This window comes from uncultured Duncaniella sp. (assembly GCF_910578445.1).
In the GTDB taxonomy this organism is placed as follows: domain Bacteria; phylum Bacteroidota; class Bacteroidia; order Bacteroidales; family Muribaculaceae; genus Duncaniella.
Window position 1 is genome coordinate 1 of sequence record NZ_CAJTQC010000017.1, and the last position, 57,671, is coordinate 57,671.

The 57,671-nt window shown below is 51.9% G+C and carries 48 protein-coding genes (1 of these 48 running past the window's edge); 24 read left to right on the forward strand and 24 right to left on the reverse strand.

Translation table 11 applies throughout. The annotated features are described in order from the left end of the window. The first annotated feature begins 162 nt into the window (after positions 1-162). The 7 genes from QZ311_RS07980 (at position 163) to QZ311_RS08010 (ending at position 7,962) form a co-directional block, all read left to right on the forward strand. Positions 163-1,731, forward strand: coding sequence for a glycoside hydrolase 43 family protein (locus tag QZ311_RS07980; protein WP_297066441.1), 1,569 nt, complete (start codon positions 163-165; stop codon positions 1,729-1,731). Positions 1,732-1,744: 13 nt separating this feature from the next. Further along, positions 1,745-3,067, forward strand: coding sequence for an NAD(P)-dependent oxidoreductase (locus tag QZ311_RS07985; RefSeq protein WP_297066443.1), 1,323 nt, complete (start codon positions 1,745-1,747; stop codon positions 3,065-3,067). 279 nt (positions 3,068-3,346) lie between these two features. After that, positions 3,347-3,958 carry a YceD family protein gene (locus QZ311_RS07990; protein WP_297066445.1) on the forward strand — a complete coding sequence of 204 codons (612 nt, stop codon included), beginning with the start codon at positions 3,347-3,349 and terminating at the stop codon, positions 3,956-3,958. A 95-nt stretch (positions 3,959-4,053) separates the two neighbouring features. Next, the gene (rpmF, locus tag QZ311_RS07995) at positions 4,054-4,239 is read left to right on the forward strand and encodes a 50S ribosomal protein L32 (protein WP_107032267.1); all 186 of its coding nucleotides are present in this window, start codon (positions 4,054-4,056) and stop codon (positions 4,237-4,239) included. Positions 4,240-4,416: 177 nt separating this feature from the next. Further along, positions 4,417-5,400, forward strand: a complete 984-nt coding sequence (locus QZ311_RS08000; RefSeq protein WP_297066448.1) for a beta-ketoacyl-ACP synthase III — start codon at positions 4,417-4,419, stop codon at positions 5,398-5,400. 155 nt (positions 5,401-5,555) lie between these two features. Then, the gene (gene era / locus QZ311_RS08005) at positions 5,556-6,440 is read left to right on the forward strand and encodes a GTPase Era (RefSeq protein WP_297066451.1); all 885 of its coding nucleotides are present in this window, start codon (positions 5,556-5,558) and stop codon (positions 6,438-6,440) included. 235 nt (positions 6,441-6,675) lie between these two features. Beyond that, complete coding sequence (locus QZ311_RS08010) at positions 6,676-7,962, forward strand: L-serine ammonia-lyase, iron-sulfur-dependent, subunit alpha (protein ID WP_297066454.1); 1,287 nt, start codon at positions 6,676-6,678, stop codon at positions 7,960-7,962. Positions 7,963-8,050: 88 nt separating this feature from the next. Here the strand turns inward: QZ311_RS08010 and QZ311_RS08015 are convergent, their stop codons facing one another. The 4 genes from QZ311_RS08015 to QZ311_RS08030 form a co-directional block, all read right to left on the reverse strand. Then, entirely contained in the window at positions 8,051-9,220 is a 1,170-nt protein-coding gene (locus tag QZ311_RS08015) for a porin (RefSeq protein WP_297066457.1), read from the reverse strand. A 136-nt stretch (positions 9,221-9,356) separates the two neighbouring features. Further along, the gene (locus QZ311_RS08020; protein WP_297066565.1) at positions 9,357-10,163 is read right to left on the reverse strand and encodes a phosphatase PAP2 family protein; all 807 of its coding nucleotides are present in this window, start codon (positions 10,161-10,163) and stop codon (positions 9,357-9,359) included. Positions 10,164-10,448: 285 nt separating this feature from the next. Continuing rightward, positions 10,449-13,007, reverse strand: coding sequence for an alpha-glucan family phosphorylase (gene glgP, locus QZ311_RS08025; RefSeq protein WP_297066460.1), 2,559 nt, complete (start codon positions 13,005-13,007; stop codon positions 10,449-10,451). Positions 13,008-13,049: 42 nt separating this feature from the next. Further along, a complete protein-coding gene (locus QZ311_RS08030) occupies positions 13,050-14,780 on the reverse strand; it encodes a glycosyltransferase (RefSeq protein WP_297066568.1) in 1,731 nt (576 codons plus the stop codon). Positions 14,781-15,004: 224 nt separating this feature from the next. Between QZ311_RS08030 and QZ311_RS08035 the strand changes: the two genes are divergently transcribed. Then, positions 15,005-16,453 (forward strand): glycoside hydrolase family 28 protein, encoded by a 1,449-nt coding sequence (locus QZ311_RS08035; protein ID WP_297066463.1) that lies wholly within the window; start codon positions 15,005-15,007, stop codon positions 16,451-16,453. 225 nt (positions 16,454-16,678) lie between these two features. Here QZ311_RS08035 and QZ311_RS08040 read toward each other — a convergent pair whose 3' ends face one another. The 8 genes from QZ311_RS08040 to QZ311_RS08075 form a co-directional block, all read right to left on the reverse strand. Beyond that, positions 16,679-18,652: an alpha-L-arabinofuranosidase C-terminal domain-containing protein gene (locus tag QZ311_RS08040; RefSeq protein WP_297066466.1), complete on the reverse strand. Its 1,974-nt coding sequence runs from the start codon at positions 18,650-18,652 to the stop codon at positions 16,679-16,681. 296 nt (positions 18,653-18,948) lie between these two features. Next, positions 18,949-20,406, reverse strand: a complete 1,458-nt coding sequence (locus QZ311_RS08045; RefSeq protein WP_289287609.1) for a hypothetical protein — start codon at positions 20,404-20,406, stop codon at positions 18,949-18,951. Between the two features lie 66 nt (positions 20,407-20,472). Further along, positions 20,473-21,750 carry a SusE domain-containing protein gene (locus QZ311_RS08050; RefSeq protein ID WP_288349366.1) on the reverse strand — a complete coding sequence of 426 codons (1,278 nt, stop codon included), beginning with the start codon at positions 21,748-21,750 and terminating at the stop codon, positions 20,473-20,475. A 21-nt stretch (positions 21,751-21,771) separates the two neighbouring features. Then, on the reverse strand, positions 21,772-23,316 hold the full coding sequence (locus tag QZ311_RS08055; RefSeq protein ID WP_297066477.1) for a RagB/SusD family nutrient uptake outer membrane protein: 1,545 nt from the start codon (positions 23,314-23,316) through the stop codon (positions 21,772-21,774). A gap of 36 nt (positions 23,317-23,352) precedes the next feature. Then, entirely contained in the window at positions 23,353-26,406 is a 3,054-nt protein-coding gene (locus QZ311_RS08060) for a TonB-dependent receptor (RefSeq protein WP_289287611.1), read from the reverse strand. A 611-nt stretch (positions 26,407-27,017) separates the two neighbouring features. Next, positions 27,018-27,758, reverse strand: a complete 741-nt coding sequence (locus QZ311_RS08065) for a M48 family metallopeptidase (RefSeq protein WP_297066481.1) — start codon at positions 27,756-27,758, stop codon at positions 27,018-27,020. Further along, positions 27,755-28,645, reverse strand: coding sequence for an NAD kinase (locus QZ311_RS08070; RefSeq protein ID WP_297066484.1), 891 nt, complete (start codon positions 28,643-28,645; stop codon positions 27,755-27,757). Before QZ311_RS08070 ends, QZ311_RS08065 begins: the two co-directional genes overlap by 4 nt. A gap of 31 nt (positions 28,646-28,676) precedes the next feature. Beyond that, a complete protein-coding gene (locus tag QZ311_RS08075; protein ID WP_297066486.1) occupies positions 28,677-29,063 on the reverse strand; it encodes a hypothetical protein in 387 nt (128 codons plus the stop codon). 137 nt (positions 29,064-29,200) lie between these two features. Between QZ311_RS08075 and QZ311_RS08080 the strand changes: the two genes are divergently transcribed. From QZ311_RS08080 to QZ311_RS08095, 4 genes are all read left to right on the forward strand, one after another. Beyond that, positions 29,201-29,914, forward strand: a complete 714-nt coding sequence (locus tag QZ311_RS08080) for a pyridoxine 5'-phosphate synthase (RefSeq protein WP_136413969.1) — start codon at positions 29,201-29,203, stop codon at positions 29,912-29,914. A gap of 90 nt (positions 29,915-30,004) precedes the next feature. Next, on the forward strand, positions 30,005-30,664 hold the full coding sequence (locus QZ311_RS08085; protein ID WP_297066570.1) for a MotA/TolQ/ExbB proton channel family protein: 660 nt from the start codon (positions 30,005-30,007) through the stop codon (positions 30,662-30,664). A gap of 32 nt (positions 30,665-30,696) precedes the next feature. Beyond that, positions 30,697-31,134 carry a biopolymer transporter ExbD gene (locus QZ311_RS08090; protein WP_297066494.1) on the forward strand — a complete coding sequence of 146 codons (438 nt, stop codon included), beginning with the start codon at positions 30,697-30,699 and terminating at the stop codon, positions 31,132-31,134. A 49-nt stretch (positions 31,135-31,183) separates the two neighbouring features. Further along, positions 31,184-31,987: a hypothetical protein gene (locus QZ311_RS08095; RefSeq protein ID WP_297066498.1), complete on the forward strand. Its 804-nt coding sequence runs from the start codon at positions 31,184-31,186 to the stop codon at positions 31,985-31,987. Positions 31,988-32,103: 116 nt separating this feature from the next. Here the strand turns inward: QZ311_RS08095 and QZ311_RS08100 are convergent, their stop codons facing one another. The 7 genes from QZ311_RS08100 to QZ311_RS08130 all read right to left on the reverse strand — a co-directional run bounded on the left by QZ311_RS08100 (position 32,104) and on the right by QZ311_RS08130 (position 37,933). Further along, complete coding sequence (locus QZ311_RS08100; RefSeq protein ID WP_297066501.1) at positions 32,104-32,472, reverse strand: YraN family protein; 369 nt, start codon at positions 32,470-32,472, stop codon at positions 32,104-32,106. Positions 32,473-32,498: 26 nt separating this feature from the next. Next, positions 32,499-33,686, reverse strand: coding sequence for a GTPase ObgE (obgE, locus tag QZ311_RS08105; protein WP_297066503.1), 1,188 nt, complete (start codon positions 33,684-33,686; stop codon positions 32,499-32,501). A gap of 116 nt (positions 33,687-33,802) precedes the next feature. Then, positions 33,803-34,858, reverse strand: coding sequence for a sugar phosphate nucleotidyltransferase (locus QZ311_RS08110; protein ID WP_297066506.1), 1,056 nt, complete (start codon positions 34,856-34,858; stop codon positions 33,803-33,805). Continuing rightward, on the reverse strand, positions 34,848-35,546 hold the full coding sequence (locus tag QZ311_RS08115; protein WP_297066507.1) for an acylneuraminate cytidylyltransferase family protein: 699 nt from the start codon (positions 35,544-35,546) through the stop codon (positions 34,848-34,850). Before QZ311_RS08115 ends, QZ311_RS08110 begins: the two co-directional genes overlap by 11 nt. Then, positions 35,530-36,699, reverse strand: a complete 1,170-nt coding sequence (gene neuC / locus QZ311_RS08120; protein ID WP_297066510.1) for a UDP-N-acetylglucosamine 2-epimerase — start codon at positions 36,697-36,699, stop codon at positions 35,530-35,532. Before neuC ends, QZ311_RS08115 begins: the two co-directional genes overlap by 17 nt. 55 nt (positions 36,700-36,754) lie before the next feature. Continuing rightward, positions 36,755-37,429 (reverse strand): YggS family pyridoxal phosphate-dependent enzyme, encoded by a 675-nt coding sequence (locus QZ311_RS08125; RefSeq protein ID WP_297066513.1) that lies wholly within the window; start codon positions 37,427-37,429, stop codon positions 36,755-36,757. Positions 37,430-37,486: 57 nt separating this feature from the next. Further along, the gene (locus tag QZ311_RS08130; RefSeq protein WP_123614135.1) at positions 37,487-37,933 is read right to left on the reverse strand and encodes a DUF4494 domain-containing protein; all 447 of its coding nucleotides are present in this window, start codon (positions 37,931-37,933) and stop codon (positions 37,487-37,489) included. A gap of 314 nt (positions 37,934-38,247) precedes the next feature. On the opposite strand from QZ311_RS08130, the gene QZ311_RS08135 reads away from it, so the two are divergent. The 3 genes from QZ311_RS08135 (at position 38,248) to QZ311_RS08145 (ending at position 40,187) form a co-directional block, all read left to right on the forward strand. Then, entirely contained in the window at positions 38,248-38,628 is a 381-nt protein-coding gene (locus QZ311_RS08135; RefSeq protein ID WP_297066516.1) for a DUF805 domain-containing protein, read from the forward strand. A 186-nt stretch (positions 38,629-38,814) separates the two neighbouring features. Next, complete coding sequence (locus tag QZ311_RS08140; protein ID WP_297066518.1) at positions 38,815-39,639, forward strand: DUF3822 family protein; 825 nt, start codon at positions 38,815-38,817, stop codon at positions 39,637-39,639. Then, complete coding sequence (locus QZ311_RS08145; protein ID WP_297066520.1) at positions 39,630-40,187, forward strand: RsmD family RNA methyltransferase; 558 nt, start codon at positions 39,630-39,632, stop codon at positions 40,185-40,187. The genes QZ311_RS08140 and QZ311_RS08145 overlap by 10 nt, the downstream gene beginning before the upstream one ends. 138 nt (positions 40,188-40,325) lie before the next feature. Here the strand turns inward: QZ311_RS08145 and hutI are convergent, their stop codons facing one another. From hutI to QZ311_RS08170, 5 genes are all read right to left on the reverse strand, one after another. Continuing rightward, the gene (gene hutI, locus QZ311_RS08150; protein WP_297066523.1) at positions 40,326-41,564 is read right to left on the reverse strand and encodes an imidazolonepropionase; all 1,239 of its coding nucleotides are present in this window, start codon (positions 41,562-41,564) and stop codon (positions 40,326-40,328) included. A gap of 9 nt (positions 41,565-41,573) precedes the next feature. Beyond that, positions 41,574-43,055: a histidine ammonia-lyase gene (hutH, locus tag QZ311_RS08155; RefSeq protein WP_297066526.1), complete on the reverse strand. Its 1,482-nt coding sequence runs from the start codon at positions 43,053-43,055 to the stop codon at positions 41,574-41,576. 33 nt (positions 43,056-43,088) lie between these two features. Beyond that, positions 43,089-45,110: a urocanate hydratase gene (locus QZ311_RS08160; RefSeq protein WP_297066530.1), complete on the reverse strand. Its 2,022-nt coding sequence runs from the start codon at positions 45,108-45,110 to the stop codon at positions 43,089-43,091. A 13-nt stretch (positions 45,111-45,123) separates the two neighbouring features. Next, positions 45,124-46,827 (reverse strand): glutamate formimidoyltransferase, encoded by a 1,704-nt coding sequence (gene ftcD, locus QZ311_RS08165; protein ID WP_297066533.1) that lies wholly within the window; start codon positions 46,825-46,827, stop codon positions 45,124-45,126. A 138-nt stretch (positions 46,828-46,965) separates the two neighbouring features. Continuing rightward, on the reverse strand, positions 46,966-47,445 hold the full coding sequence (locus tag QZ311_RS08170; protein ID WP_297066536.1) for an Lrp/AsnC family transcriptional regulator: 480 nt from the start codon (positions 47,443-47,445) through the stop codon (positions 46,966-46,968). A gap of 184 nt (positions 47,446-47,629) precedes the next feature. Between QZ311_RS08170 and QZ311_RS08175 the strand changes: the two genes are divergently transcribed. The 9 genes from QZ311_RS08175 to carB form a co-directional block, all read left to right on the forward strand. Continuing rightward, complete coding sequence (locus QZ311_RS08175) at positions 47,630-48,919, forward strand: O-acetylhomoserine aminocarboxypropyltransferase/cysteine synthase family protein (RefSeq protein WP_297066539.1); 1,290 nt, start codon at positions 47,630-47,632, stop codon at positions 48,917-48,919. Between the two features lie 259 nt (positions 48,920-49,178). After that, positions 49,179-49,631 (forward strand): GatB/YqeY domain-containing protein, encoded by a 453-nt coding sequence (locus tag QZ311_RS08180; protein WP_297066541.1) that lies wholly within the window; start codon positions 49,179-49,181, stop codon positions 49,629-49,631. A gap of 33 nt (positions 49,632-49,664) precedes the next feature. Continuing rightward, complete coding sequence (gene serS / locus QZ311_RS08185) at positions 49,665-50,936, forward strand: serine--tRNA ligase (protein WP_297066544.1); 1,272 nt, start codon at positions 49,665-49,667, stop codon at positions 50,934-50,936. A gap of 116 nt (positions 50,937-51,052) precedes the next feature. After that, positions 51,053-51,388: a 30S ribosome-binding factor RbfA gene (gene rbfA, locus QZ311_RS08190; RefSeq protein WP_297066547.1), complete on the forward strand. Its 336-nt coding sequence runs from the start codon at positions 51,053-51,055 to the stop codon at positions 51,386-51,388. A 105-nt stretch (positions 51,389-51,493) separates the two neighbouring features. Continuing rightward, positions 51,494-52,723 (forward strand): FtsX-like permease family protein, encoded by a 1,230-nt coding sequence (locus QZ311_RS08195; RefSeq protein WP_297066549.1) that lies wholly within the window; start codon positions 51,494-51,496, stop codon positions 52,721-52,723. A gap of 101 nt (positions 52,724-52,824) precedes the next feature. After that, positions 52,825-53,916, forward strand: coding sequence for a mannose-1-phosphate guanylyltransferase (locus QZ311_RS08200; protein ID WP_297066552.1), 1,092 nt, complete (start codon positions 52,825-52,827; stop codon positions 53,914-53,916). 46 nt (positions 53,917-53,962) lie between these two features. Then, positions 53,963-56,245 (forward strand): RelA/SpoT family protein, encoded by a 2,283-nt coding sequence (locus QZ311_RS08205; RefSeq protein ID WP_297066555.1) that lies wholly within the window; start codon positions 53,963-53,965, stop codon positions 56,243-56,245. A gap of 225 nt (positions 56,246-56,470) precedes the next feature. Beyond that, on the forward strand, positions 56,471-57,541 hold the full coding sequence (carA, locus tag QZ311_RS08210) for a glutamine-hydrolyzing carbamoyl-phosphate synthase small subunit (protein WP_297066557.1): 1,071 nt from the start codon (positions 56,471-56,473) through the stop codon (positions 57,539-57,541). 27 nt (positions 57,542-57,568) lie between these two features. After that, positions 57,569-57,671, forward strand: partial view of a carbamoyl-phosphate synthase (glutamine-hydrolyzing) large subunit gene (gene carB / locus QZ311_RS08215; protein ID WP_297066560.1) — the 5' portion only. It continues 3,122 nt past the right edge of the window; only the first 103 of its 3,225 coding nucleotides appear in the window; its start codon is at positions 57,569-57,571; its stop codon lies beyond the right edge, outside the window.

Consider the following 57,671-nt stretch of genomic DNA (forward strand, 5'->3'; position numbering starts at 1 on the left):
CCTTAGTAACTACTTCCTATTTTTATTTTTGCCCAAAACGTTTAGGACAATATTGAATTGTAACTGAAATGTCCCAAATAGAAGAAAAATCTGTGTAAATTTGCACCCGTCTATTGAGTAATGAACGTTCTGATGTTACGTAAAAGTATAATAATTTTAACCTTGATTCTTGGAATCACGGTTGCAGGTCGAGCGGCTGGTAACGAAGTGTCGCTTTCTTGGGGAGACATGGGGAACGGTACTTTTGCAAATCCTGTCCTCAATGCCGATTACTCAGACCTTGATGTAATCCGTGTGGGAGATAAATACTACATGACATGCTCTGAGTTCCATTTCATGGGTATGCCTATTCTTGAATCCGACGATATGGTCAACTGGCATATCATCGGGCAGGTATATGACAGCATAGGGCTTCCCGGATATGGAGACATGACGAAATATGCAGAGGGCACATGGGCGCCGGCATTGCGCTATCATGACGGTAAGTTCTGGATTTTTGTGTGTACGCCTGACGAAGGGCTTTTCATGACCACGGCTGAAAATCCCGCCGGACCGTGGAGTCCGTTGCATCTCGTAAAGGGAATTGCCAAGTGGGAGGACCCTTGTCCATTCTGGGATGACAACGGCGATGCCTATCTTGTGCGCAGCCGCCTCAGGGCGGGGCCTATAATCATCCATCGGATGAGCCCTGACGGCCGTGAGCTTCTTGATGACGGTGTGACCGTCTATAAAGGGCCAGTGGCCGAAGGCCCTAAAATGTTTAAAAAGGATGGTTACTATTACATCAGCATTCCTGAGGGTGGTGTAAGCAAAGGTTGGCAGACAGTTCTTCGTTCAAAGGATGTCTACGGGCCTTATGAGTCGCGCCGTGTACTCGAAAGGGGAAGTACGGATGTCAATGGTCCGCACCAAGGGTCGCTTGTCGAGACGCCCGACGGCAACTGGTGGTTCTATCATTTCCAGTCGGCCGGAACGCGAGGCCGTGTTGTCCATCTCCAGCCTGTGAAATGGATTGACGGTTTCCCTTTCATCGGAGAAGACTATGACGGCAATGGTGTAGGCGAGCCGGTGAAGATATGTCCTAAGCCATTGGCCGGATTTTCACGCCCGGATGTGCCTCAGACCTCCGACGAGTTCAACGACGGCAGACTCGGGATTCAGTGGCAGACCAACCACAATCCGGTTTATGAAAATATATCCTTCGGGCATCGTGACGGCTTTCTGACCATTGTCCCGATGGAGGCGCAGATGCTGCGAGCGGCGCGCAATCAGCTCACACAGAAAATCATGGGATTTCGTTCGGAAGCGGAAGTGTCGTTTGACATCTCCGACATGAAACCGGGCGACAGAAGCGGCCTTGAATGTCTCGGCAAGCAGTTTGTCGGAGGCGGAGTCATGGTTGAAGAGGTCGACGGACGTAGAGTCACGTCGGTTTATATGGAAAACGACAGCCTTGTGGTGTTCCGCAAGCCCTTTGAGGCGGCGGAGTCCGGCAAGGTGAATGTCCGTCTGTCGATTGACACTGTCGATGGTGATTTCCGTTTCAGCTATAGCCTTGACGGGAAAAACTATATGCCGCTCGGAGAAGCCTTTGAGATGAAAGAAGGATTCTGGAAAGGTGTCAGGACCGGCATCTATGCCTATTCGACAAACGAAAACTATGGAAAAACACACTTCGATTATTTCCGTTACCGTCACGACGGGCCGGAGTTATCATCGCAAAACGAATAATCAATTGTTGAAAATGAATAGAAAAATCAATGATTCAGCCTCCGACGACTACACGATGCTTGAGGCTATAGAGGAAGCGAAACGCTGTCTACACTGTAAAAACCCATTGTGCAAGAAGGGATGTCCCATAAGCAACGACATGCCCGAATGGATACGGGAACTATCTATGGGCAATCTCGGCAATGCAATGGCCATCATCAACGCGAAGAGCAATCTGCCGGCTGTCTGCGGCAGGGTCTGCGCCCACGAGCGCCAATGTGAGGGCAATTGCATCCTTAACAAGAAGAATGCCCACATCCACATCGGCAAGCTCGAACGCTTCGTTGCGGATTTCGACAGTTCGATGAATCTCACACGCGAGAATCTTGTCCCGAAGACACGTGGACGTGTGGCTGTCATCGGCAGTGGCCCGGCCGGCCTTACAGTAGCCGGCGAGCTTTCACGCAAGGGCTTCGATGTGGAGATTTTTGAGATGGAGCCGGAAGCCGGCGGTGTGCTCATGCTCGGCATTCCTGAATACCGTCTGCCTAAAGAGGTGGTACGTAACGAAATCAAAAAAATCTGTGAACTTGGGGTGCGTATCCACTGCAATGTCACCATTGGCAAAGATTTTACCGTCGATGACCTGTTTGAACAGGGCTTCGATGCAATTTTCATGGGCACGGGCACTGGTAAACCAAAGAAACTGTCGATTCCCGGAAAAGACTACGAAGGTGTCCGTCAGGCCATCTATTTCCTTCGTCGTGTGAGCCTTTATAATTCAGGCCTTATCAGCAGGGATGAAATCCCGGTGAAGGTAAACGACCGTGTGTTCGTCATCGGTTGCGGTAACACCGCTATGGATGCGGCACGTACGGCTCTGCGTATGGATGCCAAGGAAGTGACCGTCGTTTACCATAGGTCGATTGAGAATATGAGTGCCCTGAGAGCCGAGTATGACGATGCTGTCAAGGAGGGTGTCAAGTTTATGTGGAATTCCTCGATTACGGAAATCCGTGGCGAGGACGGAATCATAAAAGAAGTGACCATAAACCGCGAAGGCGATGAAATCGTCCTCCCGGCCGACAGGATTGTGATGGCTGTCGGCAGTCAGCCGGCAAGCCGTATCGTATCGACCACCGAGGGCATCAAGGTCGACGACAAGGGCTATGTCCTCACACGTGAGACACCCTATGGCATGACAAGCCGCAAGGGTGTGTTTGCCGGAGGCGATGTCACCAATCGTCCGGCGACAGTTGTCCATGCGATGCAGGATGCCCGTAAGGTTTCCGACGGCATAATGCAGTATGTCGACGCTCTCAAACTCATGACAGAAATCGACAGCAAGGAAATCTGAGGTCAGTCCGAGGCTGAGGCTGCGCAATGATTGCCGGCTGCGGCTTCGGGATAATGACCGTAGGCGTTAAAGCAGTCAGCGCGGCGTTACGTATGCCACGTCGATTCAGGTATTTTAACAATGGGCAGTGTGGCTGTCGGGTAAAAACCGGGGCCTCTCTGCTCATTGTTGTCCTTCGGAAAGGTCAGGTTTCATCGAAAATTGCTGTTTTGGCGCGTTTTGTTTTGATTTATGAAACTTTTTGACTACCTTTGCGCAGTTTTTTCAACCAATATTGTTGTGGGAAAATTTTCAGAATTCCGCCTCCAATTGAAAAACATCCCCGAAGGTGTTCAAGAGTTTGAATATCATCTCGGAAAGCAGTTTTTCGTGAACATGGAGAGCGCAGACATACATGATGCCGACCTTACGGTAAAGCTCACGGTGACTCACAAGCATGATATTTATAATCTTGCTTTCCATGTCGCCGGTACTGTCACGCTCATCTGTGACCGTTGTCTTGACGACCTCATCCATCCGATTGACGCTACGTATGACATCGCTGTTAAATATGGCGACGACTATTCGGAAACTGATGAACTTCTCATCATTCCTGAAAGCGATAATTGGCTGAATGTGTCGTATATGATTTTCGACACAGCATCGTTGGCCATCCCGGTCAAACACGTTCATCCGCTCGGCAAATGTAACCGTGCGATGAGCGCTTTGCTCCGCAAGCACCGCGCAACCAAGATTGACGATGAGGATGCCGAGCTGACCGACCAGCTTATGGACGAGATGGATTCGATGGATGTTGCTCCCGATGCTCCCGGAGAATCGCAGCAACCGGTCGACTCTCGTTGGGACGCACTGAAAAAACTTGCGACAGACGCATCCGAACCTGCCGACTGAAATTAGGACAGCCGAGACGGTTCAACCATACATAGAGAAAAATAATTTACGTGTTTTCACATTTCATCAAGCAAAACAAAAAATAATAATAAATCATGGCACATCCTAAACGCAAGCAATCAAAGACCCGTACAGCAAAGCGTCGTACACATGACAAGGCTGTAGTCCCCACTCTCGCCCTCTGCCCCAACTGCGGTTCATGGCATCTGTATCACACCGTATGCGGTGAATGCGGTTACTATCGCGGACGCATCGCCATCGAAAAGACAGCAGCAGTCTAAGCCAAGCCGGCTTTTACGCAATGAATCTCGCGCGGCTCAGGCAGACTTGCGGGATGAAATTATTGAACGGAGTGTTCAGAAAATATCAACCATCCGCGGGTCAGTCAGACTCGCGCATGGTTTATATTAATATGTAATGTCAGCTGACCTCCGGTAACTTTAAATCGAAATTTAGTTATGCTTCATGCACGAATTTCAGGATTGGCTTCCTATGCTCCTGACGACATTCTCGACAATGAAATGCTGTCGAAGATGGTCGACACAAACGATGAGTGGATCACCACTCGTGTAGGCATCAAGGAACGTCGAATCCTTCGCGAACCCGGTAAAGGTTCGTCATATCTTGGTATCAAGGCTGTCGAGAAACTTCTCGAACGCACCGGAACCAAGCCTGAGGAAGTTGACCTTCTCATATGCGCCACTTCCAATCCCGACTACCGCTTCCCTTCGACAGGATCGGTAATCGCTCACCAGCTTGGCCTCAAGAACGCATATGCCTACGACGTGCAGGCTGCATGCGCAGGATTCCTTGTGGCTCTTGAAGATGGTTCGGCCTATGTCCGTTCAGGTCTTCGCAAGAAGGTGGTAGTTGTTGCGGCTGAGAAGATGTCGTCGATGACCAACTATCAGGACCGCGCGACCTGCCCGCTGTTTGGCGACGGCGCCGGTGCGATGCTCCTCGAACCCACTGAGGATAACGTTGGTGTGATGGACGGTGTGTTCCACGTCGATGGCGAAGGCCTCGAACATCTCTGGATGCCGGCCGGTGGCTCTGTGTTGCCTGCTTCACACGAAACTGTCGACGCTCAGCAGCATTTCGTGATTCAGGACGGTCGCAATGTCTACAAAAACGCTGTGACCGACATGCTCGAATCATCGCTTGAAGTGATGAAGCGTAACGACCTTACAGTTGACAATATCGACTGGTTCGTTTCGCATCAGGCCAACCTCCGTATCATCGAGGCTGTAGGCTCTCGCCTCGGCATCGACACAAACAAGGTGCTTGTCAACATCGAGAAATACGGAAACACCTCGGCTGCTTCAGTTCCCCTCTGTCTTGATGAATATCAGGACCGTTTGAAGAAGGGTGACAAAATCATCCTCACTGCCTTCGGCGCAGGCTTCACTTGGGGCGCTATGTACATTATCTGGGATCTCTGATCAGAACCCTGACATTTTTGGAATGTGGCTCACCGTCATGACGGCGGAATCACCGCACTCTGTAATTATAAACGGAAATAGCATCTTTTCAGGTGCTATTTTTGTTTATAATTATAGTCAATAATTATAATCATCAAAACAGAAAAATCAGCGATATGGAACATAAAGCAGGATTTGTCAATATTGTCGGTAACCCGAATGTCGGGAAATCGACTCTAATGAACGACTTAGTAGGCGAACGTATAAGCATCATAACTTCCAAGGCTCAGACCACCCGCCACCGTATAATGGGCATCGTCAACACTCCTGACTACCAGATTGTGTTTTCCGACACACCCGGAGTGCTTCAGCCTAAATACAAGCTTCAGGAAAGCATGCTCAACTTCAGTGAGGGAGCGCTTGTTGATGCGGATGTGCTTATCTATGTCACCGATGTGGTCGAAGACCCCTCGAAGAATGCCGACTTTCTCGCGAAGGTTGCAAAAGAAAAGATGCCGGTGCTCCTCGTCATCAACAAGATTGATCTCGTAAAGGAACAGAAGGAACTTGAAGACCTCACCGAACGCTGGCGTGGCATTCTTCCGAATGCCGAAATCTTCCCGATTTCAGCCAAGGAGGGTTTCAACACCGACAATCTTCTCAAACGCATAGTGGAGCTTCTACCCGTGTCCGCACCATATTTCGGCAAGGACGCTCTGACCGACAAGCCTGCCCGCTTCTTCGTCACTGAAATCATCCGTGAGAAGATTCTGACTCTCTATGACAAGGAGATTCCTTATTCTGTCGAGGTCATTGTCGAGAAATTCGAGGAAAAAGAGAAGTCGATCCACATTATGGCCGTCATCTATGTCGAGAGGGATTCCCAGAAAGGCATCATCATCGGCCATCAGGGAAGCAAAATCAAGAAGGTCGGAATGGAAGCGCGCAAGGATATTGAAAAATTCTTTGACAAGAGTGTGTTCCTTGAGCTGTTTGTCAAAGTCGAGCCGAATTGGCGTAACCGCGAAAACAAGCTGCGCTCATTCGGATATATGGAATAAAATTGGCCTCAAAACGGTCTCGAAAAATAAGGGGAGGATACAGCTGTTGTGTCCTCCCCTGACTTTTCGGGCTGTGTCCCGGCAAAGTGTTACACTCCTGTTTAAATTTACGTTTTTGTAAATAACCATGCTTTTAAATTAGTCCTGTTTGCTTGTTTCGGAGATGTAAATGCCGTACCTTTGCCGACGTAACCTTAATTTTTAAATACCGATACATCTAATATTCACAGAAGATATGGTGAGTGAATCAAAAAGAGAGAAGATTATCGCGCTTATCAACCGCGAAGTTGTGCCGGCAATAGGGTGTACCGAACCTGTTGCAGTGGCTCTTTGTGTGGCCAAAGCCACTGAGCTTCTTGGTGTGCTTCCCGCACGCATCGAGGTCGCTCTGAGTGGAAATATGTTGAAAAACGCAATGGGTGTAGGGATTCCCGGAACAGGGATGATCGGGCTGCCCATCGCAATGGCTCTCGGTGCGCTCGTCGGAAAGTCGTCCTATGGACTTGAAGTGCTGAAGGATGTGACGCCGGAAGCTGTGGAGTTGGGCTCGCGCTATATTTCTGAAGGACGTATTGTGATTTCGCACGATGAAAAAGCCCCTTCAAAGCTCCACGTCGATGTCACTGTCACCGATGACGATGGTGGAAATACGGCGCGCGCGGTGATTTCGTGTGAACACACCCATTTCATCCTTCTCCAGAAAAACGGTGAGACTATTCTAAGCGAGGAGGCCACAGGCGACGCTGCCGAGAACTCTGACGACATTGCTCTTGACCTCGCCACCGTCTATGAATTCGCTACCGAGACACCTGTCGATGAGATTTCATTCATCCTTGAGGCGAAACGTCTGAACATGGCTGCGGCAGAGACGGCGCTTTCAGGTGACTACGGCCACTCGCTCGGTGCTACCATACGCAACTGCGGACTGAAATATTATGGTGATACTCCGGTCGAACATATGATTTCCTACACATCGGCCGCCTGCGACGCACGCATGGGCGGTGCACCTGTGGCCGTGATGTCAAACTCAGGCAGCGGTAATCAGGGAATCACAGCCACAATGCCGGTGGTCAGCTTTGCTGCCGATATGGAGGCCGGTGAGGAGCAGACCATACGCGCGCTTATCCTGAGCCATCTGACGAGCATTTACATCAAGCAGAGTCTCGGCCGCCTGTCGGCCCTCTGTGGATGCGTGGTTGCCTCTACCGGCGCATCGGCTGCCATAGTCTATCTGATGGGCGGAGGTTTCAGTGAAGTCTGTTCGGCCGTAAAGAATATGGTGGCGAATCTTACAGGCATGATTTGCGACGGCGCAAAACCCTCGTGCGCGCTTAAGATTTCGTCAGGTGTGTCGACCGCGATGATGTCGGCGATGCTTGCTATGAACGGAAAATGCGTATCGTCTGCCGAGGGCATAATCAGTGAGGATGTCGATGCGACAATCCACAATCTGACATCCATCGGACGTGAGGCTATGAACGAGACCGACCGTCTTGTCCTCCAGATAATGACTTCTAAATAATAGGCTTTTGAATAAAACGTTAAAATGGTTGCAGACGATTGTCCGTCTGCAACCATTTTAACGTTTTATCCGGAGGATTATGTAAGGGTTAGAAGATAATCTGCAAGCGCGCTTCAAGAATGTTTACGTGGCGCTTGGGAAGGAGATTTTCAACCTCCCTGTCGCGGACTGTGCTGTAGGAGTAGCGCAGACGGGCAAGCATCCAAGAGTTGATGTAGTAGTTGAACGTGCAGCTGATATCATTCATGATACCGCCTTTGATTCCGGCCTTGGAATCAGACGCATTTGTGTAGTTGTAGCCAAGCACGAATTCAAGCGAGCCCTTGGCCGGGGTTGCTACACCGGCATCGGCGTGTGAATAGGTGTACTGCGATCCGATGAGCAGTGTGCGTATCATTCCGTAGGCTCCTTGCGCGGTGTAGTTTCTGAAACCGTCCTTGCGTGCCACATTCATGTAGTAATACTGTGCTTCGAGAGCGAAATTGCTTTTGATAAGAAGAAGCTCGGGAGTCATCTTGAAGAGTCCGCGGGCATGGTCGATGCCTGCTGAGAGGACGGGCACTTTGGAAACACGGCTTGGGAAATTGGCTTTGTATTCAAATCCGGTGTGGTCAAATGCTGTCGGTGACGAATAGTTGAATGATGAGCCTATCTGCAACACATCGCCGTCGCTGTGCATAGGTCGCCATACGAGACGTGTCTGTGCGCCCCAGCCCTGTTTGCCCATCGCGGTGGCATTCTGAGTCATCGCTGCTGCTTCCGAGAACACGGATGTCCCTGCAAAGAATTTGTCTTTGTCATAGACCCACATCGCGGCGAGCAATCGGGGGTTGGCATAGAAGAACTCGTTTGAAGTGGGCTCTTCATAGGTCTGTTTCATTGACGAGCTCGTCTCTGAGTTCAGTCCCCACTGCGGGACGAAATAGCCGACACGGATAAGGTTGGCCGGATTGAAATCGTATTCGATATAGGTGTCTTTCAGACCGACCTTGCCGTATCCGAATCCTACATCGACTTTGGCTTTCCACTTGCCGTAGCTCGCCTTGACTCCGAGACGGAGGTCGGGGATGGCGACACCGTCGACAAATTTGGTGTCTTCTTCATCGTTCTGTATATTACCGTTGCCTCCCATGTAGACTGCACCGTCCATGAGGATTCGGCCTGTCGGTTTGACTGAAAGTTTCGGAGCGTCGTCGTCGGCCATTGAAGGGAGCGCGCATATTGTAGCTGCCAAAAGAGCAAATGTAATCTTTTTCATAATAGTCGTGTGTTTGTGTTTTTTCAGTAGTCAAAAAACAAAGATGAAAGTCCGGTGAAAAAAAGGAAGAGTTGTTGCGTTAGTGGTGAGGAGAGAGGATGGATGTGTTTTTACATTATTCCTGCTTTATGCCGGTTCAGTCTGAGGTGGTCTTTGTTGGGACGGGTGTGCCTTTTGCTACCTTGCCTTGTTTCTTAAGCTGTTTGAATTCGGCCTTGGCTTTTTCGAGCTGAGTCTGGAAGGCCGGGTCGGCGTGAAGTCGTGCGACTGTCACAGCGCCTGTGATACGTCCGGCATCGACATCGCTCTGGAAATGATAACCGCAGATGACGCGGCTTTCGCCCATCTCATATCCGCGTTTGAGGATTTCGTTCTGGCGCTCAGGATTAATCTCGGCGAGGACCAGTGCGGTTGCCCATCCGATGGAAGTATGGCCTGAGGGATATGATCCGTTGGTCGAGAGTTCTTCCTGCTGCTCGGGATTGCAGGTGTCCTCGGCATAGAATGAGAACGGACGCTGGCGGTTGTAGTAGTTTTTGGCTTCGCGTGTGCCGAGGTCACCGGCATCTTCACGCATTCCGACTACGAGTTTGAGGATTTCGGGGGTGTTTTCATCAATCTCCACTCCGAATGCTTCTGAAAAGGCTTCAGGGACTCCGTTGCCTTCAACCCGGGCATCGGTGACAGCCTGATCGCCGCGCGGGGTATTTCGCATGGTCTTTCCCCATGTGTAGCGTGCCTGATCGTTAAGGAAGGTGATTGAAGCGCCGTCAGGAGGAGGAGGAAGAAGAAGATAGCTGTTGGGGACATCACCTTCCTGAAGGAAGAAAACCTCAGGATTGGTGCGGTGGTCTTTTATCTTTTTTGCAGGGGTGGCATCCTGTGCAAACGAAAGAGTGGTGGCAACGGCAAAGAACAGTGCGCATGTCGCGTTGCGTAGCATTGAAACGTGTAGCTTCTCCATGTGAGAATTTGATTAAGAAAGTTAAAGAATTGATGTTTATATAGATTGTTCTGCCGTAGGGCTCAGCCTCGTTGTGGGGAGTGGCGGCGGATTATACTAAAATAACATGCCGTATTAAGGATAGTTTTCAAATTTTATATGTTGTTGAGCATATTTTGTGAATATCCGCAAATTTTGTTAAACATAGTGATAAAATAATATCCGCCTGACTCCATTTATATGGAATCAGGCGGATAATATCGGTTTAATTCTTAAATCTGTCGATTAGATCCAGCGTACGAATGCGAAGTCCTGACGGTGGGGGAGTTCGGCGTTGCTGGGGTAGAGACGGTAGCTGTAGCGGAACACGCCCGGATCGCGGAGCTTGTCGGCGAGCTGGAAGGTGACGATGTTGCCATCCTTTGACACTACCTTGAACGGCACGCTGCCCACGCGGCTTTCCTGATTGTCGTGAACCTTGTCGATGACGAGTTCGAGAGCGAGGTCGTCGGCCAGACCGTTGGCATCAATCTTGATGGTTGTGGTGAATGCCTCGCCACTGTTGGTGTGCTGGCTGAGGTCGCGGTCGGTGTTGACTTCGAGAACCTTGATACCGTCCCAAGCGGCTGCGACTTTTTCCTTCCAGGCAGCGATTTCCTTGGCAATCTTGAAGCTGTCGGCTGAAATCTTGTTGAAGCGCTTTGCCTCGGGTTCATAGAAACGGGCGATGTAGTCCTCGATCATGCGCTGCATGGTGTATTGCGGAGCGATGTGGCCGATCGAACGTTTGATATACTGAATCCATTCGGGAGAATAGCCCTTCGAGTTCTTGGCGAAGTAGAGGGGGATAATCTCGTTTTCGAGCATGGAGTAGATAGTTGCGGCATCGAGTTTGTCCTGCTGGCCCTGATCGGTGAACGTACGCTTGTCTGTGAGAGCCCAGCCGGCCTTCTCGTCGAGACGGTAGCCTTCATACCACCATCCGTCGAGCACTGAGAAGTTGAGCACGCCGTTCATTTCGGCCTTTTCGCCTGATGTACCGGATGCTTCGAGAGGACGGGTCGGGGTGTTGAGCCAGATGTCGACACCGGTCACGAGGCGCTTTGCAACGATCATGTTGTAGTCCTCAAGGAAGATGATCTTGCCTTGGAACTGAGGCATGCGAGAGATTTCGGTGATGCGCTTGATGAGGCCCTGACCTGCGCCGTCGGCGGGGTGTGCCTTACCTGAGAAGATGAACTGCACGGGGAACTGTTCGTTGTTCACGATGCGTGCAAGACGGTCGAGGTCGGTGAAGAGAAGGTGTGCGCGTTTGTAGGTGGCAAAACGGCGGGCGAAACCGATGATGAGTGCGTTGGGGTTGATGCGCTCAAGGATTTTGATTACAGCTGAGGGATCGCCTTGGTTAGCGAGCCACTTGGCCTTGAAATCACGCTTGACGAAATTGATGAATTTGTTTTTCATCGTCGTGCGCATGTCCCAGATTTCTTCATCTTTCACTCTGAAGATACCTTCCCATGCCTTGGGGTCGCTCTGGTGGTCAAACACCTGCTCGCCGAGCTTCTCGGAATAGAACGATTTCCATTCGCTTGCTGCCCATGTCGGCATGTGTACGCCGTTGGTCACGTAGCCTACGTGGCTTTCTTCCCAAGAGTAGCCCTTCCATACGCCGGCAAACATTTTCTTTGACACTTCTCCGTGAAGCCAGCTGACGCCGTTGGCTTCCTGACATGTGTTGAGGGCGAATACGCTCATTGAGAAACGGTCCTGACTGTCGGGGTTCTCGCGGCCCATGTTCATGAGGTCCTGCCAAGTGATGCCGAGACGAGCGGGGAATTCGTTGAGATATTTGTGGGCGAGACCTTCGTCGAAGTAGTCGTGGCCTGCGGGTACGGGAGTGTGGACGGTGTAGAGGCTTGACGAGCGCACGAGTTCGAGTGCGGTGGTGAAGTCGAGGCCTTTTTCAACGTAGTCGACGAGACGCTGGAGGTTGAGGAGCGCTGCGTGACCTTCGTTTGCGTGGTAGATGGTGTTGTGGATGCCGAGTTTCTTGAGAGCAAGGACACCGCCGATGCCGAGGAGATACTCCTGCTTGATGCGGTTTTCCCAGTCACCGCCATAGAGCTGGTGGGTGATGGGGCGGTCCCATTCGCTGTTCATGTCGAAGTCGGTGTCGAGAAGATAGAGCTTCATGCGGCCTACGTTCACGCGCCAGATGTGGCTGTAGATGATGCGGCCGGGGAAGGGAACTTCGAGAATCATCGGATGGCCGTTTCCGTCGGTCATCTGCTCGATGGGGAGCTGGTTGAAGTTCTGGGGCTCGTAGTTGGCAATCTGCTGTCCGTCGACGCTGAGCGACTGGGTGAAGTAGCCGTAGCGGTAGAGGAAGCCGATGGCTGTCATGTCGACACAGCTGTCGGACGCTTCCTTGATGTAGTCGCCGGCAAGAACGCCGAGACCACCGGAATAGATTTTCAGACAGTTGCAGAGGCCATATTCCATTGAGAAATAGGAAACAGATGGAATGTCTTTGCGCATTGGTTTCGACATGTAGTCGTTGAACATGTCAAACACCACTTTGATGCGTTCCATCATTTCATGGTCGTTCATGATTTCTTCGAGGCGCTCGTTGGAGAGCTGCTGGAGAAGCATCACGGGATTTTCGCCTGTTGCACGCCAGAGATCGGCGTCAAGATCGCGGAAAAGGTTTTTGGCTGCGCTGTTCCATACCCACCACAAGTTGCGTGAGATGGTTTCGAGAGGTTTCAATGCCTCAGGAAGCACGGATTTTACAGTAATGTCGCGCCAAACGGGGGCATTAGTTTTGCTTACTGGCAGTTTCATATTCTTTTTAGGTTATGTTTTCTTATTGGATAGCCTTTTTGATTATTTGTTTTTTGCAATTTTTACTCGTTGAGAGCCCTTGTCGAGTGCTATAGCATACGCACGGTCATAGTAGATCATGAATTTCGGCCACGCTGCCGCTGCTGCGGTGCGCATGGCTGCCTTGTGGATTTTCTTTGTCTCCTTTTCGTCAGCACAGGTCAGGTATTCGATTGAATGCGAGATGTTTTCAACCACATTGCGGTAATTGGAATCACCACGGCCGATGACGTTGACACCGCATTCGTCAAAATAGTTCTCGAATACTCTCAGCACCCACTGGCCGAATCCGGATAGGGATGTGGTGACAGTCGGGACTCCGAACGCTACACTTTCAAGCGGTGTGTAGCCCCACGGTTCATAGTAGGAGGGGAACACGGTTGCGTCGGCTCCCGGAAGAAGATCATAGTATGAGAGGTTGAATATGCCGTCGGTTGCGTTGAGGTAGCATGGGACATATATGACAGTCACACGCGGGTCGATGGCGGTTAATCCGAGCGAGTGGATGCGGCAGTTGACAGCATCAGAGTCCGGGTTGTTGAGCCAGTGGGTAAGCACCGGGTCGGCAAGTGGAGCTTCGTCGTTGACAAAGGGAGTGTCGTTCATTTCTGCCATTCTTCCGGCAAGGTCGCTGCGGGCTTCCTTGGGCCATGCGGGGACCATGACAAAAGCCAGCACGTTGCGGCAGAGACGGCGGTGTTTGAGTTCCTCACACATGTCAAGGAAAAGGTCGAGACCCTTGTTGCGGTATTCGCAACGTCCGCTGGTGATGACGATGAAGGTATTGTCGTCCATGCGTTTGCCTGTCAGGGCCGAGGCTACGGTCAGCATGCGGTCGCGCGCGGTTTTGCGTGCGGCCGGATATTTTGCCGGCGAGGGGACAAAGTTCTTTTCGAATCCGTTGGGTGTCACCACATCGGGACGGCGTTCAAGGAGCTGTTCGCATTCGATGGCCGTGATGTCGCTGACAGTAGTGAAAACGTCGGCAGCATGAGCCACGCACTTTTCAAGCGAATGCTTTGCTTCCATGTTGAGCTCAGCTGCCATCTGGTCACCGTTATAGCCTTTCATGTAGTCGTAGAGTGGCTTGTTGTTGCCACAGATGCTACGGCCGATGCTGGTTGCGTGGGTGGTGAATACGGTGGCTACCTGAGGAAGTTTCCATTTCACATAGAGAAGTCCCATTCCGGTTGTCCATTCGTCAAAGTGGGCCACCATACGTGGCTGATATTTCTTTGAGATACGTCCGGTCGGGGTAAGCTTCGAGCCATAACCGCTTGCAATTATCGATTCAATAACAATTCCTGAAGCGTGGGCAAACGCGCAGCCTTCGTCGTAGTCGCCATAGGCATTGAGCGAATTGACTCCGAATCGCTGCCACATTTCGCCATAGAATTCATCCTTTACGGCATACATACCGTCGAATTTTACAAGCACTGCTATGGGACGTCCGGGTATTTCCCAGCGGCCGACCCTGACATTCACTCCGTCAGGAAGTTTGGCATTTTTGGCCCATGCAGACAATCCGTCAACTTTACATTCTGTGAACCAAGGCGATGGATTTTCAGAACTCCATACGTCGGGTCCGATAAAAATTGTTTTGTCTTTGTAGAGCTTCTGAAGGGTTTTAGCCTTAGTGGACAGGACGGTATAAATGCCGCCAATCTTGTTACACACCTCCCAGCTGACCTCAAACAGGAGGTCGACCTGAGGTGTTGCAGGTATTGTGTCCATCATTCTTCTTAGATATTAACGATTTTGAGGCGCAAAGGTAAGCATTTTTTTGTAAATATCAGCAAGATACCGTGAAAATGACACAAGAATGCCATTTCAACGTAGTAAAAAGCCATCATCTTCCGGGTTTGCCGACCACTCTGCCCTCCTTTTTGTGTTTTCGGCAGATAATAGCTATATTTGCAAAGATTTTACAAAAAATAACAAAATAATAAATGAAATCCATGAAAAAATCAGTCATCGCACTTCTGCTTGCATGTGCGCTTGGTGGCGGAGGTTTCGCAGAGACGGCTTCTGCCCAGTCGCAATCTGCAAAAGAAAAGGCTGCCGCGCGCGACAAGGAATCGGCTAAGGCATGGGCCGAGCTTTATCCTGAAATCGAGAAGGCCATTCAGGCCCCGACTTTCCGCGATAAAGACTATCCTATTTTCAAATACGGTAAAAAATCTAATACCGAAGGTTATCTATATACAGAGCTTATCAATAAAGTTATCGACCGCTGTTCAAAGGAAGGCGGCGGCCGTGTGGTGATTCCGGCAGGAACTTGGCTGACAGGCCCTATCACGCTTAAGAGCAATGTGAATCTTCATCTTGAGGAGGGCGCTACGCTGCTGTTCACTTCCGACCTTAAGGAATATCCCATCGTGCGAACCCGCTGGGAAGGTGTCGACTGCTACAACTACCAGCCTATGGTCTATGCTTTCGAGCAGGAAAACATTGCCATCACCGGCAAGGGTACTCTCGACGGCGGAGGCAAGTTTGAAAACTGGTGGCGCATGTGTGGTGCACGTCATTTCGGTTGGGAAGAGGGCATCGTGTCGCAGAAAATCGGCCGTCCTATCCTTCTTGAATGGAACGAGAAGGGTGTTCCCGTCGAGCAGCGCCGCCTCGGCGACGGCTACGGCATGCGCGTGCAGCTCGTCAATCCGATGATGTGTAAGAATGTGCTCATCGAGGGTGTGACAATGCTCCGCTCTCCGTTCTGGGTGATTCATCCCGCTCTGTGCGACAATGTGATTGTACGCAACGTCCACGTCCAGAACGAAGGTCCTAACGGCGACGGCTGTGACCCTGATGCCTGCAAGAATGTGCTTATCGAAGGTTGCTATTTCGACACCGGCGACGACTGCATCGCAATCAAGAGCGGTCGTAACCGCGACGGTCGCGACGGCCGTCCGTCGGAAAACATCATCGTCCGCAACTGCCGCATGAAGAACGGTCATGGCGGTGTGGTGATCGGCAGCGAGATTTCAGGCGGCTATCGCAACCTCTTCGTCGAGAACTGTCAGATGGACTCTCCGCTCCTCGACCGTGTGATCCGTATCAAGACCAACAATTGCCGTGGCGGTATCATCGAGAATGTCTATGTCCGCAACGTAGAGGTCGGCGAATGTAAGGAAGCTGTCCTTAAAATCAATCTCATCTACGATCCGAAAGAAATCTGCAACCGTGCCTACGCTCCTATCGTGCGCAATGTCTATCTCGACAACGTGACTTGCAAGAAGAGCAAATATGGTGTGTATATCGACGCTTACGATGACCGTTGCAATGTCTATAACGTAGAAGTGAAGAATTCAAGCTTTGACGGTGTGCAGACCGGTGCGTTCCTTCTCAACGGTCAGGCTGCCGATGTCCGCTTCTCCAATCTCAAGATTAACGGCAACGCTATGTAAAAAAGCTTCTGACTCCCGGTGCTGTTTGGCATAGGGGTACAGAAATTCAGAAATAACAAAAATAACAGACTTTTTATTTTCTGTCATTTGGAGACGACGTTTATTCGCCATAACCAAGTGAACTGAATAAAAAAGTCTGTTATTTTTGTTATTTATGAATTTTTGTACCTCTTTTTTCTCCTTGAATTTACATTTCTGAATTTTTGTACCTCTCTCTTTCAGAGTTTATTTGAGGATATATACAGCGAATGTCTTTGCCGGGATTGTCACCGTGATGGAATTTCCTTCGACTGTCAGAGGAGTTTTGACAGGTATGATGCGGGTAGGATTGTCGAGGGTGTTTTCTGCATCAGGGCTGTCGGCCGAGAGGGCTATGGCATGACCGTCGCTGAGCTTACGCGCTTTTTTCATTCCGTCAAATTTCAGGGTCAGTTCGCGCGGCGAGTCGGAGGTATTGGCGACTTTTACGATGTATTCATTCGTTTTGTCATCAATTACGGCTGAGGCATAGAGTCCGTTCTGGCCTTCAGCCCCGGTGACGGGACGGCCGTCGAGTGTCAGCGGGAGCACGCGTGAGCCTTTGTATGTGGCGTAGAGCTGCTGCACATAGTAACTTGCGGTTGCGACGGAGTTGAGATTGTCAAACCATATCATGTCGGGACGCCACTGCCAGCCTTCGACGTGGGCGAAGAGCGGCGCGTAGGTGGCCATGTGTACGACATCGGCATTGCGTTCGAGACCTGTCATGAAGGCAGCTTCCATAAGGGCGGCGTTGAAGTGGTTGAACTTTTTGCCCTTGCCGTGGCAGGCATATTCGCCGGCGAAGACTTTCGGGCCTTTGCGGTCATAGCTGTCGTAGCGATCGGCTTGGGTAAGGAAGAACTCTTCGGGCTGATAGTAGTGCTCGTCGACGAGGTCGGCTTTGAGACGTTTCATCTCAGGCCACAGGTAGTCGAATTTGTCGCCTGCAGCGCTTGGCCCTGACGAGCCGACTATCTTGATTTCGGGATATTTCTTGCGTATGGCTTCGACGAAATATCGGAGGCGTTCGGGATATTCCGCTCCCCACTGTTCGTTGCCGATGGCAATGAATTTGAGATTGAAGGGTGACGGATGTCCCATGTCGGCACGCAGTTTTCCCCACTCGCTTTCGACCGGCCCGTTGGCAAACTCGATGAGGTCGAGAGCGTCGTCGATATATGGTTTCAGACTGTCGGTCGGGACATGCGCGCCCATGTCCTTGTTCTGATACTGGCACGCCAGTCCTACGCTGAGGACAGGGAGCGGTTCAGCTCCGATTTCCTCTGCAAGCCGGAAATATTCGAAAAATCCGAGTCCGTAGCTCTGGTAATAGTCTGGGAAGAAGCGGTGGCGGAAGGTGTAGTGCCATCGGTTTTCGTTGAGCGGACGGTTTTCGACCGGCCCGACACTGTTTTTCCATTGGTAGCGTGTCTGCAGGTCTGTGCCCTCTACTATACATCCGCCGGGGAAGCGCAGCAGTCCGGGATGGATGTCGGCGAGTTTCTGTGCAAGGTCTTTGCGCAGTCCGTTTTCATGCCCTTTCCATGTGTCGGCGGGGAAGAGCGACACGTGTTCGAGATCGCAGCCGTTGCCGGAGTCGAGGAAGACGCGCAGACGGCCTTTCGCCACAGTGGCCGACGGGGTGAGTGTGGCGGTGTAGCGTTTCCATTCCTTGGAGTCTATTTCAATAGTCTGTGAGGCCATGACCTGAGTCTCGCCCATCGAGGCCGGGTCGGTCAGTTCCACCCGTATTTTCGATTTTTTCCCGTCAGCTGGTGTGCGTGCCCATACGCTGAACCTGTATGTCTCTCCCTTGCGGAAGGCCACACCGAAGAAACCTTCGTTGCTGAGACCTGTCGATTTGTGCCCGTGGCCGGCAGGGGTAAGCCTGACGTAGTGCGGGTTGCGTTCAAATGGGCCGTCGTCTCTTACGGTCACATTTCCGAAACTTTCCCAGCCCATCAGTGACTGCGGGAATTCGAAGGAGCGGTTTTTGACCATTTCGGCGTAAAGTCCGCCGTCAGCGGCATAGTTAATGTCCTCAAAAAACAGTCCGTACATGGTTGGCTGCACTTCTGCTCCGGGTTTGTCGGTGCGGACTGTGAGCACTTGAGAGCCTGATGTGAGGGATGCACCGAATAAAAGCGCGGTGCTTATGAGTGTTGATTTTAAATTCATGGCTGGTTTATCGGTATTGTTTAAATCATTATCGGAATGCAAATTTAATATTTTTATCCGACGATTTGAAATACGTCATAAAAATATGGCCGCCCGGCATATCCGTGGTTAACGGTATTTGCCGGGCGGCGCTTCAGATTGAAATAAAGGGCGATTGGATGGTGCGTTGCACCAAGTATTAAGTGTTAAGTATTAAGTATTAAGTGTCAAGTGAAAGAAGATTAAGTCCTTAATACTTAATCTTCTTTCACTTGACACTTAATACTTAATACTTAATAAAATTTACACCGTAAATTTTACTTGATTGTTGCTGTGTAGGGGAGTGAGCTGAGGTCGAGGGTGATGGTCACTTCACCGGTGACAGGTGCTGTAATATTGGCTCCATCCATAGTCAGATTGTCAAGAGAACCTCCGAGATTGATGTTCCAGTCGTTGTTGGCTCGGAACTTGAATTCACCGTTGGTGAGCGTTGTCTTGAGAGTCCATGTGAGGAGATCCTCAGAGGGAGTCATTTTGGTTTCTTCGCTCCATCCGCCGACAGTTGCATCGCCGATGATGGCGATTGATTCAATCGGAGTGGTGGTGTAGGTGAGGGCAACGATGTCGGCGGTACACCAGTAGAGGCTGTTTCCGAAGGGTTCATTGTTCTGGGTTACATTCAGGTTGCCTGCGCCTCCGTCGGTCGAGAGCTTTCCTGCTTCGGCAAAACCGAAGTTGGTGTGATCCCAGTCGGGAGCCGATGTGAATTTGAATTCACCGTCGATATGGACATATCCCTGATAGTTCTTGTAATTATTGGTGTAGAGCATCTGTGATGCACCAGCGCTCCAGTTGTTGGCAGGACCGGGAGTCCAGAGGTTGTCGAAAGCATAAGCTATATCGTAGCTGTATAAACCGTCTTCGGGCTTAAGATTGACAGTGAGGAGGAATTTGCTTGCCTCGTTGATCATGCCGTAAGTGCCGAGTGACGTGTAGTCCTTGAGATAGCCGCTTTTTTCATCGGCGAGGTCAGCGTCGGGTGCGATTACGATACCTGAACCTGCAATGATGGTCGAACGGGGAACAATTGCCCATTCATAACCGCCGGCCGCTTGGTCAGGGCTGACTTCAATCATGCCTGAGAACGAGGGATCGTCGTAGGGACTGATGCCACTGTTGGTCATTTTTATAGCCTTGTCGATGTCGAGCGTGCCGTTAGTGCATGTGCCGACAATGTAATACTCCTCTTCGATTGTGAATTCAGGAGCGAACGGCGACATCGTGGCTGTCATGGGGCAGTAGTAGACGTTTTCATCGCCGAGACGCATATAATTGGATCCTTCGACCGCATAGGCTATATAACGGATGTGGGTTTCCTTGGATGCAGGGTCGAGAGTCTTCATAACTTCATGGAAGGCAGCGTCAAGGTCATCGGGATTGGCCATGAGCTGTGTTTCCTGAAGTTCTACGGGAAACTCTGCGGGAGTCGAGAATGCGTCTGTCGCAGCCATCTGGCCTACAAACTTGAGTTCATAGCCGGCTACAAGACTGTCGGATGCTGTGATCTCCGCGAGGGGAACAAGCGTGTCGCTGTTGTTTGCTTCGTCAAGGTTAATTGTGCCTGATACGATTGACGAAATGGTTAGATTGGCGGAATCGTAGATTGGTTCTTGCGGATTTGACTGGCCGGGAGGGTTGGGGAAGTCGAAGTCATTGTCGCAGGAGACAAGTCCGATGCCTATAGCAAATATGCCGAATAATACTGATTTTTTCATTATCGTTTTTCTGATTCTGATTTTTGTGACCCTGCCATCATTTTACCGATGGCAGGGAATTTAGATTTATTCAGTGGCGGATGATACAGTGAGCGTCGCAGGATCGGCTGTTGTATCAAGTGTGAAAGTGAGGTCACCGCCGCCCCAGTTGAATGTCCAGCAGCCTTCGCCGGTAACGCATTTGTAAGCGTCGCCGAGAGTCATTGTCAGGTCTGAACCTCCATTGTCTGACGAATATGGAGTGGCTCCCCAGCCGGTAAGTTCAGGATAAATTCTGAAATAAAGATCGCCGGCTGCAATGTTGAACGTATTGGTGTAGATACCTTCTCCTTCACGGTCGATAAGACGCCAGTTTGCATAGACAGCTGCGCTTGCTTCGCTTGGTTCTGCCCATCCTGCCATCGAGCCTACAAGATATACGTAGGTTTCTTTAACGAATTTACCTTCTTTGGCAGTGATTTTGGGAGCATCTGCATCGGTGAGGTCAAAGACGAATGTCACATCGCCACCGGCCCAGCTTTCATCGGTCTTCCAGTTGTTCTGGGTGTAGGTCGGGTCAAGCAAGATGTCGGTATTGCTGAAGTTGACCACAGAGCCGGCTGTTTGTGCGCCAAGTGAAGCGTTGGGAGCATCCCAGCCTGCGAGCTGAGTGTAGAATCGGAATTCCTGAGCGCCGGCAGGTATGTTCACAGAACCTTCAAATATTCCTGTTCCGACACCGGTCTCTTCGATAGCCCAGTTGGCATAGAGTTTGGCATTGGCTTCCGACGGTTCGGTCCAGCCTGTCGGAGCTCCGACAAAATAAACGAATCTGGGCACTTCCGGGAACGGATTGAACAGCTGCACCGCCTCAAGTACGATATTGTTGGACACGCACTGGCTTGAAGCGACGTTTGTAATCCACGCATGTGCGCGCATTGTAACCTTGACAGGGGCGATTCCTTCTTCTGGATACTGAGCAAAAGAGCTGACACCCATGAGCTTGCAAAGTGCTTCGTCGAGCTCTTTCGCATCAAGTTCGATTTTGGCCTGAGTCGGGACTTTGGGTGTTAAGGTCATGTAGTTTGCCTCGCCTCCTTCAGCTGTCGCCTCTACGAATTCATTGTCAAGAGTGACATCGACAGAATATTGGGTTGTGGTGGCTACACCGTAGTCGGGTTGTGATGTAGTGAGTGAGACAGTTCCTCCATCCTGAAGGATGTAGAGCTGATTGGCCATCGGAGGAGTGTTGAGAATAAAAGTAGCCGGCTCGGGAGCGTGGTAGATTGGCTCTTTGTCAGCCTCACACGATGTGAAAGCAGCGGCGGCTACCGCAAGAGATGCTAAAATATATAACTTTTTCATTGATGAAACCATTTTAAATCATTAGTAGCCGGGATTCTGACCAAGGGTAGAGACAAACTGGGTGGGCACACAGTAGACATTGCGGTAAGCCTGTACGTTAGCTCCGTTGGCATTCGCGCCTTTCCAGCTCCAGTTATAGTTTGAACCTGCGAATTTTCCGAAACGTACAAGGTCGGAACGGCGGTGTCCTTCCCAATAGAGCTCACACATACGCTCGTCAAGGATATTTTCGGCGGTGAGAGTTCTTACATCTGCGAGACCGGCACGCTGACGCACACGGTTCATCATCTCAATACCGTTGCATCCCTGTGCGCCGTTAAGCTCACATTCTGCAAGCATCAGATATACGTCGGCAAGACGGAAGAGGGGGAAATCGGCAGGGTTGAAAATTGTGTTGCAATAGGGAGTCTCCTGTTTCTCGTTTTTGTAGTCGTCCTCAGGAGTGTAGACAAACTTCACGCACATGTAGCCCTGATTCTTGTCGCTGAGGTCCTGTATGTCCTCGGTGTATTCTCCTTCGTAGATAAGACGTCGTGCATCGTTGGGAAGAAGCGCTTTTGAAAGTTCTTCGCGGACGCGGGGACCTTCCCATCCCGACACTGCGAGTCCGAGGGTCTTGAGGAGGTCTGAGTCGCCACGGTAGCTACCGCCCGAGATATAGGTAGTACCGCCGTATGTGGTGAGGGTAGTTCCGTCCTGAGGAATACCCCAGATGATTTCACCGTTGCCCACATACTTGTCGTTGGTGGCACAGAAGAGATATTTATAGGTCGGTGCAAGGGTGTCGATTGTCTTGCGGATTTCGTTACATGCGTTTGCGCAGTCCTGCCAGCGTGGCTCGCCTGTGTAGACTTCGGCGTTGAGGTAGAGTTTGGCAAGGAGCATGTAGCCGGCTTCGCGGGAAAGACGTCCGTAGACCTGCTGAGAGGCGGGAACGAGGTTGGGGATTGCATTGGCAAGGTCTTCCACCACAGCTTCGAAAAGTTGCTTGCGGTCGTAGGTGGGAGGTGTCACTCCGACAGGAGAATCCTCTGTTGTCCACGGGCCTACGCCGAAAATGTCGATCATGTGATAATATGAAAGCGCGCGGAGGGTGCGGGCTTCTGCGTCGAATACTTCGACAGACAGATTGTCGCTTCCGGGAAGCAGGCTGCCATATTTGTGAAGGTCGCGGAGAAACTGGTTGACGATTGCAATCTGGTAGTTGAAGCGCGAGAAGCATTCGTAGAGCCAGTGGTTGTCAGGCGACCATGTGGAGTAGACGAGCTCGTTGATACCGCCGTCGGCCCAGTTCGAACCGATGAGTGTTTCGTCGGAACAGAGTTCCTGAAGGTTCCAGAGCTGACGTGTGTAGACACCAGTTCCGCCGTCGTCAACTGTAATACCGCCTTCAAATACAAGACCGCCGTAGATACCGGCAAGTTCTCCGTAGAGTTCTTCGGCAGTGGAGATTTCTGTTTTTGTCGTCGGATTCTCGGGTGTCACATCAAGGTCACCCACACACGCAACGAAAGCGGGCGATGAGAGAGCGATGGCACCGAGAACGATATATTTTGATAATTTCATATTGATTCTTCGTTATGATTTGGTGAGGATGAATTGTTAGAATGAAGCCACGATACCAAACGATACGGTCAGCGGGTGGGGATAGACGTTGTTGTCAATACCTGAGAAGATTTCAGGATCGAGACCTTTGTATTTGGTGATCACGAACGGATTCTGACAAGCACCGTAGAGGCGCAGGCGCAGACGGTTGTTGAGAAGATTGTCCCATGTATAGCCCACGGTGATGTTGTCACAGCGGAGGAACGATGCGTTCTGTACGAAGTAGCTGCTGCAGGCGAGCTCGTTGGTAGTCTTGTTAAAGAGGAATGAGGTGGTGTTGAGATTTGAGAGGGGCAGTGAGTTGTTGACTTCTTTCACAGCGCTGTTTGCCTGAGTGTCGTTATACACCCAGTTGCCGAGATTGGCGCGGAGTGAGATACCGAAGTCCCAGTTCTTGTAGTTGAAGGTGTTGTTCCAGTTCATTGTCACCTTCGGATCACGGCTGTGGTAGATAATCTTGTCGTCAACTGTAATTTCACCGTCACCGTTCTGGTCTACGTAGACACCTTCAAGGGGATTGCCGTTTTCGTCATACACCTGTTCGTAGACATAGAAACTGAAGGCTGACTGGCCTACCTGATGTTTCTGGATCTTGTTACCGTTACCAAGCGAGATGCCTGAGTCGTCGACAACTGTGTCGGCACCGTCGGCAAGGCGGGTAATCTTGTTTTTGTTCCATGCAACGTTGAATGCGGATGTCCAGCGGAAATCGTTGGTGACAATAGGACGGGCGGTTATGTTGAACTCGATACCTGTGTTCTCAAGGTCACCGAGGTTCATGTTGCCGGCGTTAGAGATGTTTGAACCTGCGGGATAGGGAGACTTTGTGAGGAGGTCCTTGGTTTTGCGCTTGTAGAAATCAAGGCTGCCGAGGATTCTGTTGTTGAGGAATCCGAAGTCAACACCTGCGTTCCATGTATGGGTTTCCTCCCACTTGATGTTTGAATTGTAGGCAGTTGCATAGAAGGGATATGTTCCGACAGTAGGCTGGCCGGTGATTGAGGGATAGACTGCGCCACCGCCTGTCCACTGGTTGTAGACGGGAAGATAGGGGAAGTAGTCATCGCCGAGATCCTGCTGGCCGGTCACACCGTAGCCTGCGCGGATTTTGAGTTCGTTCATATAGCTGCGGGCGCTTTCCATGAAGTTTTCTTCAAGAAGCTTCCAGCCGAGGGCCACAGAGGGGAAAGTACCCCAGCGGTTGTCCTTGGAGAAGCGTGAAGTACCGTCGCGGCGCACTGTGGCAGTCACAAGATATTTGTCAAGGAATGTGAAGTTTACACGTCCGAAGAACGACACAAGCTGATGAGGCTGGATGGTGATGTTTGTCGGGTCTGCCTGATTGCCGATGTATTTCTCGTTTTCAGGATTTACAACCTCATATACGCGGGTGTAGTCACGTCTCTTGTTGTGGAACTTCTGCCATGAGTAACCGGCTGTCACGTCAAGAGTCGAGTTGATGCTCTCGAAGGCGTGGTTGTAGTTGAGATAGAAATCAAGGAGGAGGTTGACACGGGTCTGGAATTCATATTTGCGGCTGACACCACCGTCCTTGATGTTGATGCGGTTGCCGTTTTCAAGCACTGTATAGCCGTTGTTCCATGCCTTTGGAGTGTTGATAAAATCGTTTGAGTGGTTTTCACCGTGCTGGTAGTCGTAACCGAGGTTAAGGTTTGCACGCAGGTCGGTGAGGAATGGCATCTTGAGGTCGAGTTGGAGATTGCCAACCGACTGATATGCTGTACCTTTTGAAACTGCTGCGCGGTTTTCAGCGATAGGGTTGAGCGGTGATGTAGTGGAGTCGATGGTTTCACCGATGGCGTCAGGACCGGCGAGGATACCGCCGTTGACGTATGATGTATAGTTGCTGAAGAGCGGAGAGCCGTTGGGGTCGATTACAGGAAGAGTCGGGTTCATGCCGGCGGATGCACGGAGTGTGTTTGCACCATAATTATTGGTGATGTATGCACCCTTGACGTTAGCGTTGACCGAGAGAAGATTGTTGAAGAACTTTGGAGTCAGGTTGATTGATGCGGTCAGACGATCCATGTCGGTATTGTTGATGATACCGTTGTTGTCTGTGTAGGTTACGCCGACGCGGTAGGGAAGCCATCCGGCAGTACCGCCGACGCTGAGGCTGTAGTCCGATGAGAATGTCGTGCGTGTGAGTTCCTTCTGCCAGTCGGTGTCATAGTCGCGGATCTGTCCGTACTGAGCCGATTCGAGTCCGTATTCTTCTGTGATGAAGTTGCGGAACTGGCTTGCGCTCATCATGTCGAGATACTTGCGGGTGGTGTTGATGTATCCGTTCATGGTGAAGTTGACTTGAGGTTTGCCCTTCGCACCGGCTTTTGTGGTGATGATGATGACACCGTTTGACGCACGGCTACCGTAGATAGCTGTAGCCGAAGCATCCTTGAGGATGGTCATCGATTCGACGTTTTCAGGCGATACGAGTGCGAGAGGGTTTGAAGAACCTACGATACCCTTAGTGTCCATGGGAACTCCGTCGATGACGATAAGGGGAGCGTTGGATGCGGCGAGTGAAGCGCCACCACGGATCTGGATGTTACCGCCTTCCGATGGATTACCTGAAGTGGTCACGACCACACCCGGAGAAGCACCGACGAGAAGATCCTGAGCCGATGTGGCAAGGCCGGCTTCGATTTCCGAAGGCTTGATTGTCGCCACTGAACCGGTGGCATCGCTTTTCTTGACTGTACCGTAACCGATCGCTACGACTTCGCCGAGCATCACAGAGTTTTCCGACATTGTGACGTCGATTTCGGTACGGCCGTTGATGGCTATTTCCTGAGTCTCATAGCCGACGTATGACACCACGAGGGTGCCGTCGGATGGAGCGGAGATGGTGTAGTTGCCGTCGATGTCGGTGGCAGTTCCGAGGGTCTCGCCCCGGACTACTACACTTGCGCCAATCAGAGGTTCGCCCTCTTTGTCAACTACAGTACCTTTGACTGTAATCGTTTGCGCGAAAGCGGGGAAAGCTGCACAGAGGGCCATGAATGCCACCAGCCATACTTTCCGGGTCATTTGAAAACAAATGTTCTTCATGCACGAATTGTTTAAATAAAATTTGTAAATATGATAATCTCAAAAAAATGTAATAGGTTGTCGTTCCTGACAGCTATGGCCGTCACGTGGTGTGATGGTATTTTTTTCTGCCGATAGCAGACGGTAAGGTCGGAGGAGTGTCAGGGATGGAATAAAAGGAAATGATTCGTGCGGACAGCGGGATGTGTCGCGGTCAGTTTAAGGCAAGAAATGTCAGGCCGATTCTTACGGTTTAAAGCGTCCGGCAACGTAGCCGTGCCGGTCTGTCGCGCCAAACCATGAGTGCGTACCTTGAGCCGTGAAAAATCCGTTCGGTCTGTTTTTTAATCTCTACGTCGGGGTTTGTCCGATTAATCCAGAACAAACAGTGATGATGATAATATTTCCTTTATTTCAATCTCTCTACATTCCGGCGGTTTTTAAGCCGCTATCAGTGGAAAGGGGTAAGTAGATAAAGCCTTAGGCAGGAGCTTATGGCGAAATCCGCGACAAATATAAAACTTTATTTTGATTCGTTCAAATATTTTTATAGGAAATATGGGAAGATAGATAAAATTCAAGTGTAAGTGTAGAAAATGGATGCGTTTTTCCTATCTGTCGACAGGCCAGTGGTAATTGCGCAGACTGTGGGTCAGTTGGCTTTCGCGACCGGAGCAATAGCGGTCGCAGAGAGTGTGGAAGGCCGCCGTGTGTCCCGGCTCTGTGAGATGGGCGAGTTCATGACGGATTATATAGTCGCGCAGCTCGGGTGGAAGGAACACGTTGAGATAGGAAAGCCTGATGCGTCTCTGACGCGGATAGCATGTGCCGAGCACCGTGCGCCCGTGGGCTATCTCCCAGCTGTCGACCCTTAGCCCGAGGCTGTCGGCTATTTTCCGCGCATGTGGCAGAAGGAGGTCGGGGGCGAGTCTGCGTCCGAAGTTTTTGATGCAGCTGTCAATGCGGGTCTGGACAGATGGTGTGGATATGTCGGCATCGGTTGGTATATATAAGGTGTAGACGGTCGTAGCTCCTTCGGAGCGACCTGTGACTGTCATGTCGCGGTGTTGGGGAAGGGCTGGAGCGATGCATAATATGAACGCAGGGGTAGTCCCAGTCTCCGGGAGAATTTCAATTTTAGTCCCGATGTGATAGCGGTGTCGGGGTCTGATGCGTTCGAGGTCTTCACGCATTCGCTCGATTGCGTCGGCTATTCTGCCCTGAGGGAGTCCGGCCGGGATGCTGACATGGAGTTGTCGGCCTTTCCATCTGGCCGATATGCGGTGTGAACCTTGGCGTTCGGTGACGTGGATCAGTCCGAGTGACGGATGATTGATTTGGCGGGCGCTCATTCGTCGCGTTTCGAAATGCCCCACAGAAGTTTCGCGCGGAGAGTGTCGATGAAATTGTGGTCGGAGCTATGGACAATCTTTGTCACGAACGGTGCGCGGCGCAGACGGAGTTTCACGTCGATGGGGAGTATGAGCGAACGGCCGTCGAGTGTCACACGGTATGTGTCGGTGCGCGACTCAACGGAGATGTCGATGATGTGGCTGTCGGCCACGACAAGCGGACGCATTGTCAGTGAGTGGGGCGCGATGGGCGAAAGCACCCAGCACGGAGCGGTGGGCTGCACGATGGGGCCTCCTACCGAAAGATTGTAGGCTGTCGAACCGGTCGGCGTGGAGACGATGAGGCCGTCGCCCTGATAGGATGCCACCGGCATTCCATCGAGAAGAGCGTTGACGGTGATCATCGAGGCGGTGTCCTGACGGAGTATTGCGATTTCGTTGAGTGCGAAGCCCCAGCCCGACACTCCGGCTTTGACCTTGCCTCCGATGCCTTTGCCTTCGAGAAGCGAGCGCGACTCGACGGTGTAGTCGCCCGAAATCAGACGGTCGACCATAGCGCTGGCCTCGCTCACGGATTGCTCCGCGAGAAATCCGAGGTGGCCTGTGTTGAAACCGATAATCGGAATCTCTTTTGAGGCGACGCGCCTTGCGGTGCGCAGGAATGTGCCGTCGCCCCCGAAACTGAAACAGAAGTCGGCTTTGAAATCATCGTCCTCAAACACATCGTCGGCATTGATCGGTGCATCAGTCTGTCTGACCAAAGCCTCGTAGAAATGACGGTCTATGCCGACAAATATATCGAGGGTCGCGAGACGGTCGAGGAGGGCTGTGATATGCCGTATGTCGTCAGGAGTTTGACGGCGTTTGCCGAAGATGGCTATTTTCATAAGGTTAAAGATTTAATTGGCAATGCCTCACTTAAAGTCCAAGGTAGTGCATAAGTTCGTCGTATCGGGCACGCATGAGTGAATCGTCGGCCAGAGGAGTCCCTTCGGCGTCGACCACTTCGTAGCCGTAGCGTTCGAGCGAGCGTCCGACTGACTCGGGGTTACGGTGGCTGACACGCAGTTCTGCAATAATGCGGTTGTCGAAATTCTCTCCGTCGGAAGTGACGTTAAGGTTCAGAAGATGGGCGTCACAGTCTTCGACGGCCCGTGCGATCCGCGATGCACTGTAGTCGCCACGGGGACAGGCAAGCAAAATGGTGCTGCTCTCCTCGACAGGAGGAAAGAGACGGTCGAGCCTGCTCGCGGGTGAGGCAGGAATTGTGACGTTTTGAACAGATATGTCGTCTTTTCGGAGCAAAATATTTCTAAATTTGGTTTTTCTGACTAATTTTGCATACACAAAACCGAGTGTCGGTAAGTGAGATGCAAATTTACTAATAATACTTTATATAAAGAACCACTCAGACCGACAAAAAGATTACACTGCAAGGAAAAATGACAAATCTAAGCGTAAACATCAACAAGATAGCCACTTTGCGCAATGCGCGCGGTGAGAACGTCCCTGATCTTCTTAAGGTGGCTGCCGACTGTGAGGCATTCGGAGCTGACGGCATTACCGTGCATCCGCGTCCCGACGAGCGTCATATCCGTCGTGACGATGTATATCGTCTGCGGCCATTGGTCAAGACCGAGTTTAACATTGAGGGTTATCCGTCGCCTGAGTTCATGGAGCTCGTGATGCAGGTCAAGCCCGAACAGGTGACACTTGTCCCCGATGCGCCTGACGCCCTGACGTCAAGTGCGGGCTGGAATGTCGGCCAGCACATGGAGTTTCTTACCTCGATTGTCGACCGTCTGCGCGAAGGAGGTATCCGCTCGTCGATTTTTGTGGGCACTGACATCGAAAATGTCCAGCTTGCAGCCCGCACCGGCGCTGACCGCATCGAGCTTTACACAAAGCCCTATGCCGACCTCTATCCCGAAAATCCCGAAGCGGCTGTCGCTCCGTTTGTCGAGGCCGCCCATGCGGCGTTTTCTGCCGGACTCGGTGTGAATGCCGGCCATGACCTCAGTCTGGTTAACCTCGCTTATTTCCACCGCAACATTCCCCGTCTGAGCGAAGTGTCGATAGGCCACGCGCTTATTTGCGATGCCCTCTATCTCGGACTTGAGAAAACCATCAGGGAATATAAGGAATGTCTGGTGTAAGGATTAAATATTAAAGTTTAAAGAGTTTTTTAAGGTTAGGAAAAAGCTATGATTCAGCAGGAATTTGTCGATACTGTGGCCGGTGCGGCCATGAACTACAGCGATGCTGTCGCCACACAGGCCGCCATGCAGGAACTGTCGGTCTGGGATCTCACTATGCGCGGAGGGTGGATTATGATTCCGCTTGCCATCCTGTCGCTGGTGTGTATATATATATTTGTGGAGCGCTGTCTGGCGCTGCGCCATGCCCAGAAGGAGGACAATTCGTTCATGGACCGTATACGCGAGTATATCCATGACGGTGAGATCGAGAGCGCACGCCGTCTGTGTGCCAAGACCGACACACCCTATGCGCGTCTTATCGGCAAGGGCATAAGCCGTATCGGCCGTCCGATGAACGATGTGCTCGTGACAATTGAAAATACAGGCAACATCGAAATCGCCACGCTTGAGAAAGGTCTTCCGTGGCTTGCGACCACTGCGGCCGGAGCGCCTATGATCGGCTTCCTCGGCACTGTCATCGGTATGGTTCAGGCGTTCTATAATCTTGCCTCCGCAGGTTCAAGCGCGAATATCGCTGTCCTCGCCGACGGTATCTATGCAGCGCTTGTCACCACTGTCGCCGGTCTGATTGTCGGTATCATCGCGCTTTTTGCCTACAACTATCTCGTGGCGCGCATCAACAAGGTGATGAATGCCCTTGAAGCCAAGACCATGGAGTTCATGGATCTTCTCAATGAGCCTGCCTGATTCACTGTCAAACAATATCCAACAGCATCACTATGGCTCTTAAACGACAAAATACCATGATGGCGACATTCTCGATGGCATCGATGACTGATGTCATCTTCCTGTTGCTCATTTTCTTCATGGTGACCTCTACATTCGTATTTCCGACTGCCTTGGAGGTAAATCTGCCCCAGAGTTCCAAGCAGACGGCGTTGAAACCGAGCACCCGTGTCTATATCGACAAGTATGGCGCTATCTATGCTACAGCCGATGAAAGCGAACCGGTGGAGATGGACATGGAGTCGCTCCTTGCTTTCCTCGGAAATCAGGCTGCCAAGCCCGACGGTGGCGAGGAATATATCGCTGTCTATGCCGACGAGGAGGTGACATATGGCGCGCTTGTCAAGGTGCTTGACCTCGGCGCGCAAAACAATCTGAAAATGGTACTCGCCACCAAGCCTGCGCCGACATCAGCGCGTCCGCGTAAGTGAAGACACCATCCAATAAACACTCTCTAAAACAATTACTCATAACGCAATCATGTCAGACACCAAGAGTGACAGCCGTCACCGTTTGATAGCCCTGTTCATCACCGTGATTTTCCACGTAGCCGTGGCGGTGCTGCTCATTACGCTCTATCTAAAGCCGGTGGCTTCGGATGAGGAGCGCAAGTGGCCTCCCGTGGATTCGTCGGAAGTGTTGTTCGGAGGCGAATATGTGATGGTGGGCGACCGTCCTGAGATTGCCGACAATACCGGCGAACCGGCTTCGTCGGCAACAGAGGCTGAGGCTGTACCCGCCCCGGAGGTCGAAGCGCTTGAAAATTCCGGCGAGGAGGCTAAACCTGCCCCTGTCATCAGCAGCGAGCAGCCGTCGCCTGCCAAGGTCGAGAAGAAGCCCGTCCCGGAGAAGAGTGGCCCGACAAAGGCTGAAATCGAAGCAGCCGAGAAGGCAAAGCGTGAGCAGGAGACCCGTCAGGCAATAGCCGGAAAGGTGAAATTCGGACAGTCCGGAACCGGGAAAAAGGCCGGTAATGCCGGAAGTCCTGACGGAAACGCTTCGGTGGGCGCTGTCAACGGAAGCCCCGGTTTCAATCTCAAAGGCCGTACACTCGCCGATTGGCATCGGCCTGCGGCAGCGCCTTTAGGAACGATTACCATCAGGGTCAGCGTCAACCGTCAGGGCAAGGTGACCTCGGCCAGCTATATGTCCGGTACGGGTGCGGCCGCCGCAAGTCAGGCAGCCCGACAGAGCTGCGTGCAGGCGGCGATGCGCTCGCAATTCTCAGTCGATGAAGATGCTCCGCCTTCGCAGACCGGTACGATTACATACAACTTCAAGTAATCCTGTCAATCCGTTTTAAAATATTCCAATCATAATCAACGTCCCTGACCTTCAATGAAAGTCAGGGACGTTGATTTTCTCTGTTTACGTTGATTATGTCTGTTTACGGGGAAGTGCTATCGGTTGTTCAATGTCGGCAGGAAGGCATCAGGTATGTGCTCTACCTTGAAGTCTGACGGATTTCCGATGACGAGCACAATGTCAAATCTCGGTTCGAGAGGGATGTCATACGAGTTCAGATATGTGTCAGCCGCCCGTGTGAGCCGGCTGCGCTTACGCCTGTCAATGGCATCGGCCGGGTCGGTGAAATCGGTTGCTCGGGTCTTTACTTCGACAAAACAGATGTTGTCGTCTTTCATGGCTATGAAGTCGATTTCGATTCCCGCGATGCGGATGTTCTCACCGCTGATTGCATAGCCCTGTGTCAGAAGATACTCGCGAGCTACGCTTTCTCCCCATTTGCCGAGTTCGTTATGGTCGGCCATATCCGATGGTGGCGCTGCCGGTTGTTTCAGCCTTCATATTCATCTTCGTCGAGCATTTCATAGCCGTAGTCTTCGCCTTCGAAATCCTCGTCGTCCAAGTAGTCTTCCTCGTCGTCAGGCATAGAGGGGACGTTTTCAAAGATGAATTCGTCTTCCTCACGGACACGGTGGTGGCCGTCGAGCGGACGGTGAGTGATCGGTGCGGCTTCGATGCGGTTGCGCTCATCGGTAATTTCGCCCCAGAGCATGTCTTTAAGCTCTGTCAGTCCCATGCCGGTCACAGCCGAGATGAAAATATGTGGCACACCTTCAGGGAGTGTCTTTTCAATCTCCTGCATTAGTTCGTCGTCGAGCATGTCGCTTTTGGAGATGGCGAGCACACGCGGTTTGTCGGCGAGCTGCGGGTTGAACTGCTCCAGTTCGCCGACGAGTATGTCGTATTGGGCTTTGATGTCGTCGGCATCGGCCGGGACCATGAACAGAAGCACGGCGTTGCGCTCGATGTGACGGAGAAAGCGGAGTCCGAGTCCCTTGCCCTCGCTTGCCCCTTCGATGATACCGGGAATGTCGGCCATGACAAACGACCTGTTGTCGCGGTAGGATACGATGCCGAGCTGCGGTTCCATCGTCGTGAACGGATAGTCGGCGATTTTCGGCCGTGCTGCCGATATGGATGAGAGGAGCGTCGATTTGCCGGCATTGGGAAATCCGACCAGACCGACATCGGCAAGGAGCTTCAGCTCCATGATGATTGATTTCTCGATGGCAGGTTCGCCCGGCTGTGCATAGCGCGGTGTGCGGTTCGTGGCGCTTTTGAAGTGCCAGTTTCCGAGGCCGCCGCGTCCGCCGCGCAGGAGCTTCACTTCCTCTCCGTCGGAGGTCACTTCGCAGAGGAATTCGCCTGTCTCCGCATCAAAGACAACAGTTCCGCAGGGAACATCGACGATTACATCCTCGCCGTCCTTGCCAAACGAGCGTCCGCCTGAACCGCTCTGCCCGTTTCCGGCAAAGATATGACGGCGATAGCGCAGCGGAAGCAGTGTCCACATGTGGGAGTTGCCACGGAGGATGATGTGACCTCCACGGCCGCCGTCGCCGCCGTCAGGCCCTCCTTTGGGGACATATTTCGCACGATAGAAATGCCTTGAGCCGGCACCGCCTTTGCCTGAGCGACAGAGGACTTTTACATAGTCTATGAAGTTGGAATCAGCCATGTGAGCGGACTATTATGTTTGATGATTATATTTTATAGTGGTAAAACAAAATTGAGGAGCGAAAAGATTTGCTTGTTTGCCGTGAAGGGATGTTGCGGACAAAGAGCCTTCGCGGATCAGGCTTCGAGTGTCTGACGGAGATGTTGTATTAGCTCGCGTGCATGTGCGAAGTCGACCGGAGTGCCTACGTCGATCCATGTTCCGTTGATTGGGAAATAGCTGACGTTTCTGCCGTCGGCGAGCGCACGCTCGATGAGGTCGGTCGCATCGGTGCGTTCGTCGCTGCTTAATGACCGCAGCAGGTCGTTGGCGAAAATGTAGATGCCGGCGTTGGCGTAGTAGGCATACGACGGTTTCTCCTCGAGGGCCGTCACCCGCTGGCCGTCTGTCTCAAGAATCGCGTAAGGAACGGATATGTTGTAGGGTACGGCTGCGATTGTTATGTCGGCTTTCTGATTGCGGTGATGGAAATAGAGGTCCTCGAATGAAATAGTGGTCAGCAGGTCGGAGTTCATGACGATTGTCTCGCCTTCGGCGGGAATGTCGACAAGCGATGCAGCCCCGATAGTTCCCAAAGGCCGGTTCTCGCGGACACACTTTACGTTGATTCCGGCTACAGGTTGGGAGAAATGTTCTTCAAGCTGTTCGGCAAGATAGTTGACGGTGACACTTACATCGTCTATTCCGACTGATGCGAGAGCCTCGATGTTGTAGTCGATTATCGCTTTTCCGCCGATTTCAAGCAGAGGTTTGGGGGTTGTGAGGGTCAATGGGCGAAGGCGTTCGCCTTTGCCTCCGGCCATGAGGATGGCACTGACAGGAAGCACTGTCTTTGTCACGCGGGTGTCGATAAGACGACATAGTTTTCCATCGGCGTCAAGCACCGGGATGAGCGACAGACGGTGGCGGCGCAGTTTGCGCAGTGTGTCGGGGTTCACCTCTCCGTCGCGGAGGAAACGGAAGTTGCGGAACATCGCATCGGCAACCGGCGAGTCAAGACTCACGCCTTGCAGCAGTGCGCGTCGCACATCGCCGTCGGTAAGCGTGCCTGCCATGCGTCCGTCGCTGTCGGTCACAATGAGCGTCATCACATCTCCTGAGAGATCGTTGAGACGGCCGATTGCCTTGATGAGAGGCGCGTCATCGGTGATGATATGTCTGTCAATTTGCATCTTCCATTATTTTTTCGGTTATAAGCCAGTCGAGAGGAGTGTCAAGGTCGACCGATCTGCTGCGTGGCATTTCGTAAGGAATCCTGCGAGGGAATTCCCCGAGTGGCATCCGGCGGATTGAAGCGGGATTTATGACATAGACCGCGCCGTTGAACTGCCACGCCTTTGGTGCGTCCTGCCGGCGTGTGAAATGTCCGTCGCCTTTGGAAACATGCAGCGAGCCGTCGGCCGAACTTTCAAAACAGTCGTAATAGGGGTTGCAGGCAGCCTCGGTGACTGTCACCACCATGTCGGTGTCGGGGGTGTAGAGGTCAAGACAGCCTTCCACATCATCGACGGTGCGCATGGGTGATGTCGGCTGGAGCAGCACCACCTTGTCATATTCTATTCCGTTTTTGTCTGCCCAGTCCATCGCATCGATTATGACCTCGCGCGAACCGACCTTGTCGCCCCCGAGTTCGGGCGGACGGCAGTAGTCTACGGGAAGTCCGGTCGCACGGGCGACATCGCGTATTTCATCGTCATCGGTCGATACGATGATATGGCTGTCGGGCGACAGGGCACGCGCCACTTCGATAGAGTAGTTGATGAGTGGCTTTCCGCATAATGGCTTTATGTTCTTGCGCGGTATTCCTTTGCTGCCTCCGCGAGCCGGAATGATGAAGAGAGTGTTATTGCGGTTTGTCATAAAATTTCTTGTTTCGCAGAGTGTCGAGTGGAGTTTCGGCAATGGCCTTGACCATTATCTCAAGAGTGTCAGGGCGGAAATATGGATTTTCGGCCTGACGGGCGCGGTTTTGCCCGGCCGGGCTGAGGGCATAGCTGATGGCAGCTGCGATTTCTTCGGTCGAGTCTCCGCAGTGGACCACACTTTCGCCGCAAAGACGTCCGCGCTGTCGCATGCCGATGTCGACTGTCGGTATACCCATTGACGGGACTTCGACGATTCCGCTTGATGAGTTGCCGACTACCGCGCTGACGCAGCGCAGGGCGGAGAGGTAGCGGATTTTGCCGAGGGATGGAATCACCTTCACGCGCCCGGGGTGGAGCGACGCGTAAGCCTCGATTCTGTCGATGATGATTCGTCCGCGCGAATCATTGTTGGGATACGTGATGATGACGTGTGAGTCGGGGAAACGGTCGAGCGCCTGCAAAAGAGCATCGCAATGTGTCGCCGGGTCTTCATCGTCGAGTGTGGCCGGATGGTATGTCACGAGCATTGAGCCTTCGGGCAGTGTGATGCCTACCGACTCTTCCAGCTGACTGCGGTCCATGAGGGGCTCGTGCATGATGTTATAGACACCTATCGCCCCGGTGTTTATGACACGGTCGGGTTCTTCGCCCATTGCGATGACCCGTTGGCGGTAAGGCTCGGTCGCTGTCAGATGCAGGGCCGACATCTTGGTGATTGCGTGACGGATGCTGTCGTCAATCGCGCCCTCCGAGATTTCACCGCCTGCAATGTGGACAATCGGGATGCGGAGCATGAGAGCCGCTGTCGCTGTGGCGAGCATCTCGAACCTGTCGCCGAGGATGATTATAAGGTCGGGGCTTAGTTCCTCGAGCGCGCGTGCCATTCCGTCCATACATTTTGCCATCGCTCCGACCGCTCCGGCTGGGGTGTCGGTCGTGTCGGGCATTTCGATGCATACAGGGGCGGTGAATCCATCGGCCTTGATTTCGTCAATCGTATGGCCATAGCGTTCGCTAAGATGCATGTTTGTCGCAAGAATGTCGACATGGCAGTCGTCTCTTTGGTCAAGGTTGCGGGCAATTCCGCTGAGGAGTCCCCAGTCGGCGCGCGTTCCGGTTGCGATTGCTATTTTTCTGACTGAAACCAATTATAATATAGGTGTGATGTGGTTAGGAATGAAAGTATGTGAGGCGGGAAGGCTCTTAATATTCCCTTTCGCCGAAAATTGAAGTGCCGACACGGATCATGTTGCTTCCTTCATCGACAGCGATAGTCCAGTCATGGCTCATGCCCATGCTGACGGTATCGAAATTTTCGTTTGTGGCCATAATGCCGGTTTTCAGCCGGTCGAATGTAGCCCGGATTTCATGGAAATCTCTGCGGATGCGTTGGGTGTCATCTACATTCGAGGCCATTCCCATCACTCCGCGGATTTCAACCGCTCTGAGTGATGACAATAGTTCCGGAGTGACAAAATCTATCAGTTCTGCGGGGGTAAAGCCGAATTTTGTCTCCTCTTTAGCGACATGAAGCTGTAGCAGCACGCCGATACGACGGCCGGCCTTTGAGGCCTCGTCGTCGACGGCGCGCAGCAGGCGTTCGGAATCGATGCTGTGGATCATCGAGGCATAGGGAATGACTTTGCGGACCTTGTTGGTCTGGAGATGCCCTATGAAATGCCATTCGATATCAGCCGGTAGTTCTTTGGCCTTGGCTTCAAGTTCGAGTGCGCGGCTTTCGCCAAACACACGCTGTCCGGCTCTGTAGGCCTCCTGCAAAGCTTCGGCCGGATGGAATTTCGACACGGCTACGAGTTCAACTCCGGTGGGGATTGATTCACGAAGTTCTTGCAGATTTTTGCTGACAGAGCCTGACATTTTTGCGGGTATGATTGTTTGTGGATGAGTTGTTGTGTGGGGTTGGTGATGGAAAAATCAAGCTTCCTTGCTTTCTCCGCTGAGGTTTGCGTCATAGACATCCATGATGAGGGTCTCTTGGATTGTGTTGATTTCAAAATCGGCCATAGTGCCCTTCATACCCTCCATGAAGTTGTCGAAAGCCTCCTTGAATGAGTCGGCGGCCACGAGAATCTGTGAGATTGACTTTTTCTCAACGGCAGTCTTTTCGTCAAGAGTGATGAATGCAACTTTGACGAGATACCATTTGTCGCCTGTTCTTTCGCGGAAAATTTCAGCAATTTTGGTACGCTTCACAGCTGAAACCGAAAACTCTGACGTAAAATGTGAGATTTCTTCTGAAATACGGGCTTCCGCTTCGGTAAACGAAAGTGCGTCAACCATATAAGCTTCAGTCACTTTTTTGATAGCGCCGTTTTCCATTGTCTTGTCATAGCGGACTTTAGTTTCAAACCAATTTGCCATAATTTTACTTTTTTCTGTGTATTTTCGATGTTTGTTTTCAATTAATACTCAAGGGTGCAAAGTTAGCTAAAAAGCGTGAATTTTTGAGCTGCAATGAGGAAAAAGAGTTACGGAGACGGTAAATTTTAAGGTTCGTGGTAATAGCGAGAAGCTTTTTAGTTCTGAACATTATGTTTATTTAATATGTAGATATATTGTTTCCAATCCGATTAAAATCCGTATATTTGCATTATCGACGATGCCGGTTTCCGGCCAGTTTAGCTGTCCGGAAGAAATAAACAATATTAACAGTACAAACCTCTAAACTCAATCTCATGTATCAACGTCAACTTTCATTCGGTGAGGCAGTGACTAAGGCACTGACCGTCAATTACTGTAATTTCGAAGGGCGTGCGTCGCGTTCGGAATATTGGTGGTTCTTTCTGTTTAATTTCATTGCAGGACTTGTGATAGGAGCCGCTTTTTTCTGGAGTGAGACCATAGAATATCTTGTCAGTGGCCTTTTCTCATTGGCTATGATTCTGCCGGGGCTTGGACTGTCGGTGCGCCGTCTGCATGACACCGGACGTTCGGGATGGTGGATTCTTATTAACTTCATCCCGCTTGTCGGACAGCTCATCTATCTTTATTTCATGGTGCAGCCGAGCCAGAATGTGCCGAATAAATGGGGCGGTGTCCCTAATCTGGTGGCATAAGCGTCAAGGATTGTATTATCGCACTTTTTTATCCCATGCATGGTGTTAACTTTGCATGGGATTAAATTTTTCTATCTGTCACGCTTCGACCGCCCTCGCTCGCACCGGCCTGTCGGAAAAACTTCACCGCCTTGTTGCGGAATCTGAGTTTTTTGACTAATTTTGCTTCTCACTAACCACTATCCAATGGCACATGAAGCTTTAAGTGACAAGATTGAATCTCCTGAACTATGGAATCTGCTGCTGCGCATCAGCCGTGATGCACTGCATGTGGTGATATATTCGATTGTCGAGGATAATTCATTGGTTTACCGGCGTTTTAATCTCGACACGGCTTCGTCGTCGTGGATTGGCGCTCTACAGAATGTCATCTATGACAATCCGGCCATATTGAGTGATTTCCGGCGCGTATATTGCGTTGTCGAGACTGAGAAATATCTTCTTGTTCCCTCTGCATGCGAGTCGGTTGCGGACCGCACTTTGCTTTTCGGGGCGGCTTTCCCCGGCAGCGGTCTTGAGATGGCTGTTGATGAGACAGGTGCTCTGAATGCAATCGCCATCACTGCCATCGAACCGGAATTGAGAGGTTTTATAAACCGTACGTTCCAGCGTGTGTCGATAGTGAGCCATATTGCGTCGTTGTGTCGCTATGCCGCGCTCAATGGCAGCCTTGGCAACAAGGTGAGGATGATAGCGAATATGCGCGAGCGGGCGGTGGATGTGATAGTCATCGACGGCCGAAGGCTCATGCTTGCCAATACTTTTGCCTATGACAAGCCTGATGATGCGGCCTACTATCTTCTTGCTGTCCGTCAGCGGCTCGGGCTTGACGCCAACAGTGATGAACTTCTTCTTGCCGGCGATCTGGCTTGCAAGGAGGAGATAATGCCGATGTTGCGCAATTTTGTGGCGCGGGTGATGCCTGTCATATTTCCGCCACAGATGTTTAAGGCAGGCAGGGAAGCCATGCTTGCTCCGTTTGATCTCATAACTTTACCGCTATGCGAATAATCAGAGGAAAATACGGTCGTCGCCGCTTCAGCGTCCCGACCAATATCACGGCGCGTCCGACGACGGATTTCGCCCGGGAAAACATATTTAACGTAATTGAGAATCTTGTCGACCTCGAAGGGCTGAAGTGTCTTGATCTCTTTGCCGGGACGGGCGCTGTCAGTTTTGAATTGTTGTCGCGTGGCGCGGCCTCGGTGACTTCCGTTGAAAAGTCGGCTACACAGGCGCGTTTCATTGAGAAAGTGAAACAGGAGCTTAAGGACCGCAATCTGCATCTGCTGCGCACCGATGCGCTGCGCTACATACGTGACTCTTCGACGAGCTTTGACTTCGTTTTTGCCGATCCTCCATATGACCTTGACGGTTTCGGCGACATTCCGCAGATGGTGCTTGACTCCCGACTGCTCCATCCGGGCAGCATATTCATCATCGAGCATTCAAAAAAATATGATTTCTCAACCCTTCCTCATTTCATTGACCACAGGGCATACGGCTCGGTGAATTTCTCTATTTTTGAAATCCCTGAGGAAGACGAGGCAGCCGACTGAGAAAAGAAGCTATATAAAACGACAAACGACAGAAACATCATATTTTGGAGTCCGAAGAGATAGGTTCTTATCTCCTGATGGACTGAAGATATGATGTTTCTGTCGTTTGTCGTTTTGGCTCAAGCCGGGAACAGCCTCTTAAAACGTCACTTCTTTACCTTTAAGGTAGGTCTTTGTTATGACCGGAGTGGCATAGGCGTAGGGATAGAAGTCGACCGACGGCATAGGGCGCGTGATATAGAAATTGGCAACTTTACCGGGGGCGATTGAACCGTAATCCCGGCTTTCGTTCATGGAATATGCACCGTTGATGGTCGTGGCGTTGAGAGCTTCGGCGGGTGTCAGTTTCATTTTGATGCAACCGATCGACATGACCATGCGCATGTTGCCCGACGGCGACGAACCGGGATTGTAGTCGGAGGCAAGCGCGACAATAGCTCCGCTTTCGATGGCTTTACGAGCCGGGCCGTAAGGCATCCCGAGGAAAAAGGATGCACCCGGGAGCATTGTGGCTACAGTCTGATGCTCGCTCAGGATTGCAATTTCTTCTTCGCCGATACGTTCGAGGTGGTCGACCGACAGGGCGTTGTGTTTCACCCCGACCTGCACTCCTCCCGAAACGGCCAGCTCGTTGGCATGGATTTTCGGGCGAAGGCCATATTGTGTCCCGGTGGTGAGAATGCGGTCTGTCTCCTCAACGGTGAAGAAGCCTGCGTCGCAGAACACATCGACAAACTCCGCAAGCCCTTCAGCTGCCACAGCCGGAATCATTTCATTGCAGACGACGTCGACATATTCCCCTTGCCGGCCGGCGAAGGCACGCCCGACGGCATGAGCGCCGAGAAAGGTCGCCTTGACCTTCATCGGCGTGCTCTCGGCTATGCGGGCTATTACGCGGAGCATTTTCAGTTCGTCGGCGGTCGTGAGTCCGTAGCCGCTTTTGATTTCCACGCAGCCTGTTCCCATTGCCATGATTTCGCGCACACGGGTCATCGCCTGAGTGTAGAGCTCATTTTCAGATGTTTCATGGAGCAGGTCGGCTGAATTGAGGATTCCTCCGCCGCGTTTGGCGATTTCCTCATAGCTGAGGCCGTTGATTTTGTCGATGAATTCGCGTTCGCGGCTTCCGGCATAGACGATATGGGTGTGCGAATCGCAATACGAGGGGAAGACATAGCCTCCTTCGGCATCCGCGACTTCTTCGTCGGCATCCGCAGCCGGACATTCGTCCATTGTGCCGAACGCCGAGAAGCGACCGTCACGGATGCGGAGCCATGCGTTTTCGACTGTGCCTATGCGGCTCATCTCTCGGCCGCGAAGGAAAGGAGTGTCCCCGCCGTCGACACCGACGAGGACACCGATATTACGTAACAGCATATCTTTTCATTATGGGTTTGTGCGCAGGAATCCGACTGATGCGGCGATATAGGGCGACATCACGGTGTCGTTGTCGATGAACGGCACAAGTTTGCGATAGTCCTCGTGCCACTTTTCGAGTTCAGGCGAAGTCTTCAGCGGACGGCGGAGGTCAAGGGCCTGAGCGGCGTTGAAAAGTTCGATTGCGAGGATACGTTCGGTGTTGTCGACGACTCGACAGAGCTTCGTCGCCGAGTTTCCGCCCATCGAGACGTGGTCTTCCTGTCCCTGCGACGAGGGAATGGAGTCGCAGCTCGTCGGCCAGCAGAGTCCTTTGGACTGATTGACGATAGATGCGGCCGCGTATTGCGGAATCATGAAACCGCTGTTGAGTCCGGGATTCGCTACGAGGAACGGCGGCAGTCCGCGCGCTCCTGAGATCAGTCGGTAGATGCGACGTTCGGAGATGCTTCCGAGTTCGGCAAGGGCAAGCGCGAGATAGTCCATCGGCAGAGCGATAGGTTCTCCGTGGAAATTGCCGGCCGACACGATGATGTCTTCATCGGGGAAGATTGTCGGATTGTCGGTCGGAGAGTTGATTTCAGTCTCGATGACATTGCCCACATATTCCAATGCGTCTTTCACAGCACCATGTACCTGAGGCATGCAGCGGAAAGAGTAGGGGTCTTGGACATGTTTCTTATGCTGGCTGATTAGTTGGCTTCCTTCGAGATGGGCGCGAACGGCTCTGGCCGTGGCAAGCTGACCCGGATGTGGACGCACGGCATTGACCGAGTCGCCGAACGGGTCGATACGTCCGTCGAACACGTCGAGCGAAAGCGCTCCGATTTTGTCGGCGAGCTCGCTGAGGCGGCGGGCGTTGAGGATGGCATAGACGGCGTGTGACGACATGAACTGTGTTCCGTTCAATAGAGCGAGTCCTTCTTTAGATACGAGTTTCACAGGTTCCCAGCCCTTTTCTTCCAGCACTTCGGCTGCCGGACGGATTTCACCTTTATATAATACTTCTCCGAGACCGAGGAGAGGCAGGCACATGTTGGCGAGTGGCGCGAGGTCGCCTGATGCTCCGAGTGAACCGAGCTGATAGATGACAGGGAGGATGTCGTCATTGAAAAAGTCGACAAGCCTTTGGACGGTCGACAGCTGTACGCCTGAATTGCCGAATGAAAGCGACATGATTTTGGTGAGCAGCATGATTTTTACAATCACGGGGTCGACTTTGTCGCCACAGCCGCACGCATGTGATTTCACGAGGTTTTCCTGAAGGGTCGAAAGGTCCTGCGTGTCGATTGAGATGTTGCACAGCGATCCGAATCCGGTGGTGATGCCGTAGATCGGATGGTCGCATTCGCTGATTTTATCGTCGAGATATTGACGGCAGCGTGTGATGCGTTCCACTGATTCCTCGCTGAGCGCGAGTTTCATGTTTTTGGTGATGATTTCCCCGACGCGTTCGATTGTGAGGCGTTCGGGACTGATATGATGTATCATTGTCCGGATTAGTCTAAGGTTATTGTTTTTGTTTCAGCTTAATGAGTCGAACGCTCCGTCGATTACGGAGTCATCGGCTATGTTGGGTAGGGTGACGCGAAGCAGCGGAGTCCGTTGCATTTCGCGTTTGATTGCTGAAATCGCCCCATCGTTGCGGGCCCATGACCGGCGTGCTATGCCGTTGTTCACATCCCATAGGAGCATTTCGTCAATGTGGCGTGCCGAGTCGTCGCTTCCGTCAATGACCATGCCGAAACCGCCGTTGATGACTTCGCCCCAGCCGACACCTCCGCCGTTGTGGATTGAAACCCATGTAGCGCCGCGGAACGAGTCGCCGATGACGTTGTGCACGGCCATGTCGGCGGTGTATTGCGAACCGTCGTAGATGTTGGATGTCTCGCGGTATGGGGAGTCCGTTCCCGATACGTCGTGGTGGTCGCGTCCGAGCACTATGGGTGCTGATATTTCACCGCGGGCTATTGCATCGTTGAAGGCGCGTGCGATTTTGGTGCGTCCCTCACAGTCGGCATACAGGATTCGAGCCTGCGACCCGACCACGAGTCTGTTGCGTCCGGCCTCGCGTATCCAGTGGATGTTGTCGCGCAGCTGACCTTTGATTTCATCAGGAGCTTCCTTGAGTATCTCCTCGAGCACTTCAGCTGCTATGGCATCGCTTTTTGCAAGGTCGTCGGGATTTCCCGAAGTGCAGACCCAGCGGAACGGCCCGAATCCGTAGTCAAAGAAACTCGGCCCCATGATGTCCTGCACGTAGGAGGGATAGCGGAACGTGCCGTCCTCCTTCATTATGTCAGCTCCTGCGCGTGATGATTCAAGCAGGAATGCGTTACCGTAGTCGAAGAAGTACATGCCGTTGGCTGTTATGCGGTTGATTGCGTTGACCTGACGGCGCAACGATTCTTGAACGTGGCGCTTGAATTCTTCGGGATTTTCTGCCATCATGGTCTTGGCCTCTTCAAAGCTCAGACCGGCCGGATAATATCCTCCCGCCCAAGGATTGTGGAGTGAGGTCTGGTCAGAACCGAGGTCTACTTTCACGCCGTCGTCCGCAAGGCGTTCCCAAAGGTCGACCACATTGCCCTGATAGGCGAATGAAACAGCTTCGCGGTTTTTGCGCGCTTCGGCCACACGGACCATGAGGTCGTCGAGCGAGGTATAGACCTCGTCGACCCAACCCTGACTGTGGCGCGTCTCGACGGCCTTGGGATTGACTTCTGCGGTGATGCTGACGACACCCGCGATGTTTCCGGCCTTCGGCTGTGCGCCTGACATTCCGCCAAGACCGGCGGACACAAACAGCATGCCGCCGAGGTCATGCCGGCCTTCGGCAAGACGCTTGCGCCCGGCGTTGAGGACGGTGATGGTTGTGCCGTGGACAATTCCCTGCGGTCCGATATACATATATGAACCGGCTGTCATCTGACCGTACTGCGACACTCCGAGTGCATTGAAGCGCTCCCAGTCATCGGGTTTTGAATAGTTGGGGATGACCATACCGTTTGTGACTATTACACGCGGCGCGTCGGGGTGTGACGGGAATAGGCCTAACGGATGACCCGAGTACATGACAAGGGTCTGTGAGTCGGTCATCTCCGACAGATATTTCATTGCGAGAAGATATTGTGCCCAGTTCTGGAACACAGCGCCGTTTCCGCCATATGTGATCAGCTCGTGGGGATGCTGTGCCACCCGCGGGTCGAGATTGTTCTGAATCATCATCATGATAGCGGCAGCCTGACGTGAGCGGGCCGGATATGCGTCAATCGGTCGGGCATACATCTCGTAGTCGGGACGGAAACGATACATGTAGATGCGGCCATATGTCTCAAGTTCGGATGCGAATTCACCGGCAAGTTCACGGTGGAGATGTTGCGGGAAATAGCGCAGGGCGTTTTTAAGAGCCAGTTTTTTCTCAGCCGGAGTCAGTATGTCCTTGCGTTTCGGGGCATGATTGACAGTCGTGTCATAAGCTTTAGGCGCAGGAAGGGTGTCAGGGATGCCTGCACCGACAGTCATGCGGAATTCTTCGTTTGTCATGGTTGAGGTCGGCTTATCGGTTGAGTATTTCATTGACAATTTCCAGCACCCTTGCCTCTGCGGCAATCGCTTCGGCTGCTATTTCGGCTGCGCGTGCGGTCAGGCGCTCTGCTTCGTCACGGTTTTTGAGTGAGGCGGCATTGATGCGCACATTGAGCTGTGCGCCAAGCACGGCCGAACGCGCGGCGAGTGCACCGACACCGGCATCGCTTACCGAGGCCGGATTTCCCGTGCGGGCCATTGATTCGAGCAGTGGGAAGACAGCGGCCGCTGTCTCCATTGTCGAGAGCGGTATGCGTGTGGCATAGAGAGTGGCGTCTTCAATGGCTGCTGCGCGGGCTGCCTTCTCCTCTTCGCTTGATTTCGGCATTTTGAATGCGTCCATGATGCGGTTGAACGCCTCGGTGTCTTCGTCGACAAGGTGGAGGAGCTGTTGCAGGAGTTCATGTCCCTTGTCGGCCTGATCGGAAAATTCTTTCCAGCGGTCGTCCCATCCGGCTTTGTGTGCCGACAGATTTGCCACCATAGTGCCGAGTGCGGCTGCAAGAGCGCCCATGTAGGCCGAAATCGATCCGCCACCCGGGGCAGGGGATTCCGAGGCGGTTTCCTCGGCGAATTCCGTGCATGTCATGTCGGTGAGTTTCTTTCCTGTATTTTTCTGCGCAATCATGAATTCGACCACCTTCTCTTCAGGACGGAAGGGAGTAAGCTCGTCGAGTCCCATTGACTTGACAGCCATGCGGATAATCTCGTCTTCTGAAATGCCTGTGGAGCGTTGCTGCTTGTGGAGGAAATATCGTCCGGCTTCGATGAGTGTGCGTTTTGGCACGAGGCCGACAATCTCTGTGCCGGTGACACGCAGTCCGCGCGCATTGGCCGCACGGCATACTTCGTCGAACGCAACATGGAGTGGAGTGACTGAAATGTCGGTGATGTTCATCGACACCTGTGCGATGCCATATTCGTCGATGAACCAGCCGATGGCCTTCGTGGCCTTGAGTGTGCCGGGCTGCATGATGGTGTTGCCATCGGCATCTTTCAGCGGTTTTCCTGTAATCTTTCCGCCTTCGCGCATCGGACGGCCTTTTTCGCGGACATCGAATGCAATTGCGTTTGCGCGGCGTGTCGAGGTTGTGTTGAGGTTGAAATTGACTGCGATGAGGAAGTCGCGCGCTCCGACGGCGGTCGCTCCGGTGCGGGCTGCCTTCTCGTCAAACGGACGGTCACCGAAATCCGGGCCTTTTCCTGCATGGTTCATTTTTTCCGGAAGGGCTTCATATTCACCCTCGCGGCATACTGCGAGATTTCGGCGTTCGGGTGTGAAGGCCGCTGATTCGTAGCAATAGGTCGGGACTTCAAGTTCGTCGGCTATGCGTTTTGCAAGCTTACGTGCGAGTTCTGCACACTCTTCAAGCGTGATGCCCGAGATGGGAATGAGGGGACACACATCGGTCGCGCCCATGCGCGGATGTGCGCCGTGATGATTGCGCATGTCAATCAGTTCTGCCGCGCGTCTGACACCTCTGAATGCGGCTTCGACCACTGCTTCCGGCTCACCGACGAAAGTCACGACCGTGCGGTTTGTCGCTTCGCCCGGGTCTACGTCGAGCAGGTTTATCCCCTTGACGCTTTCGATTGCGTCGGTGATGGATTTTATTACATTTTTATCGCGTCCCTCGCTGAAATTAGGGACACATTCAATAATTTGTGTTTTCATGGAATATGAAATAATGAGTAATGGTATTGATTTTATTAAGTCGGTATGCAAATATAAATAATAGAAGTTGAAGTGGCAAATTTCAGCGGTGGCATTTTTGCTTGATTACTGTTTGGATTCGGACTGTTTGGATTCGGATTATTGTTCCGGCAAAGGAAGGTGATGAGTGTTTTTGACTTCACCGAGGACAAAGGAGCTGTTGAGTGAGCCGATGCAGTCAAGGTCGCCGAGGATTCGGAGAATAAATTTCTGATAAGATTTCATGTCGCGTGTATAGATTTTGAGCAGGAAGTCATAATCGCCTGAGATATTATAGCATTCGGCGATTTCAGGGATATTTTGGACGGCATCCATTATTCGCATGGCATTTTCACTGGTATGCTGTTTGAGTTTAAGGTAACAGAATGCCATGAAGCCACATTCAAGTTTTTCGGCATTGAGAACAGCCATGTATTTTGTGATGTATCCGTCACGTTCAAGACGTTTTACGCGTTCGAAAGTTGGGGTGGGTGAGAGGTGGATGACGGATGCGAGTTCTTTGACCGTAAGGCGTGAATTGTCTTGCAGGGCGCTCAGAATGCGTAGGTCAGTGGAGTCAAGAGTATAGGTTGATTTCATGATGGATGGATTCGATGAGAATAATATTCTGCTTAAAATGGATAAAAAGTCTGTATTTTAGAATATATAGACTGTGTAATTTGCAAATATAGTGTAATTTTCCAAGATTTTTGAATTTGTTGGATGAATATTTTATACATTGTAATTTTGTCATCAGAAATAACAACAAATAACTATTGGATTTATGGCAAACAACAAACTCCATTTCGAGACACTCCAGCTACATGTAGGACAAGAGCATCCTGATCCGGCAACAGACGCAAGGGCTGTCCCCATATATCAGACCACATCCTATGTGTTCAGGAACTCGCAGCATGCGTCGGACCGTTTCGGTCTGCGCGATCCCGGAAATATCTACGGTCGTCTGACCAATTCTACCCAAGGGGTGCTTGAGGAGCGGGTCGCAGCGCTCGAAGGCGGAGTAGCCGGGCTTGCTGTGGCAAGCGGCGCGGCCGCTATCAGCTATGCACTTGAAAACATCGTGCAGGCAGGCGACCACATTCTTGCCGCCGACAATCTCTATGGTGGCAGCTATAACCTGATTGCCCATACGTTCGCTCCGCGTGGCGTTGAGAGTGATTTTGTCGATGTCCGCGACCTCGGACTTGTGGAACGCTCGATAAAACCCAACACCAAAGTGCTTTTTGTGGAGACCTTCGGTAATCCCAACTGTGATGTCACCGACATTGACGCGCTTGCCGAAATAGCCCACCGCCACAACATTCCGCTCATAGTGGACAATACTTTCGGCACTCCTTATCTCATACGCCCTCTTGAACACGGCGCGGACATCGTGGTCCATTCGGCGACCAAATTTCTCGGTGGTCACGGCACGAGTCTCGGCGGTGTGATAGTCGACGGCGGAAGCTTTGACTGGAAAGCCTGTCCGGATAAATTCCCGACTCTTGCAAAGCCCGATCCGAGCTATCACGGTGCGATTTTTGCAGATGTCGCAGGCAAGGCTGCATTTGTGACACGCATACGTGCCGTCCTTCTCCGCGATACGGGTGCGGCCATCTCTCCATTCAATGCTTTCATACTTCTTCAGGGTGTCGAGACACTGTCACTGCGTGTAGAGCGGCATGTTGAAAACGCCATTAAAGTGGTGGATTTCCTTGCCTCTCATCCAAAGGTTGCGAAAGTCAACCATCCGTCATTGCCTGAACACCCTGACCATGAGCTATACAACAAGCTTTTCCCCGCCGGAGGGGGAAGCATATTCACATTCGAAATCAAGGGAGGCCAAGAAGAAGCATGGCGCTTCATTGATTCATTGAAAATCTTTTCGCTGCTTGCAAATGTGGCCGATGTAAAAAGCCTCGTCATTCATCCCTACACGACCACACATTCACAGCTCTCTCCCGAAGAACTTAAACGTCAGCACATATCACCCTCGACTGTGCGCCTGAGCATAGGTACGGAACATATCGACGACATCATCGCCGATATTTCCGAAGCTCTCGAAAAGGTGTGATATCAGGATTCAGACGCGGACGGTATCTGTGAAGACACCGTCCGCGCAACCTTTGCATTTCAGCAGGCCGCGAGGCCTGTTTTTTCTTTTTTATGCGCTTACGTTGATTGAAATATTCAAAAATCTTGTAACTTTGCAGATAGATAGAGAGGCTCTTCTGAATTTCAGATTCGGAAGTGCGCTTTTGTGTATTTTGTGCTTAGGCCAAACAAATTAATCTCCTCACGTTTTATACATAAAATTATTTTGAGAAAAAGATATGGATTTATTTGAAAAGATTTCAGCCGATATAAAGACTGCGATGCTTGCTCGCGAGAAAGTGCGTCTCGAGACTCTCCGCGGCATAAAGAAGGAATTTCTTGAAGCGAAAACCGCAAAAGGTGGCGACGGCTCGCTCTCTGACGAGGCTGCTACCAAGATTCTTGCCAAGATGGCGAAACAGCGTCGTGAGACATCGCAGATCTACGAAGAGCAGAATCGTCCGGAACTCCGCGACAACGAGCTTGCCGAGGCTGCCGTGATTGAAGAATATCTCCCGAAGCAGCTCAGTGACGAGGAACTGACAGCCGAACTCAAGAAAATCATAGCAGAGACTGGCGCGACCTCACCCAAGGAAATGGGCAAGGTGATGGGCGTGGCTTCAAAGACGCTCGCCGGACGTGCTGACGGCAAGGTCATATCGGCCAAGGTCAGAGAACTCCTCAACAATTGATTTCAAAGATAATTACAACAACAAAATATTCAAATGCTTACCCTTCAGCAAATCAAAGAGGATCCCGAACGCATCATAGCGCGCCTCGCCGTCAAAGGTTTTGACGGAAAGCAGGGAGTCAACGATGTAATCGACTTCGACGACGAACGCCGCAGCCTCCAGTATCAGAACGACACTCTTGCCGCCGAACTCAAGAAGCAGGCTGATGCCATCGGCCGTCTGATGAAGGAAGGCCGCCGTGACGAGGCCGAGGAAGCTAAAAAGAAAGTGGCTGAAATCAAGGCTCAGCAAAAAGAGATAGCCGACCGCCTTACCACCACTGAAAACGCTATCCGCGACATCCTTCTCGGCATGCCCAATATCCCTTGTGACGCAGTGCCCGAAGGCAAGAGCGCAGAGGACAATGTGGTTGAAAAGACCGGCGGCCCGATGCCTGATCTTCCTGCCGACGCTCTCCCTCACTGGGAACTCGCAAAGAAATACAATCTTATCAACTTTGACCTTGGTGTCAAAATCACAGGCCCGGGTTTCCCCGTCTACATCGGCAAGGGTGCACGTCTGCAGCGCGCTCTCATCCAGTTTTTCCTCGATGAAGCCGGAAAGGCCGGTTATATTGAAATCCAGCCCCCCTACGTTGTCAATGAGGCATCGGGCTACGGTACAGGCCAGCTTCCCGACAAGGAAGGCCAGATGTATTTCATCAATGAAGACAAGCTCTATCTGATTCCGACAGCCGAAGTCCCCGTGACCAACATCTATCGCGATGTGATTCTTTCCGCTGACCAGCTGCCGATAAAGAACTGTGCCTACTCTGCATGTTTCCGTCGCGAGGCAGGCTCTTATGGCAAGGATGTCCGCGGACTCAACCGTCTCCATCAGTTCGACAAAGTGGAAATCGTGCGCATCGAGAAACCCGAGAACTCCTATGCGGCTCTTGAAGAGATGAAGGACCACGTACAGGGCCTTCTCGAAAAACTTGGTCTCCCTTGGCACATACTCCGTCTCTGCGGAGGTGACATGAGCTTCACTTCAGCCATCACATTCGACTTCGAGGTCAACTCTGCCGCACAGGGCCGCTGGCTCGAGGTTTCATCGGTTTCAAACTTCGAGACCTATCAGGCCAACCGTCTGAAATGCCGTTACCGTGCCGAGGACAAAAAGACTCGTCTCTGTCACACTCTCAACGGTTCGGCTCTTGCTCTTCCGCGCATCATGGCCGCTCTTCTGGAAAACAATCAGACCGCTCAGGGCATCGTGATTCCCGAGTGTCTGCGCCGCTACACAGGCTTCGACATCATCGACTGATTGTCTTCTTTTCAGTAGCCACGGCCATTAACGGCGGCAACTATTACAGTCGTCGGCGCGTTGTATAAGAGTGACCCGCTCCGGGTCGCTTACCACTCAAAAATACAAATGTAATTATGGAATCAACACGTCAAGCTAAAATATCGCGTCTGCTGCAGAAGGAGCTCAGTGAGATTTTCCGTCAGCAGACAGCCAAGACCCACGGCACGCTTGTGTCAGTGAGCATAGTCAGGGTTTCTCCCGATCTCAGCATCGCTAAGGTGTATCTTTCGATATTCCCCTCTGAAAGATCGCAGGAACTTCTCGAAAGCATCAAGAACAATGCCAAGACAATCAGGTATGAACTCGCTCAGAAGGTGCGCTTCCAGTTGAGGAAATGTCCTGAACTGAGCTTCTATCTTGATGATTCGCTCGACTATATCGACAATATCGACAAGCTTCTCACCAAATAGTTGCCTCGGAAATACGATAAATACGCTTTATAATGCGGTGGCGTCGGTTTTTCAACGTCACCGCTTTTCTTACATGCCAGTCAATCATCTTTCCCAATCACCACAATGCCTGCACTAAGGATTGCAATCCGCTATCTGTTGGCCAGAAAAAGCCACACGGCAGTCAATATCATCTCCTATATCTCCATGGCTGGAATCGCCGTGGCCGCGTTGGCCATGGTGTGTGTGCTTTCCGTGTTCAACGGTTTTTCTCAGTTGGCCTCCGACCGTCTTTCGCTTGTCAACCCTGACATAAAGGTGACGCCGGTCAATACGCGTGTCATTTCCAACGCCGATTCGCTTGCCGGTGAAATCGCAAAGATTCCCGGAGTGCGTGTGGCGTTGCCGACTCTCCGCGGCGAGGCTCTTGCCATCTACAACGGAGCTCAGCTCCCGGTCAATATATGTGGCATCCCCGACGATTTCGCCGAGGTGTCGGCTCTTGAATCACTGCTCATCGACGGAGAACCGCTCTCCGGTCTCTATGGATTCGGAGGGGCTTTGGTCGGAGTCGGCGCAGCCGTGCAGCTCGACGCCCGTCCGTCGCCCGAACGTGGGCTGCTGCTGACAGTGCCACGCAGACTCGGGCGCATAAACCCGGCGTTGCCGATGGCCGCTTTTTCGACCGATACGCTTGTCGTCACGGGTGTCTACCGCAGTAACCAACCGGAATTTGACAATGCGATGATTTATCTGTCGCTCGACGATGCGCGCAATCTGCTCGACTACACGACCGAGGGCACAGCTGTCGAGATAAGTGTCAACGACATAGGGGAGATGGCCAAGGTCATCAGACGGATTGAAGATAAGCTTGGGGCGGACTATCTCGTAGCCGACAGGCTGCGACAGGAATCACACTCATTCCGCATGATTTCAATCGAGAAATGGATTACATTCCTGATGCTCGTTTTTGTGCTTGTGATGGCCTCGTTCAACATTCTCTCATCTCTTTCGATGCTGATTATCGAGAAGGAGGAAAGTCTGAAGATACTTAGCTCGCTCGGGGCAACGGACAGCATGTTGAAGCGCATATTCATGAATCAGGGTGTGCTCGTGGCCGTGACCGGCGGTGGCATCGGGATTGCGATAGGCGTGATACTGTGTCTGATTCAGGAACATTTCGGTGTCATAACACTCGGGGGTGACCACTCCCAGATGTCGATTGTCACATATCCCTGTGTCCCGGAGTTTACAGACGTGCTCATAACAGCCGGCGTGGTGATTGCAATCGGTCTGCTGTCAGGCTGGATAGCCTCGCGGGGAGTGAGAGCGCACGCCGATTTCGACCGTCAATAGAAAATCGCTCATCGGTTTTGGCTATTGACAATAAAATTCGTAACTTAGCCGATGTAATCTGTATTATCAATAATCTAATCTATTAACAACTTCAATCAATCATGTCAACCCCTTCAATCCATAGATATTGCGTAATCATGTGTGGCGGAGTCGGAAGCCGCTTCTGGCCATATTCACGTGAGGACTGTCCGAAACAGTTCATTGACTTCCTCGGCACAGGGCGTTCGCTTCTTCAGATGTCGTATGACCGCATCCTTCCGCTTGTCCCGAAAGAAAACATAATCGTGGTGACAAATGAGAAGTATGCCGGTCTTATCCGTGAGCAGCTCCCCGACATCCTTCCCTCGAACATCCTTCTTGAGCCCGCCCGCCGCAACACAGCTCCGTGCATCGCATGGGCCGCCTACCATATCGCCGCGCTCGATCCGGAAGCATCAATGATTGTGACTCCGAGCGACCATCTCATCACCCGCGAGAATATTTTTGAGGATTGTGTGCGCAGAGGATTTGAATTTGTCGAAAGCCACGACGCTCTTCTGACTCTCGGCATCACCCCTGTCCGTCCCGAAACAGGCTACGGCTACATCCAGATAGGTCAGGAAGCCGAACCGGGAATCCTGAAGGTGAAGACCTTCACCGAGAAGCCCAATCTGGAGCTCGCTAAGGTCTTTCTTGACTCGGGTGAATTTTTCTGGAATTCCGGCATATTCCTATGGAAAGCATCGTCGATCATCAGCGCGCTTCACAAGTATGACCCGGATCTCACATGTCTCTTTGACCGTGGCGTGAGTGATTTCGGCACTCCGCGCGAGATGGAGTTTATCAACGCCAATTTCACTTCGTGCCCGCCAAACTCTATCGACTATGCCGTCATGGAGAAGGCCGACAATGTATATGTCGAATGCGTCAATTTCGGCTGGAACGACCTCGGCACATGGAGCGCACTCTACGACAACTCGCCGTGTAACGAGGCCAAGAACGTCGCGCAGAACTGCAATGTGCTGGCCTATGAGAGCACAGGCAACATGTTTGCCGTCCAGTCGCCCGACAAACTTGTGGTCGTGCAGGGTCTTAAGGACTATATCATAGCCGATGCGGGCGATGTGTTGCTGATATGCCCCAAGGCTGAAGAGCAGCGCATCAAGCAGATGGTTACGGATGCGAAACTGTCGTTTGGCGACAAGTATCTTTAAGCGCCTCCCGGTTCAATCAGTATCACAACCTTAAGCGACCACGACGATGCAGGAATATAACCTTACTCCCGAGCAAGAAGATGCTCATGTCGAACAGCAGTTCCGTGACCTGCTGGACGGCTATCTGGCCAGTAACCACCGCAAGAAGGTGGAAATAATCGAGCGTGCCTTCCGTTTTGCCAAGGAAGCGCACAAGGGTGTGAGACGCCGTTCGGGCGAGCCCTATATCATCCATCCGATAGCGGTGGCCAAAATCGCGTCGCAGGAGATTGGCCTCGGGTCGACCTCGATATGCGCGGCGCTGCTCCACGATGTTGTGGAGGATACGGAATATACTGTCGAGGATATCGAGCAGCATTTCGGACGTAAGATCGCGCGTATCGTCGAGGGACTGACCAAGATTTCAGGCGGTATTTTCGGCGACAAGGCCTCGGTGCAGGCCGAGAATTTCCGCAAGCTTCTCCTGACGATGAGCGAGGATATACGTGTCGTGCTCATAAAGATGGCCGACCGTCTGCACAACATGCGCACCCTCGGCTCGATGGCGCCCAACAAGCAGTATAAAATCGCGGGCGAGACACTATATATATATGCGCCGCTTGCCCATCGTCTCGGACTGTTTGAAATCAAGACCGAACTTGAGGACCTGAGTTTCAAATATGAGCATCCCGGGGAATACCAGCGTATAACCAAGCTTATTTCACAGAGCGAGGCCGGCCGCGAGATGGTCTATAACGACTTTGCCTCACCCATACTCAAGCGTCTTGACAGCATGGGGCTTAAATATGAGGCCAAGGCGCGTCTGAAGTCGGTCTATTCCATCTGGCGCAAGATGGATACGAAGCATATCCCTTTCGAGGAGGTCTATGACCTCTATGCAATGCGTATCATATTCGATACGCCCGATGGTATTTCGGAAAAGGAGATGTGTTTCAAAATCTATTCGGCTCTGACCGACCTCTACCGTCCGCATCCCGACCGCACCCGTGACTGGATTACAAATCCGAAGGCCAACGGCTATCAGGCGCTTCATGTGACGCTGATGGGACCAGACGGTAACTGGATAGAGGTCCAGATACGTAGCCGGCGCATGGACGAGATTGCCGAAAAGGGTTTTGCCGCCCATTGGAAGTATAAAATCGGTGAGCACGAGGAGGAAAGCGAGCTTAACGTATGGCTCAAGACCATCAAGGATATTCTTGACGATCCGACACCCAATGCGATTGATTTCCTCGACACCCTCAAGCTCAATCTTTTCGCGACTGAGATTGTGGTGTTTACGCCAAAGGGTGAGCTGCTGACACTTCCGGCGGGGGCTACAGTGCTCGACGTCGCTTTCACGCTTCACTCCCAGCTCGGCATCAGGTGTATCGCCGGAAAGGTCAATCATAAACTCGTCTCGCTTTCCCATCGGCTTAATTCTGGCGATCAGGTGGAGGTGCTGACATCTCATTCCCAGTTGCCCAAGCCTGAATGGATGGCGTTTCTTGCCACCGCCAAGGCCAAGACCCGTCTGCGCAAGGAGCTTAGAAAAGTGCAGCAGCCGGTCATCGAGGAAGGAAAAAAGATTTTTGACCACTTCATAGCGCAAAACGACATTATTGTCAACAACAGCGTGATGACGAAGATTCTCGGCATCTATCACGTATCGACCCGCGAGGAGCTCTTCTACAAGCTCGGAAGCGGAGAGGTGTCGATTGACGACTATCTTAATGTCAACACCTCGCGTGGTGCGCGTTCGCTTGTGTCGCGCCTGTTCCGTCTCGGATTTGGCGGTGACAACAAGAAGACGAAGGTCAAGAAGCTGCTGTCAGCACCCGACCCGGAGACGGCTGCCAAGCCCGTGCGTCAGAAAATCAACACGAAGGAAACCTACGTGTTGCGTTTCAACGAACAGGAAAGCAATTTTGCGTTTGCCGAGTGTTGCCGTCCGATTCCGGGCGACGAGGTGATGGGCTTCATCACCGACGAGGGGACAGTAGAGGTGCATTCGTTGACATGTCCGCGCGCACAGGTGCTGAAAGCAAGTTTCGGTTCGCGTATCGTAGCGACCAAATGGGATGAAATCAGCGGAAGTTTCCTTGCCAATATCCGTATAGAGGGAATTGACCGCCACGGTATTCTTCAGGAACTGACACGCATGATTTCGACGGCTCTCAACATTGACATACGCCGTCTCAACATCGAGGCAGACAAAGAAGTGTTTACCTGCGACCTCGGAGTCCTCGTGTCTAACACCGATGCTGTCGTAGAGCTTTGCAAAAGTGTCCTTAAAATCGAAGGAGTCCGCAAGGCCGACCGCGTGAGGGTCTACGAGCAGGAACAGTAAATTTAAGAAATCATGTTTCTATAACCCATGTGGCGCATCGGCTGAAAACCGATGCGCCACATGGGTTATTCTCTCGCAGGATGATGCTGAGGTGTCAAATAAAATAAAATGAGATTGTAAAGTTTCGATTTTTATCCGGTGAGACATGTAATGTGGTGAAAAAGTCGTAACTTTGCACACGGGTAATAGTGCACCCCTTTCAAACTTCATAATCCAATCCATCGCATGCGACAGTTTAAGCGCGCCGTCCTGCTCCTCGAAGACGGCTCCACTTTTGAAGGAAAATCCTTTGGCTATGAAGCCTCAACTGCCGGCGAAGTGGTGTTTAACACCGCTATGACCGGCTATCCGGAAAGTTTGACGGACCCTTCATACGAAGGGCAGATTCTAGTCACCACCTATCCGATTCTCGGCAACTACGGCGTTCCTCCGCGTCGCGAGAAAGACGACGTCAGTGAATATTACGAAAGTGACAAGATCCATTGTCAGGCCATCGTTGCTCAGGATTATTCCTATGATCATTCCCACTGGCAGGCTGACCGCTCTCTGGCCCAGTGGCTACAGGAGGAAAAAATCCCCGGAATCTACGGCATCGACACACGTCAGCTCACCAAGCATCTCCGCGAACATGGTTCGATGCTCGGCAAAATAGTGATTGACGGCTGTGGAGATGTCGATTTTTATGACCCGAACGCTGAAAATCTCGTCGGGAAAGTAAGTTGCAAAGAGGTCGAGGTTCACGGTGACGGAGATAAGACCGTGGTTCTGGTCGACTGCGGAGTCAAGCACAACATCATCCGCTGTCTCACCCGCAGAGGTGTCAAGGTGGTTAGAGTTCCGTGGGACTATGATTTCACCACTATCCCCTACGACGGATTGTTTATCTCGAACGGTCCGGGCAACCCCGATATGGCCGAGGCGACTGTGGTCAACATCCGCAAGGCCATGGAAATCGGCAAGCCTATCTGCGGCATCTGCATGGGCAACCAGCTTCTTGCCAAGGCTGCCGGTGCAAAGACTTATAAACTGAAATACGGCCACAGAAGCCACAACCAGCCTGTGCGCCGTGTTGGAACTGATAACTGCTTCATCACTTCGCAGAATCATGGATTCGCAGTCGACAACGCGACTCTGCCGGCGGAGTGGGAACCGCTTTTCATCAATATGAACGACGGCACTAACGAGGGCATCCGCCATAAGTCGAAGCCCTATTTCTCTGCCCAGTTCCATCCCGAGGCAAGCTCCGGCCCGAAGGACACGGAGTTTCTTTTCGATGAATTTATCAATATGCTTTAACGTCATCCCCTCAGATATTCTTTCATCATGCGTAACGAGAACATCAAGAAAGTATTGCTGCTTGGTAGCGGCGCGTTGAAAATCGGTGAGGCCGGCGAGTTTGACTATTCAGGCTCACAGGCGCTCAAGG

Bases quoted from the DNA above. Each gene is read 5' to 3' on its own strand.
- QZ311_RS08050 (WP_288349366.1), bottom strand. From the start codon at position 21,750: ATGAAAAAGTTATATATTTTAGCATCTCTTGCGGTAGCCGCCGCTGCT.
- serS (WP_297066544.1), top strand. From the start codon at position 49,665: ATGCTTACCCTTCAGCAAATCAAAGAGGATCCCGAACGCATCATAGCG.
- QZ311_RS08170 (WP_297066536.1), bottom strand. From the start codon at position 47,445: ATGAAATCAACCTATACTCTTGACTCCACTGACCTACGCATTCTGAGC.
- QZ311_RS08145 (WP_297066520.1), top strand. From the start codon at position 39,630: ATGCGAATAATCAGAGGAAAATACGGTCGTCGCCGCTTCAGCGTCCCG.
- QZ311_RS08055 (WP_297066477.1), bottom strand. From the start codon at position 23,316: ATGAAATTATCAAAATATATCGTTCTCGGTGCCATCGCTCTCTCATCG.
- QZ311_RS07985 (WP_297066443.1), top strand. From the start codon at position 1,745: ATGAATAGAAAAATCAATGATTCAGCCTCCGACGACTACACGATGCTT.
- QZ311_RS08070 (WP_297066484.1), bottom strand. From the start codon at position 28,645: ATGAAAATAGCCATCTTCGGCAAACGCCGTCAAACTCCTGACGACATA.
- QZ311_RS08205 (WP_297066555.1), top strand. From the start codon at position 53,963: ATGCAGGAATATAACCTTACTCCCGAGCAAGAAGATGCTCATGTCGAA.
- QZ311_RS08180 (WP_297066541.1), top strand. From the start codon at position 49,179: ATGGATTTATTTGAAAAGATTTCAGCCGATATAAAGACTGCGATGCTT.
- QZ311_RS08160 (WP_297066530.1), bottom strand. From the start codon at position 45,110: ATGACAAACGAAGAATTCCGCATGACTGTCGGTGCAGGCATCCCTGAC.
- QZ311_RS08010 (WP_297066454.1), top strand. From the start codon at position 6,676: ATGGTGAGTGAATCAAAAAGAGAGAAGATTATCGCGCTTATCAACCGC.
- QZ311_RS08175 (WP_297066539.1), top strand. From the start codon at position 47,630: ATGGCAAACAACAAACTCCATTTCGAGACACTCCAGCTACATGTAGGA.
- QZ311_RS08110 (WP_297066506.1), bottom strand. From the start codon at position 34,858: ATGCAAATTGACAGACATATCATCACCGATGACGCGCCTCTCATCAAG.
- hutH (WP_297066526.1), bottom strand. From the start codon at position 43,055: ATGATACATCATATCAGTCCCGAACGCCTCACAATCGAACGCGTCGGG.
- ftcD (WP_297066533.1), bottom strand. From the start codon at position 46,827: ATGAAAACACAAATTATTGAATGTGTCCCTAATTTCAGCGAGGGACGC.
- QZ311_RS08100 (WP_297066501.1), bottom strand. From the start codon at position 32,472: ATGGCCGACCATAACGAACTCGGCAAATGGGGAGAAAGCGTAGCTCGC.
- QZ311_RS08035 (WP_297066463.1), top strand. From the start codon at position 15,005: ATGAAAAAATCAGTCATCGCACTTCTGCTTGCATGTGCGCTTGGTGGC.
- QZ311_RS08140 (WP_297066518.1), top strand. From the start codon at position 38,815: ATGGCACATGAAGCTTTAAGTGACAAGATTGAATCTCCTGAACTATGG.
- QZ311_RS08030 (WP_297066568.1), bottom strand. From the start codon at position 14,780: ATGGACACAATACCTGCAACACCTCAGGTCGACCTCCTGTTTGAGGTC.
- QZ311_RS08020 (WP_297066565.1), bottom strand. From the start codon at position 10,163: ATGCTACGCAACGCGACATGCGCACTGTTCTTTGCCGTTGCCACCACT.
- glgP (WP_297066460.1), bottom strand. From the start codon at position 13,007: ATGAAACTGCCAGTAAGCAAAACTAATGCCCCCGTTTGGCGCGACATT.
- QZ311_RS08115 (WP_297066507.1), bottom strand. From the start codon at position 35,546: ATGACAAACCGCAATAACACTCTCTTCATCATTCCGGCTCGCGGAGGC.
- carA (WP_297066557.1), top strand. From the start codon at position 56,471: ATGCGACAGTTTAAGCGCGCCGTCCTGCTCCTCGAAGACGGCTCCACT.
- QZ311_RS08045 (WP_289287609.1), bottom strand. From the start codon at position 20,406: ATGAAAAAATCAGTATTATTCGGCATATTTGCTATAGGCATCGGACTT.
- QZ311_RS08195 (WP_297066549.1), top strand. From the start codon at position 51,494: ATGCCTGCACTAAGGATTGCAATCCGCTATCTGTTGGCCAGAAAAAGC.
- QZ311_RS08095 (WP_297066498.1), top strand. From the start codon at position 31,184: ATGTCAGACACCAAGAGTGACAGCCGTCACCGTTTGATAGCCCTGTTC.
- QZ311_RS08015 (WP_297066457.1), bottom strand. From the start codon at position 9,220: ATGAAAAAGATTACATTTGCTCTTTTGGCAGCTACAATATGCGCGCTC.
- QZ311_RS08135 (WP_297066516.1), top strand. From the start codon at position 38,248: ATGTATCAACGTCAACTTTCATTCGGTGAGGCAGTGACTAAGGCACTG.
- QZ311_RS08065 (WP_297066481.1), bottom strand. From the start codon at position 27,758: ATGAGCGCCCGCCAAATCAATCATCCGTCACTCGGACTGATCCACGTC.
- QZ311_RS08080 (WP_136413969.1), top strand. From the start codon at position 29,201: ATGACAAATCTAAGCGTAAACATCAACAAGATAGCCACTTTGCGCAAT.
- QZ311_RS08000 (WP_297066448.1), top strand. From the start codon at position 4,417: ATGCTTCATGCACGAATTTCAGGATTGGCTTCCTATGCTCCTGACGAC.
- QZ311_RS08040 (WP_297066466.1), bottom strand. From the start codon at position 18,652: ATGAATTTAAAATCAACACTCATAAGCACCGCGCTTTTATTCGGTGCA.
- QZ311_RS08125 (WP_297066513.1), bottom strand. From the start codon at position 37,429: ATGTCAGGCTCTGTCAGCAAAAATCTGCAAGAACTTCGTGAATCAATC.
- era (WP_297066451.1), top strand. From the start codon at position 5,556: ATGGAACATAAAGCAGGATTTGTCAATATTGTCGGTAACCCGAATGTC.
- QZ311_RS08130 (WP_123614135.1), bottom strand. From the start codon at position 37,933: ATGGCAAATTGGTTTGAAACTAAAGTCCGCTATGACAAGACAATGGAA.
- obgE (WP_297066503.1), bottom strand. From the start codon at position 33,686: ATGGCTGATTCCAACTTCATAGACTATGTAAAAGTCCTCTGTCGCTCA.
- rpmF (WP_107032267.1), top strand. From the start codon at position 4,054: ATGGCACATCCTAAACGCAAGCAATCAAAGACCCGTACAGCAAAGCGT.
- QZ311_RS08200 (WP_297066552.1), top strand. From the start codon at position 52,825: ATGTCAACCCCTTCAATCCATAGATATTGCGTAATCATGTGTGGCGGA.
- QZ311_RS08085 (WP_297066570.1), top strand. From the start codon at position 30,005: ATGAACTACAGCGATGCTGTCGCCACACAGGCCGCCATGCAGGAACTG.
- QZ311_RS08060 (WP_289287611.1), bottom strand. From the start codon at position 26,406: ATGACCCGGAAAGTATGGCTGGTGGCATTCATGGCCCTCTGTGCAGCT.
- rbfA (WP_297066547.1), top strand. From the start codon at position 51,053: ATGGAATCAACACGTCAAGCTAAAATATCGCGTCTGCTGCAGAAGGAG.
- QZ311_RS08090 (WP_297066494.1), top strand. From the start codon at position 30,697: ATGGCTCTTAAACGACAAAATACCATGATGGCGACATTCTCGATGGCA.
- hutI (WP_297066523.1), bottom strand. From the start codon at position 41,564: ATGCTGTTACGTAATATCGGTGTCCTCGTCGGTGTCGACGGCGGGGAC.